This window comes from Undibacterium sp. Di24W (genome assembly GCF_049340325.1).
Taxonomy (GTDB): Bacteria; Pseudomonadota; Gammaproteobacteria; order Burkholderiales; family Burkholderiaceae_D; genus Undibacterium.
Genome location: NZ_JBMPOP010000002.1, coordinates 230,687 through 287,622 on the forward strand (window position 1 = coordinate 230,687; position 56,936 = coordinate 287,622).

Annotated in this window: 59 protein-coding genes (2 of these 59 running past the window's edge); 40 read left to right on the top strand and 19 right to left on the bottom strand. The window is 47.2% G+C overall.

The annotated features are described in order from the left end of the window. From ACO0KZ_RS04500 to ACO0KZ_RS04515, 4 genes are all read right to left on the bottom strand, one after another. A protein-coding gene (locus ACO0KZ_RS04500; protein WP_422993173.1) for a TonB-dependent receptor crosses the window boundary here: on the bottom strand, positions 1-1,032 show its beginning. The gene continues 2,073 nt to the left of window position 1, outside the view; 1,032 of the gene's 3,105 nt are visible here — the first part of the coding sequence; it begins with the start codon at positions 1,030-1,032; its stop codon lies beyond the left edge, outside the window. A gap of 628 nt (positions 1,033-1,660) precedes the next feature. Continuing rightward, a complete protein-coding gene (locus ACO0KZ_RS04505; protein WP_422993175.1) occupies positions 1,661-2,449 on the bottom strand; it encodes a LytR/AlgR family response regulator transcription factor in 789 nt (262 codons plus the stop codon). Between the two features lie 13 nt (positions 2,450-2,462). Next, positions 2,463-3,584 (bottom strand): sensor histidine kinase, encoded by a 1,122-nt coding sequence (locus ACO0KZ_RS04510; RefSeq protein ID WP_422993177.1) that lies wholly within the window; start codon positions 3,582-3,584, stop codon positions 2,463-2,465. After that, the gene (locus ACO0KZ_RS04515) at positions 3,577-4,716 is read right to left on the bottom strand and encodes a histidine kinase (protein WP_422993179.1); all 1,140 of its coding nucleotides are present in this window, start codon (positions 4,714-4,716) and stop codon (positions 3,577-3,579) included. Before ACO0KZ_RS04515 ends, ACO0KZ_RS04510 begins: the two co-directional genes overlap by 8 nt. A 471-nt stretch (positions 4,717-5,187) precedes the next feature. Between ACO0KZ_RS04515 and ACO0KZ_RS04520 the strand changes: the two genes are divergently transcribed. The 10 genes from ACO0KZ_RS04520 to ACO0KZ_RS04565 all read left to right on the top strand — a co-directional run bounded on the left by ACO0KZ_RS04520 (position 5,188) and on the right by ACO0KZ_RS04565 (position 12,679). Further along, on the top strand, positions 5,188-5,790 hold the full coding sequence (locus ACO0KZ_RS04520) for a hypothetical protein (protein ID WP_422993181.1): 603 nt from the start codon (positions 5,188-5,190) through the stop codon (positions 5,788-5,790). A gap of 699 nt (positions 5,791-6,489) precedes the next feature. Beyond that, positions 6,490-6,990: a hypothetical protein gene (locus ACO0KZ_RS04525; RefSeq protein ID WP_422993183.1), complete on the top strand. Its 501-nt coding sequence runs from the start codon at positions 6,490-6,492 to the stop codon at positions 6,988-6,990. Positions 6,991-7,508: 518 nt separating this feature from the next. Further along, positions 7,509-7,796, top strand: coding sequence for a hypothetical protein (locus tag ACO0KZ_RS04530; protein WP_422993185.1), 288 nt, complete (start codon positions 7,509-7,511; stop codon positions 7,794-7,796). Positions 7,797-7,932: 136 nt separating this feature from the next. Further along, positions 7,933-8,349, top strand: a complete 417-nt coding sequence (locus ACO0KZ_RS04535; protein ID WP_422993187.1) for a hypothetical protein — start codon at positions 7,933-7,935, stop codon at positions 8,347-8,349. A gap of 90 nt (positions 8,350-8,439) precedes the next feature. Beyond that, positions 8,440-8,769, top strand: coding sequence for a hypothetical protein (locus ACO0KZ_RS04540; RefSeq protein ID WP_422993189.1), 330 nt, complete (start codon positions 8,440-8,442; stop codon positions 8,767-8,769). Positions 8,770-8,880: 111 nt separating this feature from the next. Next, entirely contained in the window at positions 8,881-9,246 is a 366-nt protein-coding gene (locus ACO0KZ_RS04545) for a hypothetical protein (protein WP_422993191.1), read from the top strand. Positions 9,247-9,389: 143 nt separating this feature from the next. Further along, positions 9,390-9,752, top strand: coding sequence for an SMI1/KNR4 family protein (locus ACO0KZ_RS04550; protein ID WP_422993193.1), 363 nt, complete (start codon positions 9,390-9,392; stop codon positions 9,750-9,752). A gap of 67 nt (positions 9,753-9,819) precedes the next feature. After that, positions 9,820-10,353 carry a GNAT family N-acetyltransferase gene (locus ACO0KZ_RS04555; RefSeq protein WP_422993195.1) on the top strand — a complete coding sequence of 178 codons (534 nt, stop codon included), beginning with the start codon at positions 9,820-9,822 and terminating at the stop codon, positions 10,351-10,353. Positions 10,354-10,412: 59 nt separating this feature from the next. Then, the gene (locus ACO0KZ_RS04560; protein ID WP_422993197.1) at positions 10,413-10,976 is read left to right on the top strand and encodes a hypothetical protein; all 564 of its coding nucleotides are present in this window, start codon (positions 10,413-10,415) and stop codon (positions 10,974-10,976) included. A gap of 215 nt (positions 10,977-11,191) precedes the next feature. Next, positions 11,192-12,679 (top strand): tetratricopeptide repeat protein, encoded by a 1,488-nt coding sequence (locus ACO0KZ_RS04565; protein ID WP_422993199.1) that lies wholly within the window; start codon positions 11,192-11,194, stop codon positions 12,677-12,679. Positions 12,680-12,707: 28 nt separating this feature from the next. Here the strand turns inward: ACO0KZ_RS04565 and ACO0KZ_RS04570 are convergent, their stop codons facing one another. Together ACO0KZ_RS04570 and ACO0KZ_RS04575 are read right to left on the bottom strand one after the other, a co-directional pair. Then, complete coding sequence (locus ACO0KZ_RS04570; protein WP_422993201.1) at positions 12,708-12,983, bottom strand: TfoX/Sxy family DNA transformation protein; 276 nt, start codon at positions 12,981-12,983, stop codon at positions 12,708-12,710. Positions 12,984-13,008: 25 nt separating this feature from the next. Continuing rightward, positions 13,009-14,934, bottom strand: a complete 1,926-nt coding sequence (locus tag ACO0KZ_RS04575; protein WP_422993203.1) for a Xaa-Pro dipeptidyl-peptidase — start codon at positions 14,932-14,934, stop codon at positions 13,009-13,011. 290 nt (positions 14,935-15,224) lie between these two features. Here ACO0KZ_RS04575 and ACO0KZ_RS04580 point away from each other — a divergent pair, with 290 nt between their 5' ends. From ACO0KZ_RS04580 to ACO0KZ_RS04590, 3 genes are all read left to right on the top strand, one after another. Continuing rightward, the gene (locus ACO0KZ_RS04580) at positions 15,225-17,477 is read left to right on the top strand and encodes an NHL repeat-containing protein (RefSeq protein WP_422993205.1); all 2,253 of its coding nucleotides are present in this window, start codon (positions 15,225-15,227) and stop codon (positions 17,475-17,477) included. A 226-nt stretch (positions 17,478-17,703) separates the two neighbouring features. Next, a complete protein-coding gene (locus tag ACO0KZ_RS04585; RefSeq protein ID WP_422993207.1) occupies positions 17,704-18,159 on the top strand; it encodes a GNAT family N-acetyltransferase in 456 nt (151 codons plus the stop codon). A 117-nt stretch (positions 18,160-18,276) separates the two neighbouring features. After that, positions 18,277-19,014, top strand: coding sequence for a class I SAM-dependent methyltransferase (locus tag ACO0KZ_RS04590; protein WP_422993209.1), 738 nt, complete (start codon positions 18,277-18,279; stop codon positions 19,012-19,014). 206 nt (positions 19,015-19,220) lie between these two features. Here the strand turns inward: ACO0KZ_RS04590 and ACO0KZ_RS04595 are convergent, their stop codons facing one another. Continuing rightward, entirely contained in the window at positions 19,221-20,120 is a 900-nt protein-coding gene (locus ACO0KZ_RS04595; protein ID WP_422993211.1) for a LysR family transcriptional regulator, read from the bottom strand. Positions 20,121-20,294: 174 nt separating this feature from the next. On the opposite strand from ACO0KZ_RS04595, the gene ACO0KZ_RS04600 reads away from it, so the two are divergent. The 5 genes from ACO0KZ_RS04600 to ACO0KZ_RS04620 all read left to right on the top strand — a co-directional run bounded on the left by ACO0KZ_RS04600 (position 20,295) and on the right by ACO0KZ_RS04620 (position 24,440). Continuing rightward, a complete protein-coding gene (locus ACO0KZ_RS04600; protein ID WP_422993213.1) occupies positions 20,295-20,831 on the top strand; it encodes a carboxymuconolactone decarboxylase family protein in 537 nt (178 codons plus the stop codon). 70 nt (positions 20,832-20,901) lie between these two features. Next, on the top strand, positions 20,902-21,405 hold the full coding sequence (locus ACO0KZ_RS04605; protein ID WP_422993215.1) for a YHS domain-containing (seleno)protein: 504 nt from the start codon (positions 20,902-20,904) through the stop codon (positions 21,403-21,405). Between the two features lie 351 nt (positions 21,406-21,756). Further along, on the top strand, positions 21,757-23,370 hold the full coding sequence (locus ACO0KZ_RS04610; protein WP_422993217.1) for a pyridoxamine 5'-phosphate oxidase family protein: 1,614 nt from the start codon (positions 21,757-21,759) through the stop codon (positions 23,368-23,370). A 17-nt stretch (positions 23,371-23,387) separates the two neighbouring features. Beyond that, positions 23,388-23,954: a DUF1348 family protein gene (locus ACO0KZ_RS04615; RefSeq protein ID WP_422993219.1), complete on the top strand. Its 567-nt coding sequence runs from the start codon at positions 23,388-23,390 to the stop codon at positions 23,952-23,954. Positions 23,955-24,014: 60 nt separating this feature from the next. Beyond that, positions 24,015-24,440, top strand: a complete 426-nt coding sequence (locus ACO0KZ_RS04620) for a hypothetical protein (RefSeq protein ID WP_422993221.1) — start codon at positions 24,015-24,017, stop codon at positions 24,438-24,440. Between the two features lie 30 nt (positions 24,441-24,470). On the opposite strand, the gene ACO0KZ_RS04625 is transcribed toward ACO0KZ_RS04620, so the two are convergent. Then, positions 24,471-24,935, bottom strand: a complete 465-nt coding sequence (locus tag ACO0KZ_RS04625) for a YHS domain-containing (seleno)protein (protein WP_422993223.1) — start codon at positions 24,933-24,935, stop codon at positions 24,471-24,473. 94 nt (positions 24,936-25,029) lie between these two features. Further along, positions 25,030-25,740, bottom strand: coding sequence for a DUF6969 family protein (locus tag ACO0KZ_RS04630; RefSeq protein WP_422993225.1), 711 nt, complete (start codon positions 25,738-25,740; stop codon positions 25,030-25,032). Positions 25,741-25,865: 125 nt separating this feature from the next. Between ACO0KZ_RS04630 and ACO0KZ_RS04635 the strand changes: the two genes are divergently transcribed. Further along, complete coding sequence (locus ACO0KZ_RS04635; RefSeq protein WP_422993227.1) at positions 25,866-26,243, top strand: hypothetical protein; 378 nt, start codon at positions 25,866-25,868, stop codon at positions 26,241-26,243. Between the two features lie 389 nt (positions 26,244-26,632). Continuing rightward, entirely contained in the window at positions 26,633-27,040 is a 408-nt protein-coding gene (locus ACO0KZ_RS04640) for a hypothetical protein (protein ID WP_422993229.1), read from the top strand. 24 nt (positions 27,041-27,064) lie between these two features. On the opposite strand, the gene ACO0KZ_RS04645 is transcribed toward ACO0KZ_RS04640, so the two are convergent. From ACO0KZ_RS04645 to ACO0KZ_RS04655, 3 genes are all read right to left on the bottom strand, one after another. After that, the gene (locus tag ACO0KZ_RS04645; protein ID WP_422993231.1) at positions 27,065-27,448 is read right to left on the bottom strand and encodes a TipAS antibiotic-recognition domain-containing protein; all 384 of its coding nucleotides are present in this window, start codon (positions 27,446-27,448) and stop codon (positions 27,065-27,067) included. Between the two features lie 39 nt (positions 27,449-27,487). Next, on the bottom strand, positions 27,488-28,432 hold the full coding sequence (locus ACO0KZ_RS04650; RefSeq protein WP_422993233.1) for a dienelactone hydrolase family protein: 945 nt from the start codon (positions 28,430-28,432) through the stop codon (positions 27,488-27,490). Positions 28,433-28,544: 112 nt separating this feature from the next. Continuing rightward, positions 28,545-29,867, bottom strand: coding sequence for a hypothetical protein (locus ACO0KZ_RS04655; RefSeq protein ID WP_422993235.1), 1,323 nt, complete (start codon positions 29,865-29,867; stop codon positions 28,545-28,547). 243 nt (positions 29,868-30,110) lie between these two features. Here ACO0KZ_RS04655 and ACO0KZ_RS04660 point away from each other — a divergent pair, with 243 nt between their 5' ends. Continuing rightward, the gene (locus ACO0KZ_RS04660; protein ID WP_422993237.1) at positions 30,111-30,410 is read left to right on the top strand and encodes a hypothetical protein; all 300 of its coding nucleotides are present in this window, start codon (positions 30,111-30,113) and stop codon (positions 30,408-30,410) included. Between the two features lie 236 nt (positions 30,411-30,646). Further along, on the top strand, positions 30,647-31,219 hold the full coding sequence (locus ACO0KZ_RS04665) for a transglutaminase-like domain-containing protein (RefSeq protein WP_422993239.1): 573 nt from the start codon (positions 30,647-30,649) through the stop codon (positions 31,217-31,219). Positions 31,220-31,261: 42 nt separating this feature from the next. Here the strand turns inward: ACO0KZ_RS04665 and ACO0KZ_RS04670 are convergent, their stop codons facing one another. The 3 genes from ACO0KZ_RS04670 to ACO0KZ_RS04680 all read right to left on the bottom strand — a co-directional run bounded on the left by ACO0KZ_RS04670 (position 31,262) and on the right by ACO0KZ_RS04680 (position 32,681). Then, a complete protein-coding gene (locus ACO0KZ_RS04670) occupies positions 31,262-31,612 on the bottom strand; it encodes a DUF3147 family protein (protein ID WP_422993241.1) in 351 nt (116 codons plus the stop codon). 95 nt (positions 31,613-31,707) lie between these two features. Next, complete coding sequence (locus ACO0KZ_RS04675; RefSeq protein ID WP_422993243.1) at positions 31,708-32,250, bottom strand: GNAT family N-acetyltransferase; 543 nt, start codon at positions 32,248-32,250, stop codon at positions 31,708-31,710. 50 nt (positions 32,251-32,300) lie between these two features. Then, positions 32,301-32,681, bottom strand: a complete 381-nt coding sequence (locus ACO0KZ_RS04680) for a hypothetical protein (protein ID WP_422993245.1) — start codon at positions 32,679-32,681, stop codon at positions 32,301-32,303. A gap of 243 nt (positions 32,682-32,924) precedes the next feature. Between ACO0KZ_RS04680 and ACO0KZ_RS04685 the strand changes: the two genes are divergently transcribed. The 3 genes from ACO0KZ_RS04685 to ACO0KZ_RS04695 all read left to right on the top strand — a co-directional run bounded on the left by ACO0KZ_RS04685 (position 32,925) and on the right by ACO0KZ_RS04695 (position 36,612). After that, positions 32,925-34,778, top strand: a complete 1,854-nt coding sequence (locus ACO0KZ_RS04685; protein ID WP_422993247.1) for a CIA30 family protein — start codon at positions 32,925-32,927, stop codon at positions 34,776-34,778. 99 nt (positions 34,779-34,877) lie between these two features. Continuing rightward, positions 34,878-35,996, top strand: coding sequence for a sensor histidine kinase (locus tag ACO0KZ_RS04690; RefSeq protein ID WP_422993249.1), 1,119 nt, complete (start codon positions 34,878-34,880; stop codon positions 35,994-35,996). A gap of 10 nt (positions 35,997-36,006) precedes the next feature. Further along, the gene (locus ACO0KZ_RS04695; RefSeq protein ID WP_422993251.1) at positions 36,007-36,612 is read left to right on the top strand and encodes a response regulator transcription factor; all 606 of its coding nucleotides are present in this window, start codon (positions 36,007-36,009) and stop codon (positions 36,610-36,612) included. 103 nt (positions 36,613-36,715) lie between these two features. Here ACO0KZ_RS04695 and ACO0KZ_RS04700 read toward each other — a convergent pair whose 3' ends face one another. Continuing rightward, positions 36,716-38,272: an amino acid permease gene (locus ACO0KZ_RS04700; protein ID WP_422993253.1), complete on the bottom strand. Its 1,557-nt coding sequence runs from the start codon at positions 38,270-38,272 to the stop codon at positions 36,716-36,718. 653 nt (positions 38,273-38,925) lie between these two features. On the opposite strand from ACO0KZ_RS04700, the gene ACO0KZ_RS04705 reads away from it, so the two are divergent. The 7 genes from ACO0KZ_RS04705 to ACO0KZ_RS04735 are packed head-to-tail and all read left to right on the top strand — an operon-like array spanning position 38,926 to position 44,398. After that, entirely contained in the window at positions 38,926-39,906 is a 981-nt protein-coding gene (locus ACO0KZ_RS04705; RefSeq protein ID WP_422993255.1) for a TraB/GumN family protein, read from the top strand. A gap of 3 nt (positions 39,907-39,909) precedes the next feature. Continuing rightward, positions 39,910-40,308 carry a hypothetical protein gene (locus ACO0KZ_RS04710; protein WP_422993257.1) on the top strand — a complete coding sequence of 133 codons (399 nt, stop codon included), beginning with the start codon at positions 39,910-39,912 and terminating at the stop codon, positions 40,306-40,308. A gap of 25 nt (positions 40,309-40,333) precedes the next feature. After that, positions 40,334-41,458 (top strand): DUF4214 domain-containing protein, encoded by a 1,125-nt coding sequence (locus ACO0KZ_RS04715; RefSeq protein ID WP_422993259.1) that lies wholly within the window; start codon positions 40,334-40,336, stop codon positions 41,456-41,458. 20 nt (positions 41,459-41,478) lie between these two features. After that, the gene (locus ACO0KZ_RS04720; protein WP_422993261.1) at positions 41,479-41,949 is read left to right on the top strand and encodes a TlpA family protein disulfide reductase; all 471 of its coding nucleotides are present in this window, start codon (positions 41,479-41,481) and stop codon (positions 41,947-41,949) included. Positions 41,950-41,951: 2 nt separating this feature from the next. Continuing rightward, positions 41,952-42,209, top strand: a complete 258-nt coding sequence (locus tag ACO0KZ_RS04725) for a DUF4266 domain-containing protein (protein WP_422993263.1) — start codon at positions 41,952-41,954, stop codon at positions 42,207-42,209. Positions 42,210-42,266: 57 nt separating this feature from the next. Continuing rightward, positions 42,267-43,454, top strand: a complete 1,188-nt coding sequence (locus tag ACO0KZ_RS04730; protein WP_422993264.1) for a DUF3570 domain-containing protein — start codon at positions 42,267-42,269, stop codon at positions 43,452-43,454. A gap of 50 nt (positions 43,455-43,504) precedes the next feature. Continuing rightward, the gene (locus tag ACO0KZ_RS04735; protein ID WP_422993266.1) at positions 43,505-44,398 is read left to right on the top strand and encodes an FAD:protein FMN transferase; all 894 of its coding nucleotides are present in this window, start codon (positions 43,505-43,507) and stop codon (positions 44,396-44,398) included. Positions 44,399-44,482: 84 nt separating this feature from the next. On the opposite strand, the gene ACO0KZ_RS04740 is transcribed toward ACO0KZ_RS04735, so the two are convergent. After that, a complete protein-coding gene (locus ACO0KZ_RS04740) occupies positions 44,483-45,727 on the bottom strand; it encodes a GIN domain-containing protein (protein WP_422993268.1) in 1,245 nt (414 codons plus the stop codon). Between the two features lie 141 nt (positions 45,728-45,868). Here ACO0KZ_RS04740 and ACO0KZ_RS04745 point away from each other — a divergent pair, with 141 nt between their 5' ends. The 8 genes from ACO0KZ_RS04745 (at position 45,869) to ACO0KZ_RS04780 (ending at position 54,506) form a co-directional block, all read left to right on the top strand. Next, complete coding sequence (locus tag ACO0KZ_RS04745) at positions 45,869-46,768, top strand: D-hexose-6-phosphate mutarotase (protein WP_422993270.1); 900 nt, start codon at positions 45,869-45,871, stop codon at positions 46,766-46,768. A 374-nt stretch (positions 46,769-47,142) separates the two neighbouring features. After that, positions 47,143-49,287 (top strand): TonB-dependent receptor, encoded by a 2,145-nt coding sequence (locus ACO0KZ_RS04750; RefSeq protein ID WP_422993272.1) that lies wholly within the window; start codon positions 47,143-47,145, stop codon positions 49,285-49,287. A 284-nt stretch (positions 49,288-49,571) separates the two neighbouring features. After that, a complete protein-coding gene (locus tag ACO0KZ_RS04755) occupies positions 49,572-51,176 on the top strand; it encodes a M20/M25/M40 family metallo-hydrolase (RefSeq protein ID WP_422993274.1) in 1,605 nt (534 codons plus the stop codon). Positions 51,177-51,445: 269 nt separating this feature from the next. After that, positions 51,446-52,213, top strand: a complete 768-nt coding sequence (locus tag ACO0KZ_RS04760) for a class II glutamine amidotransferase (RefSeq protein ID WP_422993276.1) — start codon at positions 51,446-51,448, stop codon at positions 52,211-52,213. A gap of 426 nt (positions 52,214-52,639) precedes the next feature. Further along, positions 52,640-53,029: a hypothetical protein gene (locus ACO0KZ_RS04765; RefSeq protein ID WP_422993278.1), complete on the top strand. Its 390-nt coding sequence runs from the start codon at positions 52,640-52,642 to the stop codon at positions 53,027-53,029. Positions 53,030-53,119: 90 nt separating this feature from the next. Further along, positions 53,120-53,464: a hypothetical protein gene (locus ACO0KZ_RS04770; RefSeq protein WP_422993280.1), complete on the top strand. Its 345-nt coding sequence runs from the start codon at positions 53,120-53,122 to the stop codon at positions 53,462-53,464. A 92-nt stretch (positions 53,465-53,556) separates the two neighbouring features. Then, positions 53,557-53,883: a hypothetical protein gene (locus ACO0KZ_RS04775; RefSeq protein ID WP_422993282.1), complete on the top strand. Its 327-nt coding sequence runs from the start codon at positions 53,557-53,559 to the stop codon at positions 53,881-53,883. A 134-nt stretch (positions 53,884-54,017) separates the two neighbouring features. Next, on the top strand, positions 54,018-54,506 hold the full coding sequence (locus ACO0KZ_RS04780; protein WP_422993284.1) for a nuclear transport factor 2 family protein: 489 nt from the start codon (positions 54,018-54,020) through the stop codon (positions 54,504-54,506). A gap of 165 nt (positions 54,507-54,671) precedes the next feature. On the opposite strand, the gene ACO0KZ_RS04785 is transcribed toward ACO0KZ_RS04780, so the two are convergent. Further along, positions 54,672-55,529 carry a substrate-binding periplasmic protein gene (locus ACO0KZ_RS04785; protein WP_422993285.1) on the bottom strand — a complete coding sequence of 286 codons (858 nt, stop codon included), beginning with the start codon at positions 55,527-55,529 and terminating at the stop codon, positions 54,672-54,674. 290 nt (positions 55,530-55,819) lie between these two features. Next, on the bottom strand, positions 55,820-56,936 hold the 3' portion of the coding sequence (locus tag ACO0KZ_RS04790; RefSeq protein WP_422993287.1) for a glycerate kinase type-2 family protein. The gene runs 206 nt beyond the window's last position; 1,117 of the gene's 1,323 nt are visible here — the last part of the coding sequence; its start codon lies off the right edge, out of view; it ends in the stop codon at positions 55,820-55,822.

Sequence of the window (56,936 nt, forward strand, 5' to 3'; positions counted from 1 at the left end):
TTCAGTATGGGAGCTCAGCCATCCATCACGCGCCAAGGTATTACTGGTGAGGTCATTCACAGCACTACCATCGGTCAAGTTCTTTTCTACTGCAGCGAACATAAATAGTTTGTCTTGTACCAAAGGGCCGCCCAGGTAGGCACCGTACTGAGTGACTTTGTTGTAGCTGGCATCGTTTTTGAAATGTAAAGTTCCATCCAGATGATCATCGCTACCGGTCTGCGGGAAATAGATATTGCGTGGTTTTGAACGCAAACTATTGGGCGTAATGCTGTAAGAAACACCCGTCTCCCAATTATTAGTACCGCTCTTTGTCGTCACATTCATCACACCACCGATTGAACGGCCAAACTCAGCGCCAAAGCCACCAGTAATGATGGATGTTTGGGAGATTGCACCCCAAGGCAATTGCGTCGACCCGATTTGCGACAAGGGATTAGTCACTGGGAGACCATTGATGTAGTAGGCATTTTCTGAGACACCGCCACCACCAAAACTAGCTACGTTGCCATAAGCCGCATCACCTTTAGTCGTATTGGGTGCCAATAAGACGATGGCCGTCAGATTCGTTTGCATCGGCAATTTTGCTAATTCTTTGCCAGTAAAGATAGCACCATTATTGGTATTGGAAACGTCGATTCTGGAACGGGTGGCAGATACGGTTACTGTCTGTGTAGCATTAGCCACAAATGAAGCTTCAACGCCCTGACCGATAATGATATCGAGTTCTTGGGTATTAGTGACCTTACCTTCTTTTAATAAATCCACCTTGTAGTGTCCAGCCGGTAAAGCGGTCGCGGTATAACGACCTGCTGCATCTAGTGGGAGAATACGTTTTAAACCAGTATCGGTGTTTTGTATCGCAATCGTCGCACCGGCCACGCTATCGACCTTTCCGTAAATCGTACCGGTTGCATTGGATTGCGCATAAGCCGCTTGCATGCCGCCAACCGACGTCAACGTGACGCCAAATGCCATGACTAAGGCATGTGCCAATAGCGTCTTTTTAAAGCTGTGAGTCTTGTTCTGCATATTTTTCCTTGTTGTCTTGATGTTGCACTATGGGTGCACGAAAGATTGCTCTGTTTGACTTGAAGTATTTTTGAGTAGCGCTTGAAGCAAAGACTGATGTTTCAAGATACTTGCCTTTACCATGCGTCTTTCTGTAGAAGAGTCTCCTCCAACCATGCTGTCCGAACGCGATTGAAAAGAAACTCGCATCAAGCCGCCGCTACGTCTTTTTTTGTACATAACCATGTCCTGTTAAAAATCAGTGGCGCTGGCTTTTCGATATCTGAAAAACACGCAATTTTCATTGCCAAGTTTTTCAAATATCAAACTCCAATCTCATCCAGCGATAAGAACTTTGACATAGGGGTTTTCATCTCGCCAGTTTGGCGGGATGAACATCAATAACTTTGGGACAATGTTTTTCGTGTTGGGATCAAATGAAAAAATGCGGGGATGAAGTGTGAGAACTTGTGGTGTTTTTGCACGGAGGATTAGTGCTAGGAGGATTTCGTTTTTCCCTCCTCTTCAAGGGGGAGGGCGAGGGTGGGGATGGGTTTCAATTATGCGTCGAAATTGCAAAGACTTCAACAAGAACCAAGTCTCATCCCCTATACAGTTAGTAGGGGGAAGGAAAAAAGTAAAGCCTGGTTTAGCTCGCCAATATCTGTTTCACTTTTTTGATATGAGTATCACTGACTCTAACTGTATCGCCATTACTCAATAGAACAGCATAGGCACCGTCCTGAGATATTTCTAAAGTGCGAATCGCATCAATGCGAACCAAGGCTGTTCTATGCAAGCGCAAGAATTGCGTCTTAGGAAGCCGTTCTTCCATAGCTGAAATCGTCGTTCTGTGCAAAATCACGCGATCAATCAAATGCAACTCCACGTAATTAGCTGCTGCACTTAACCAAATAATTTCATGAATATCGATACGTTCTATCTTGCCGACCGAACGCACCGCAACATGGCTTAAGTTGGGTGTCGCCGCACCTGACTTTTCCGCATCCTTTTCGAGAAAATAATCTTGCATCACTGCGCTTTGCGCCAATTGTTGTTTGGTCTGCAGCGCAAGTTTGGCACGTGCCAGCATCGCGCCAAAGCGCTCGTCATCAAAGGGTTTGAGTAGGTAGTCGAGTGCAAAAATTTCGAAGGCACTGACCGCATGTTTATTGTAGGCCGTGATAAAGACGATCAGTGGCGGCTGCGGGTATTGGATCAGTTCGCGTGCGAAATCTAGCCCTGACTGAGTCGGCATTTCTATATCTAATAAGACTAGGTCGATGGTTTCGTTTTGCAATAGCAAACGCGCTTGCGCAGTGGAATGACAGCTTGCGACCAACATCCAGTCGGTATGATCGGCTAAAGCGTATTGCATATTGGTCAGAGCCGGCAACTCGTCATCGACCATCATGACTTTGTATTTTTGGGTGTCCATTTTTTCTTTTAACTCAGGAGTTACCTAGGGTCTTTTGAGGAATACTGATCTCAGCAATAAATTCACTTGCTGTCTGCGTCGTCACCAAACTGGCCCGCCCTTGGTACAGTATCTGCAAGCGTTCGCGTGTCGAGGCTATACCTAGTCCATGTCCACCGCTAGCCCTGCTGGGTGCAAACACCGCATTGTGAATACGAAAAATGGTTTTACCATCCACCATGCTCAATTGTATTTCAATGCGGCACTGCTCGTGGTGGGTTTCTACCCCGTGGTGTATCGCATTTTCTACTGATGGCTGCATCAATAGGGGTGGACAAGGCACTGCTTGCCAATCCCTGTCTTCGATATGCCAGACTATCTGCATACGGTCACCAAAACGCAGCAATTGCATATTGAGATAATCGCGCACAAATTGCAATTCATCGGCCACACTCAACCATTCATGCTTACTCGAATCGAGCACATAGCGTAATAGCGCGTTAAGTTGTCTTAAAGCTGTCGCCGCTAACTGCCGGTCCGCACCACGGACTAGCGCGCTGATACTATTGAGCGCATTGAATAAGAAGTGTGGCTTTAGCTGTCCCTGCAAGAGTTGCAGGCGTAATTCCAAACTTTCATTTTGTGTGGAGATCAATTCCAATTCACGTGCCACCGTACGTTGCCAAGCGGCGAAACCTATTTGTAAAAAATAGGAAAAGAGAATCAAAAACATATCGATCCACAGATAAAAGGCCGAGAATTTCTTAATCTCTGGCAGAAAAAGTGATAGCGGTTTATCTGCGAACAGCAGTGTGATCATCACCTTATTTGCATTCAGTAATGGCAATCCAAAAACAACCATCAATAGGGCGCTCATTATCATGTAGCGGGGTTTCAATATCTGTTCTGGCTTATACCAAATAGCTACCGCAAGTAGGCAATTCCCCAAAGACAGTGGTGTAATGATGAGCCAATATTGAAGCAATATCGACGCTTTGGATTGCGTCAGCGTATTGGGTTGGGCATCCAAAAAAAAGGCCAGTGCGTGAAACACGGCGATACAGCTCCACAAACTAAACAGGAGCGCGCACATGACGATCAATTGCCGAAGCTTGCCTGCCTTGCCAACAAATAATTCTGTTCCTTGTCTAGGCATCACTCAACTCCGGCAAACGAAAGTCTAATATTATTCCGTGGGCGAATACTTCTGAGTCTGAGTGACGCACAAAGCTAATCGCAGCGTCTTTGCCTTGCAATAACGCAATACGTAGTTGCGCCGCCTGCAATTCTTCGGTCATTGTTGGCACGTGCCCAGCGTCGGCACTGAAATCTAGCGCCAAATGTAAAACATTCCGCACTATACCTACCTGAACACGGATATGCCCCTCCGCGTTCTGCAGGTTCCCTTGCATATTGCGTACCGCGTAATCAAACAAGGGATACAGTAGCAATGGCGGAATCTGGTGCGCCGACCAATCTCGTGCCTCTTGCGTCCATTCGACTTTCAGGCGATCAGCGAAACGTAGATTTTGTAAACTCAAATAATCTTTTGTAAAACGAAATTCACTATCGATACTAATCGCTGTCTCTTGCGAAGATTCTAAAACATAGCGTAACAAATCACTCAAACGTGCCAAGGCGCGCGTGGCCATCGGCCCTTCAGCATTGATCAGCAAATTCTCTATCCCCTCCAGCGAACTGAACAAAAAGTAGGGTTCAAGATGCGAGCGCAATTGCAGCAATTTCAGTGCAAGTATGTCTTGCCGCGATTGGCTGGCAATCATCAATTGCTGACGACTACGTTGCCAATAGCTGGAGGTTAAATGCGCCGACAGAATACATAACAGAAACATCACATCCACCCACATTTGCATAGGTGAAAACCGTTGCACAATCTCATCCCAACTGGGTTCATGCTTATTCAAACGATAGGCAAAGAAAGCATGTTCATAGATTATGTACACAGGTAAAAAAACCAGCATCAAAAACAGAAGAATCTTCAAGGCCAAGCGCCATTGGATACTTTCACGCAAACTCGCAAAATACAGCGTCAAACCGGTACTCAGCAGAGCCCAGGGCAACAAGACCACAAAAAACTTAAACAGCTGCCGTTGAATATTGGTAGCCACGCCCACATTGCGCAGGTCATAAAGATTCGCAAATGTCGCCAAAAAGAGTAAGACCGTCCACAACAACCAGACAACAGCAATCGATCGCCACAAACTCTTTTTAGAGCCGCCGATATCGTGTACTGTCGTCAATCTGGTTGGGTCGAAGCTAGCCTGCATGGGCGTAAGGGTATCAACAATAGAGGAATGTTACAGCTTGACACGACTTAGGGATAAAAGCATCTGGCTTGGGATCAATTGAGAAAAATTTGGGATGGGTAGGTGTGGGGAAATCCATTACTGCGTTCAGTAGAGATAAAAAAATATTGCGGCAGAAAGCATATGTAGCGCTTGCTGAGGCAATTGATCGCTGACATCCACGGAGCCGACAATTAAGCACAATCAATCGACCGAGACTGAACTGAACTGAACTGAACTGAGCATTGTTTGCTTGACGCACTGAGATGGCTTGATAAAATGACTAGCTTTAGTGCGTGACACTTTTTGTAAGTATTTTGGTGCGGTGAAAATCTGACCTACTTTGCTGAGAACTAGTATTCATGCTGCTTTGGAGCGATTTTGTGAAAAGTTTTATGCATCTCGTTGAAAAATTAGGCGACATGATGTCGCTTATATCTAGTTAGGACTAATATGGTTTACCGAATCTTGTTTGGAGTTATTCTTGAGTGTTTCGTAAACCTTGCTATTGGTGCTGAGGCCGCAAATGTCGACTATGAAAAAGCTCGCATGAAATTTGCCGCAGACCCTGCATACAAGCCTTATGCTATTTTGGGTATAGAAAGCGCGATGACAAAACAGGCCATGCAACTTTGGAGGGATGGTGATTCGTTCGCAGCTTTGAAAAAATTAGATGAATTATTAGCGATTTATCCTTTTAGCATAATGGCGCACAAGATGATTGGAGATTCCTACGAATCGTTAGTTTCACCCAATAATAAGCCAGCGCAAAATGCAGAATTAAAGCGACTATCAAAAAAATATCTAGAAATTGCCGAGAAAATAATTACATCCATTACTAGAGGCACCCAATGTTCTTCGTTTAAAGATAACTGCAGAGTTATAAATATTGCGGAAGAGGAAATGGTTTTGTGGCGCCTTGGATTCTCCAAGAAAAAGCAAAGCTTAGATAAACATAATGGCGATAGCTATGATGTCCTGCAAGCGGAAAACGGAGCAGGAAAAAAGCAAAAATTTGTGTTCAATACTTCAGTTCTAAATGCGGATCATAAATAACTTAATGCCTCTTAACCTCACAATCGACTTGGACGCAATGTGTAGGTCATTTTTGCGTTGGACTTCATGAAATTCCTGTCAAGACTATTCGCAAGGAAGGTGTCCACGTCCGTTGCGGGGTACTCGCTTTACAGAATGGGTTCAAGCACCTCTGAACCCGATGCCCTGTGGTTGTCGTACGAATGGAATGACTCATTCGAAAATCGTGAGTGGCGCCCCTGTGTGAGGCGCTTCCTGCAGCAAGTCGAAATGTGCGGTTTGGAGATCAAGGAGATTCCCTCACCTTTATTCACACCTGGCGAAGACTTTGTTGAAATTAAATTTCTTGTAGGCGGTGTTCCCACAAGCTTCGCGTCGGATCTTTTGCTGTCCTTGATCGTCATAACATCTGAAGATCCTAGCGTACTACGAAACGTATGGAACAACATTGGCAATAAGGTTGGGTGGGTCACTTAACGGCGACGCCTAAGCTCCCGTTATGAACTTCCTCCCAACGTGCAAAAAATTAATCAATACTTCTGAAGTGTGGAATAAGCCTGCGCCCGCCCTACATGACTTAACATCGTTTGCTTGACGCGCTGAGATGGCTTGATAAAATGACTAGCTTTAGTGCGTGACGCTTTTGTAAAAATTTTGGTATGGTGAAAACCGACCCTACTTTGCTGAAAATGAGTATTCATGCTGCTTTGGAGCGATTTTATGAAAAATTTTATGCGTCACGTTGAAAAGAAACCAATGACCTATCGCGCACTGTTATTTTTTGTAGCCTCATTTATGTACTCGCATGCGGGCGCCTGTTCTTGCGTGAGACCTTATACCGTTCAAGATAATGTTACTGGTGCAAACGAAATTTTCGTGGGCCGAGTAGTTGCTATGAAAAAGCTTGCCTCTCATCCTAGCCTACCAGGTTGGTCTGGCGTTCAGGCCGAGGTTGAGGTTACACAAAACTTGAAGGGCAATAGTCAAAAGCGAACGACCGTAATAACAGGCAAAGGCAAGGGAACTTGTGGAGTTCCAATGCTTGCTGGTATGTCATACGTATTTTTTGTAAACGAAAAGCGTAAAATTAGTATCAGCAATGGTACAAGAGAATACGTTAAGGGACACATAGATAGCGACCAATACGTCAGCGAAATCAAGTCCTATGTCGCCCCTCTCTCTAACTTGTCGTTGCACACAGACGCGCAGGCGCCCCATTGAACTCAAACGTTAGACCAGCAATGCGTACATCTATACTTCTCCTGTCAGCCTGCAGCGTCCTAGCGCTAGTAGTCGTCGCAGGCTCATGGCTGAACACTGCAGAGGTAATTTAGGTTCGAGCCGTTGAGGTCGTTCCGCTGTTCGACCCAGAATCTCTTGCTGGCAAGATCGGTGATGCACCGAAACAGGTAGGAGAGATGATGGTAGGTGAAGAGCTAACAGTCGTGGCGTGCGTTGACAGAAAGTCCGATATCGACGTCCACGCTGCATATCAGGGCAAGGTGGTCGCTGTCGGAGAATGGAAGGCAAAGGCCCAACTGCTTCGGGCTCACGCGTACCCATGGGAGCATGGTGCTACAACCTCCTGCCAAGGCTTATTTGAGAGTATCTCCTCGCATGTCTAGCATTTCGGCCAATACGGACAAGCAACATCAGGTTGCCGCCTCGCGGCGTATGTTGCTTACCGTTGGCCTCAGACGTTGAAATGCTCAATGAAATGCCTTTGCGGAACTGAAGTAATGTTGGCTGACGAAATCATGGCAAGCTATGGTCCCGATCAGGAATCACTAGCACGAGTTGTGGCTATCGGTTTAGATTTGGCACTGAATGACATTGATAAATCATTCTATGAATGGGCAAAAAATGAGAATATTATTAGCAATCAATCTGTCGTAGTTGAGTGGATAGAAGAAAACCCACTATCTCACAACAATCCAGATTTTGCGCCCGTTGGCAACTATATGACTCTTTCATCATTATCAAGTGAAACGTTCAAACGAAGAGGGCACGATGACCGTCAGGGCTAAAATGTTTCAGTAGGGCGGTCGAACGGAGTCGCTGGTAAGGTCTTCTTGTTCTTTAATTCTGGTGACGGCGTCCCGTTCATCTAAATGTTAGGAGTTAAAAATAAAATCATCTCCATCCTTGGCCTTGCTTTCAGGAATGACTGTTTCACATGTCTGGCTCGGTATTGGTTCTGCACTTTTTCTTGAACTTGGTACGCTGTCCGAAGGGAACAAACGAAAAGACGGCTCTTTGGGCAACTCCATTGGAGAGGTTACCGTTATGGTTGATTTCGACTGGAGAGTGGAACGTCAAAGATCTATTCTCGGCGGTAGTCACGACACGCCAAAGCGTCGCATATCAATTTCTAATTTACTGTTAAACACTACTATCGTTTCGGCTCAGACAGTTGGTAGAATTCCGGAGCTTCAAATGCAGCTTTCAAATAAATTATGGATTTCAACTTTCAGTCACGATAAGGGGCAACCAACCTGGGCGGTTGGCTTTAATTCGCTGGGTTTAGGTTGGCTTTGCGTTGAAAGAGGAAAGCTTTGTGTTGACCGACGAAACTCCTAACAAGGCATTGGATAATGACGTCGTGTTAACATTATTTCTTCGTGCTGACCGCAACTCGCGGCGAACATCACTTTTGCGTTAAGGAGAAAAATGTTCTTTGCTCATCGAACTAAACAGCGATTTCGAACTGCGCTAGTCGCTCTTGCTGGCTTTGCCTGCCTAGTTGGTATTGTAGTGGCGGTGTTTCCCGGCGAAGACAAGAGTTTCGTGTTCTCTTATTTTTGGTGGATGCTGGCTATTCCTTTAGGACTGGCAGCCTATGCTGCATTTGAGCTATTCGGCACATGGAGTCTCAGTTTGCCTTTCTGGCAGCGTATGCCAAGTTGGGCGCGTGTACTGCTCCTTGTCGTACTGATATGTGCCTTTGTTGTAGCGACTCTTTTCGCAAGTCTATACTTTGGGGACGATCTTGCATTCTAAGCTTGTACCCACCCCACATAACTGCTTTGGAGAAATTTGATGAAAAGAGTTATGCGCCCGGTTGAATTATTATGCGACATGATGTCGCCTATATCTAGTTAAGGCTTGCTTATGACATGGTACTCGGCACACGCAATTCTTTATGTTAAATTGAAGTCAGGGCAACAAGATACGTTTCCTGTATGGGAAACTATTTACTTAATTGCTGGGGACACGCCGACCGAAGCATTGGAGGAAGCACGAAAGTGCGGTCTAGCTGCATCTGGTGATTCTGATGGGTCTTTTACATGGGGCGATCAACCAGCGGAGTGGGTTTTCGCTGGAATCCGGAAGCTGATAACTGTTTCACATAGAGGTATTATTGAGCAACCGATGAGTGGCGACGAGGTTTCGTATTCGGAGTTCGAACTTCCAACTCTGGATGCAGTCATGAACCTTGCGAATGGCAAGGACGTCATTTTGGAATACTTAGAATGAGTACAGTCCTTAACTTAACGCTCGATACGTATACTTTGCATATCGGTGCTTAGCTGTTCAGAATTTTTTCAACCTTCTGCTCTTCGGTTATGGTGCATTGCGCACAGCACCGATCAGCTTTGCGTTAAAAGGCTAGCGAGTACATGGAAGCAACTAAGAAGATTGCAGAGCTTGAAGTTTGGTTGGGACTTCGTCTGCCTGAAATGTATGCGCAATTTTTACGTGGCCATTCCGAGAAAATATTTGGTGATCGCGTTCTGCTTTATTCTGTGGAAGACCTCATTGAGCGCAATTCAGTCTATGAAACCAAGGTCTACTGCCCTGGACATATTGCCATTGGCGATGACAGCGGAGGACGCGCATTTGTGATTCCTCTCGAAGAATGGATGGGCTCTGTTTTTGTCGTTGACCATGGCGATATGACCAAGGACGGATTTAATTTAGTAACGACAAATTTTGATGACTGGATAAAAAATGACTGTGCCGTCCCCGTTTACGCCCTTTAACTTGTCGGCCAACTCGGAATCAACGATGAGGCTCTTGAACCCGTCAGTTTTGCTTTAGGAGCCATATATGCAACCAATCCGCTACGTGATTCCTACAGATGCAAAGAACTTGGCCAAATTGGCTGAGGAAACATTCCGAGAGACATTCGGCCATATGAATTCTGTGGGCGATATGAGTCTTCATTGCGCTTCAAGTTATAGCGAAGAAATTCAGACGGCAGAGATTTCAGACTCCACCAAGCTCACGCTTGTGTGCGAAAGCGATGGAAAATTAATCGCCTTTGCCCAGCTTCGGTGGTCCGAAGCACCAGACTGTGTGCCTGCGAAACACCCCGGAGAGATTCAAAGGATTTATGTCTCCAGCTTGTGGCACGGGAAGGGTATCGCACAAGAATTAATGACACGCTGTATCAAAGAAATTGAAAACCGAGGATGCGATGTTATCTGGCTGGGTGTATGGGAGCACAATCCAAGAGCTATCGCCTTCTACAGAAAAATCGGCTTCTCAGAGGTTGGAAGCCATGTTTTTCCTTTAGGCACAGATCCGCAACGAGACATCATCATGATTCGTCCCGTCTCTACTGCTATTCCTTGTACATAACCCGTAGGTCAAGCGAACCCGACTACGTTGGGTCGCATAACTCTTTTCATTAGGCTTCCATGTCCAAGATCAATAGTGATGCGATCAGCGCAGTAATCGCCTCTGAACTCCAAGACGGTGAAAATGTCGTCTGGTCAGGTACGCAAAATCCAGGACGGTTCGTCAACGCATTTTTGCTCAAAGCTCTGATTCCTGCTCTTTGGACTGTTTGCCTGATCCTGTTCGCCGTTATGACGAATGCAGAGCTGCATTGGGCAGACACCTCTAGGTGGGAGAGTTTTCATTGGGCGGCTGCATTTGTAGCCTCGATTGGCCCCATAGGTATGCTCGCGTCAGTCCTGGCATTTAAAACACAACACCCCACGATATACTTCGTGACCAACCGTCGCGCTGTAGCCATGTCGGGCAAAGGCTTTGGTCGCGTGGAGTCCTATTGGCCAGATCAGCTCAACAATACAATTCGTACCAAGCGCCCAGACGGAACGGGAGATATTCAGTTCGAAAGGGTGCGGCAAATTGATGGTAGCGGGGAATTCGTCGTTCGAATTCATGGCTTCTACGGAATTCAAAATGCCGATCAAGTCGAGCGTCATATTGTTGAGCTTCGCCAAAGCGTCCAATAGCCGCAGCCTTTAAGCGTCTAGGTTCTAAGGCTAGCCTTGTAGGGCGAGTATGTTTTTTGTGACTTCGATACACAGAATTCGAGAAATATCGTTCAATTTCTAGTTCAGCTCGGATTGTACCTACCCTACACAATAAGTTCGGCACATGAGGTATTCGCAATTCTGTCTCATCCCCAGCCCTTGCATTTGCGCTTACATTCCTTTCTAATCTGTGTATGAACACCCCAAACTCCACTGCCCAAGGGCTATTCAAGCAAGCCTACGCCTTACATCAGCAAGGTAAAATCCAACAGGCAAAACCGCTGTATGAGCAAATCATTGCGATGGCGCCTGAGTTGACTGACGCCTATTTGTTATTGGGCGTGATTGCGCAGCAAATGCGCGATTCGCAACTGGCGATTCGTTATTTTGAAACGGTGATCCAACAACAACCTAACTTTGCTGTGACGTATTGCCATTTAGGCGTGGCGCAAAAAAGTTTGCAGTTATTCGATCAGGCATTGAAAAGTTATGATCAGGCGATTGCACTAGATCCACGTTTGCCCGATGCTTTTTATAATCGTGGTATTTTGAAAGCCGAGTTGCGCGCCTATGACTCAGCTATCCTCGATTACGATGCGGCGATTGCCTTGCGACCTCACTATCCCGAAGCCTATTGCAATCGCGGTATCGCCCTACGCCAATTACAAGGTTTTGCGGAAGCGCTGACCAGTTACACCCAAGCCCTCGTCTTGAGACCAGATTTCGCGGATGCTCTATACAACCGTGGGTTGTGCTGGCTGCAACTGGGCGATTTTGCGCAGGGTTGGCCAGCCTACGAATGGCGATGGCAATGTCAAGGTATTAGTTCGTCTAAAAATCGCAGGACGTTTGCTGCACCTTTATGGTTGGGCGAACAGGGTTTAGCAGGCAAAACCATCTATGTGTACAGCGAACAAGGCTTGGGCGACACGCTGCAATTTTGTCGTTACATCCGCGTACTCAAAGCGATGGGGGCTACCGTGATACTCGAAGTGCAGGCGCCATTACTTAGCTTATTGCAGCAGCTCGACGGCCTTGATCAATGCATCGTACGTTCTGAATCCTATCCGCAGATGGATTATCAGATTCCATTGATGAGCTTGCCCTTGGCTTGCAAGACGAATGAACTTGCCGCCATCCCTGCCTCATCAGCCTATCTCAAAGCGGATCAAGCCAAGTCTGAATATTGGCGACGGCGCTTAGACCAATTGGCTGGTCGCAAAATAGGGCTGGTATGGAGCGGTAGTGCCAGTCATAAGAACGACCAGCAACGTAGCTTGGATTTAGCAAGTCTGCTTTCCAACTTGCCGCATCAGGCAGATCAAATCCAATACATCAGTTTGCAAAAAGAATACCGCGCTCAGGATGCCGAGCTCATGCGGGCGCATCCTGAGATTTTGGATTTTTCCACTGAGTTACATGATTTTTCTGATACAGCAGCGCTTTGTCAGGCACTCGACTTGGTGATTAGTGTTGATACCAGCGTCGCACATCTGGCAGGTGGTTTAGGCAAAGCCGTTTTACTATTGCTACCGTGGATAGCCGATTGGCGTTGGCTACAAGATCGCGATGACAGTCCTTGGTACCCCACATTCGAATTACTACGACAATCGCGTACGAATGACTGGAGTGATGTATTGGCGCAGCTACCTGCCAAGATTCAGCAGCATTCGGCTTTATGATGGCGTACGTGCAATTCGCCAGACGGCGCTAGGGGATTCCCATTTCTTCTAAACGCAAGAGTATCTCCAAACGACGCTCGCGTTTGATGTCCTGCCAGTGACGATTTTCTTGTGCACCCATGATGGCGTACAGCATGTTTAAACTGGTCGAGGGGAAAACTTGTTTGAGTTGCAGGTAGAGCCCGTAGGGTTCTGCCGCCAATATATCGGCGGCGGTATGGATGCCGATTTGGCGCAACATAGCACTGGATTTAGGGCCGAGACCTGCCAACTTTTCCAATTCAGTTTGCTGCGCTTTCACCATACCACCGCCCTTGTGTCTAGCGGGACTAATCGCCCAAGCCCTTTTTCAAGTTGTCCACGCCACCTACCACAGGTAACAGCAAAGACGTCTGCGCCAAATCCACGCTCAGCTCGGTACCCGCTTTTGGCCATAGAGTGAAGTCCTGATCACTGGACATGATCATCAGCGCCAAACGTTTACCCGCTGGAATGACTCGGTCCATAGGTTGAAGATCAAAAGTCAAGTCAACGAATTTGCCTGGTACCAGCGCTGTGCCTGGCAACTTGGAATCATAGTTACCGGTCTTGGTCAGAGAGCGATGATTTTGAGGATCAGCCCAGGCGCGGCTGACGACACCTAATTGTCCTGCTGAGCCTACGGCTTTTTCATCAAATGGCAAAGTAACTAACCAAACGGATAAATTAGCCGCAGCTTTGTTGGCAGCGACACGGATTTTGATACTAGGCGTGCCGGATAAATGCACCGCATCGGTCAACTCGGACGTGGCGTAAATCAAGCGATGTGGTGATTGCTCGGCACTGGCTAATACGCCGCCTTTGAATTGCACGTCGTCGATAATTTTTTCTATCGCACCTTTGGTTTTAGCGACAGCTTTAAAACTCAAGCTACCTGCTTTATTGCCGCCAGCGCCTAAGAATAGATTCACGTTGCTGGCTTCAGGATTTGGGAAGTCGAGATAGGGCGTGGGTGCGGCACCGCGTTCTGCGTTTTCGCGCATGATCATCGCGCGGGCGTCTTTTTCTACGCCGTTGTCGATGCCGTACAAATAATGCGAGAACCAGCGATTACGCATTTCCATCGGTGGTGGTCCACCGTGGCCACCGTGGTGTAAGAATAATTGCGTAGCCACGCCATTTTTCTTGAGCGCTTCGTAGATGCGAATAGAGTGTTCTGGCATCACGTTCCAGTCATGTTGACCGTGGGCGAGCAGGGTGGCAGCTTTCACGCCTTTGATCTTAGCGAGCAAATCACGATCTGCCCAAAAGTCATTGTAGTCACCATTTTTACGATCAAATTTTGCTGGATACAGGCCATCACGTATAGTGGCGTTGCAATAGGCGCGTTTTTCAGGTGCACCACTGTAGATGAAATCATAAAGCTGATCCACATCTTCACCAAGATAGCCGCCCGGATGACGTACCAGACCGTTACTACGATAGTAGTGGTAATAAGAGGTATTCGGTGCAATCGGGATAATCGCTTCTAAGCCTGCAACGCCTGTGGTCGCCGCAGCCAGTGGAATGGTGCCGTTGTACGAGGTGCCTGTCATACCGACTTTGCCTGTCGCCCAGTTTGCTTTCACTTCTTCCGTACCATCAATGCTGGTATAGCCTTTGGCACGACCATTCAACCAATCGATCACAGCCTTGGGTGCTAATTCCTCTGGTGCGCCGCCGACTGTGGGGCAGCCTTGGGATAAGCCTGTACCAGGCGCTTCTGAGTGGACCACTGCGAAGCCGCGTGGCACCCAAGTGTCGATCTCGGTTCTGGCGATCTCAGGACGCACTGGGATGAATTTTGCTTGCTCATTGATCGGACGTGCCGGCGGTGCTTCGCCTAATTCATGCTTCACGTCCCACATTTTTTGATTCTTCATAGTGCCCGCGAAATAAGGCGAAGACTCATACACGACGGCGACTTTTAAACCTTCGGTATCGGTTTGCAAAGGGCGCGTGACATCGACGTGAACGCGATCTTTTTTGCCGTCACCATCGCTGTCAAATTCGGTTTCTACCCACAACTCTTGCTTGATCCATTTAGTCTTGTCCTGAAAGCCCGGTACGATTTGCGCCTGACCGTTATAGAAAACCGGCGTTGTTTTCGCCGCTGACGAAACAGGTGCTTGCGCGGTGGCGAGGCTGGCAAATCCGCTTATCAAAGCGGCACTGACTGCTGTCGCTAAAACCGTCGTTGGCCGCATACGAGGCTTAAAGTTATTTGTTATTTTCATAGTGTCTCTCAGGTTGTCGAAGTTTGATCAGCGAACTAAGTTGCGCATCGAACATTGAATAGATAGTAAGGACGCAAGCACAGATAGACTCTGATTATGCCAAGAAGTTTCGACTAAATATATCAATGATCACGAAAATTTTTCATTATCTTGCAACCCAAAAAGGCGATCAACCCATTTATGGCGAAACCATGCCGAATCAGGCATAACGATTAATCGACAAATAGCACTTGCAGTTTCTGCTGATATTGCTATGCTGCCCGTCCTTTCTCCTGCTTTTTTGATCTCACATGCAACGTCGCTCCCTTCTGATTCTCTCTTCTGTCCTCGTGCTCTCCGGCTTATCGTTTTCTGCTTACTGGTGGATGCAACCAGAAGCAACACGTCCATCCATTCCGCTTTTGAAGAAGAAACCTGTGGCGACCAGCTTTGATTGGGAAGCTGAAGTTTCTCAATTAAGTCAAAGTGCCTATTTTGAAGCTACCAGCACTGCGGCGAAACAGCCTGAGCCTAGTTTCAGTGACCCGTTTGGTATCGCCATGGATCAGCAAGGCAATCTGTATCTCGCCGATGCCGGCGACCATAATCGGATTCTAAAAATCAGCAAAGATGGCTATGCCAGTGTCTTTGCGGGTGGTGAAGAGGGTTACCAAGATAGCGTAGCTAATAATGATTCAAAAGACGGCAAGTTCTCCGCTGCCAAATTTAATACCCCTTCTGGTTTAGCCATAGACAAACAAGGCAATCTTTACGTCGCCGATACCGGCAACCACGTGATTCGCAAAATCGAAGCCAATGGCAAAGTCTCCACGATCGCGGGTAACGGGCAAGCAGGGTACCGCGATGGCGTAGCTGCTCAAGCCCAATTTAATGCGCCTATCGGCGTGGCAGTCGGCAAAGACGGCAAGGTCTACGTGGCAGACACTTATAACGATAAGATCCGCGTGATTCTGCCGGATGGTCAGGTGCAAACCATCGCGGGCGGCAATCAGCCTGGTTACCTCGATGGTGCTGGCAACACTGCCTTATTCGATACACCGAGTAGTCTCGTGGTGAATAGCCTTGGCGACATCATCGTTGCTGACACACGCAATAACGCCGTCCGTAAAATTGGCATCGATGGTCAAGTCAGCACCCTGATCGCGAGTGATCCTAAAGATTTCACTGCCTTACTACGACGCCCTGTTGGTCTGACAATCACGCATGATGATTACCTCTATGTCGGTGAACTTTCGCACGGTAGGATTTTGCAAATCGCACCCGATGGCAAAAGCCGCGGCCTGACTGGTGTCGATATCGATATCATTCCAGGTGACGATACCAGTCCACGTATGAACAATCCGGTTGGACTCACGGTGAATGCGAAAGGTGATCTGATCGTTAGTGATAACGCCAAAAATGTCCTGCACGAAATTAGACACAAAGGCGTTCTCGATAAGGAAATAAGAAAACCATGGCCCGTCATCGTGACTGAACCGATTGCGCCACTTCTGCAACCTTCGCTGTGGCCATTGTTGCCGCAAGACAAACCGCATGAAGTGGTCGGCACTATCGGTGAAGTACGCGGCAACTACGATGGCGAAAGTCGCGACCATTTTCACCGCGGTGTCGATATGCAAGCGGCAATGGGTGAGGCTGTTGTGGTGATTAAAGAAGAGAAAGTCAGCTCACCTGTACCTGCTTGGGCAGCCACGACGATCAATGAAGGCATGCGCGTAAATAAGCTGTCGTATATCCACATGAAGGTAGGACGTAATTTAAAAGAAGCAACTTTAGATCTACAAAAATTCCAATTCATCAAAGACGCGCAAGGCAAATTACTGCAAGTACGCGTGCGTCGTGGCACACGCTTCCATGTTGGTGAAACCATAGGCACGGTCAACAGCATGTATCACGTGCATCTGAACTATGCGCCACAAGGTGATGTGGTGAATCCGCTCAAATTGAATTTCATCGGATTCCAAGACAGCGTCGCGCCACAAATTACGCGCATCGATATCGCTGACAAAGATGGCAAGATACTCAGTAAAGCGCCAACCGCCGCATCAAGCAAACTGGCGAAAAACAGCAAAGGCAAAAAACCTGCACCAGAGCCCTTTGCACCCCAATCGGCGGTCATCAAGTTATCCAAATCCTTAGAACAAGTCAGCATCATCGTCGATGCCTTTGATCAAGCGGACGGTAATATGGCACGTCGTCGCCTCGGTCTCTACGAACTTGGCTATCAAATTCTACAAAACGATGGCTCGCCTTTGGCCGGTTTTGAAAAGCCAAAAATGACGATACGCTTTAACCACCTGCCCGCCGATGAAGAAGCAGTCAAAGTCGCTTACGCAGAAAATAGTGGTATCACGGTTCACGGCAACGCGACCACCAAATTCCTCTACAACCTCACCAACGAAATTCACGATGGTCACGCGATCATCAATTTTTGGAACATCAAAGATTTAGCAGCAGGTGACTATCTGATACGCATCACTGCCAAAGATTTTGCGGGTAATTTGGCGATAGGTAAGACGGAATTAAGAGTCAGAATTGAATAGCTGGAACTAGCGTGGGATCACCGCCGCGCTAAATAAACTGCGCATTGATAAACTACGACCAAGCCCAAACAACAGCAAAAAAACAGCCGCGCCACCCCCATCAAAGTGGACGAATCAGCATATTGGTGCCATGAGCGCCCTACGCGCCTTAGTCTAATTGTGCTAAGGTACTTATCTTCCTAAATATAGATGCGCTGACGCGAATCGCTACTGCTTTGCAAAAACCATGACCCACATTATCGAAAATTCAAAAGAGCATTTACAGGATTTCATTCGTCTCAACGAAGAATGGATTAGTCACTATTTCAAGATCGAAGAAACGGATAAAAAATTAGCGGCAAATCCTTATCAAGTCGTCGACAACGGTGGCTTCCTGTTTTTTCTGATGTCGGATAATGAGGTGTTAGGCGTATGTGCTTTATTCAATGAGGGTGACGGTGTTTACGAGTTAGCCAGAATGGCGGTTTCCCCAGCTCATCAGGGCAAAGCGTACAGCAAGCAACTGATGGAACACTGTCTGACAAAGCTCAAAACCATACAAGCGAAAAAGGTTTATTTGGTCTCCAACACCAAACTAGAGGCTGCTATCCATCTGTATAAAAATTATGGTTTTCAAACGGTATCGGAAGGCCCTCATCCAGTTTATTCAAGAGCTAACATTGTCATGGAACGTGACATTTGAAGATAACTGTTGAGCCCCAACAATTCGATCTTGCGGCAGAAAATAAGTAATAGTTAGTAGTGACTTATCAGCACAAGTTAAAATTTCTATTCACATAAAATTATAGATGGAGACAACATGAAAAAAACATTTCTACAATGTTTCATTGCTCTAAGCATAGCCGGTGTCGGCAGTATCGCAACAGCGCAAATCGACTTGAATCAGGCGCATCGTTCGACTGCCGACAAAGTACGTGATGTCACCAGTAAACCGCTAGAAATCATGGCCTTAATGCAGATTAAAGAAGGCATGACGGTGTTGGATCTTTTGGGTGGAAATGGCTATTTCAGCGAGCTATTGTCACAGCAAGTAGGTGCCACAGGTAAAGTCCTGTTGCACAATAATAAGGCTTACCTGCCTTTCGTCGGTAAAGATTTAGAAGCCCGTTTGGCCGATGGTTCTCTAAAAAATGTGGTGCGCTATGACCGCGAAGTAGATCAACTAGGCTTGGCGGAAAACAGCCTGGATGCAGTGTTTTTCGTCATGGGGTATCACGACATGTATCACGTCGGACCAGGTTGGAAAATTGATGACAAAGATTTGATGGGGCAAATCAAGAAAGCCCTCAAACCCAAGGGCATGATGTTAGTGATCGACCATTCTGCACCGCTGGGTAGCAAGCTGGCGCAGACCCAAGATAATCATAGAATTGATGAAGAATTTGTGAAGAGCTCGCTCACCGGTTTCGGCTTTGAAATCGTCAAGCAAAGTGATTTGTTACGCAATCCTGCTGACCCTAGAACTAATCTGGTTTTTGAACCTAGTGTGCGCGGTAAAACGGATCGCTTTGTGTATGTGGTCAAGAATGTGAAGTAAGTTGATTGAAATGTGGGAGCTTGGGATGGAGATGCGGTTTAGTCGAAATCACTGAAACCCATCCCCGCCCTAGCCCTCCCCTTGAAGGGGAGGGAACAAAGTACTTGTACATGTTTTATTTTAGGTTAACGCCTATCGGACATGGTCCGGTATGACAAACAATGCGATGCAGCTATATCACCTTCGCGTCCGATGTAAAGCGGTTTTCAACGCAATGCCGAATGCGCTCGAAGAGCCTGCCCCATAAAATCAACAAAGCTACGTACCTTAGCTGAGCCGTCACGTCCTTCTCTGTGCACAATATGGATAGGCAGCGGTGCTGACTCGTACTCACTCAATATCGTCTTCAGTGTGCCTTGTTCCAATTCACTTGCCACTTGGTAGGATAGTAAACGTGTAATGCCAGCTCCCTTTAACACGGCAGCAATGGCACCGTCATTGCTGGTGACAGTTAAACGCGGTTTGATACGAATCGCGAGCGCGTGATCGCTATCGCCAAATTTCCATTCGACTGAAGGACTCACACCCGCAGCAGCAACGACATGATGCTGCTTTAAATCGTCGGGTATCTGTGGTATCCCATGCTGAGCCAAATAGTCTGGTGAGGCACACAAGACCCGCCGCACTTGTCCAACCCTTAGCGCACGCATACTGGAATCTGGCAGCGCGCCGATACGTACGCCGACATCCACGCCTTCTTCCATCATATTGACGACGCGATCTAAAAATAGGGCGGATACATCAACTGCTGGATAGCGCTGCAAGAATTCCACAATATGCGGCATCACAAATATCTTGCCAAACAAGACCGGAGCGGTCACCGTCAAATGCCCGCGCGGATCGGCATTAATTCCTGCTGCCGCTTCATCCGCTTCCTGCACCTTGGCGAGGATTTGACGTGCATCATCCAAATAGCGCTGTCCCGCATCGGTCGGCCTGACAAAGCGGGTCGTGCGATTGAGTAATTTCACCCCCAAATTTTCCTCCAGAGCCGCCACCGCACGGGTGACTGCGGGTGGTGACATACCCAGACGCCGAGCGCCTGCCGCAAAACTTTCCTCCTCAGCCACGGCGACATAGACCGCAATTTGGTGAAACCTATCCATATGCTTGCATCCCCACGATTATTCCAAATATTGAAATAATCAATTGTAATCTATGAGTATTCTTCTTTTCAATGACTATAGGCACAATGCATGCATTCGCTGAACACCGACAAGAAATACCGGATCAAAGCGATGCAAACCAAATCGACATTCACTTATTGAAAAGGAAATACCATGAGCCGTATTAATCTCGTTACCAATGAAACAGCCACTCAAGAACAACAAGCTTTATTCGATGCGATTCAGTCGCAATTGGGCGTAGTACCTAATTTTTTGAAAATCTTTGCTAACTCACCAGTCGCTTTGAAATCCTTCCTCGGCTTGTACGGTGTTGCGAACGAAGGTGGTTTGGAACCATTAACACGTGAACGTATTGCGCTCGCTCTGGCTCAACAAAACTCTTGCGAATATTGCCTGTCGGCGCACACTGCTTTGGGCAAAAAAGCGGGCTTGAGCAATGATGAAATCACAGCAAACCGCGCTGGCAGCAGCCAAGATGCAAAAGCCGCCATCGCGGTGAAATTAGCGCGTTCCTTAGCAGAACACAAAGGTGAAATCACCACGGCAGAATTGATTGAAGCCCGCAATGCTGGCTTTAGCGATGGCGATATCGTCGAAATCATCACCCATGTAGGCATGAACTTACTGACCAATATTTTGGGCAAAGCGAGCCGCGTCGAAATCGATTTCCCGAAAATCACTTTAGCGTAATTGTCCTGTGCGCAATGAAGACTTCTCATTGCGCACACCAGACCAATACATTGATTAAAAAGGATACAGCATGTTTCACTCAACTTTACGTCGCACGATCTTGGCTTCCACTTTATTGGCAGCGTTTGCAGTTTCCGCTGGCACGCCACTGACAGCGCAAGCACAAGATCAAAACTCTAGCGCTGCGGTCAATCTTGATACACAAGGCGTGGCTTTGCACGGCTACGATCCAGTCGCTTACTTTACCGTGAAGGCACCAACCTTAGGTAAAGCAGCTTACACCCATACTTTTGAAGGCGCGACCTATCGCTTTGCCTCGAAAGAAAATTTGGAAAAATTTAAAGCTCATCCAGCGCAATACGCGCCCCAGTTTGGCGGTTTCTGCGCCATGGGCGTGGTCTTGGAAAAGAAACTCGATGGTGATCCAGAAGCATGGCGCGTGGTCGATGGCAAACTATATTTGAACGTCAACAAAGACATTCAAAAGAAATGGTTAGAAGACGTTCCAGGTCATATCTTCAAAGCAGTAAAAACCTGGCCTGAGATCAAAAACAAAGCGCCGAAAGATTTGTAAACCGCTCAAAGATGGTCGCCCCTTATTCAAGTTTCAAATGGACTCATTTAGCGGCCTGAATCCAAGCTATCTATTTCAACTGGCTCATTACCAAGGTCGTCAAGCTATACACTGGTCACAGCTGCCTAGTAAAGTTTATTTGTAAGATTTAGGGTCTGTTAACATTCAAATTGGGAGTGCGAATGTGGAAAAACGGTCACAGGGCTAGGCGCCAAGGCGCGATGGACATCGTTGCAGCTCTTGCCGAGGCATCAGCCTCGGCAGCGAACTACGCCTTGCCATCCCACCTTTTGGCTTGAACGCATCTCCCGATTTGAATGTTAACAGATCCTAATCCTTTTGGAGAACACCATGCCACGTGCATTCGCCACCATCAATTTCACGCCTAGTGTCAAAGCTGCGCAAACCCGGTACCACAGCCGTGAGGCGAATATGGGCTTTGAATTAGCAGACGACGCACGTAGTGATCTGACACTACGTGAAGCGGAATTCATCGAAGCACGTGACAGCTTTTACCAAGCAACTGTGAACGAGGATGGCTGGCCGTATGTGCAGCATCGTGGTGGGCCCATCGGTTTTCTCAAAGTCTTGGATAAAAACACCATAGGCTTTGCTGATTTTAGCGGCAATCGCCAATATCTGAGTGTGGGGAATTTACAAGCGAATGAGCGCATCGCCATGATCTTAATGGACTACCGCGAACAAAGACGCATCAAGATCTGGGGTCGCGTCAAAATTGTTCATGAACATGAAGCGCCCGAGCTCATCGCCCGATTAGAAATGCCGACCTATCGCGCTCGCATTGAACGCGCTTTCATCATAACGGTCGAGGCGTGGGACTGGAACTGTCCACAACACATCACGCCGCGCTATACCGACGCCGACATCGAAGAATTACTTGCCCCGATGCAGGCAGAAATCGCCAAGCTCAAGCAAATGCAAAAATCTAGCGACATCGCGAAAACAGCGAACGCGCCGAACACGACGACCGTGCCCGCTGCTGGACTAGGCAACGGTCCCTTGAGCCTAGTCGTGAGCGGCATACGACAATTAACACCGAAAATTCGCGCGATTGAATTGCGTGATCCACAAGGTGCTGATCTACCCAAGGTCGAAGCTGGAGCTCACCTCAAGCTTCCGGTCATCTTAAGCAATGGGCAGTCCGCAATACGTCATTACTCAATCGCCTCCAATCCAGCACGGCGCGATATTTACGAAATCGCCGTGTTACGCGAAGATCAGGGCGAAGGCGGCTCAGCCTTTGTGCACCAACATTACCAATTAGGAAGTCTGCTGCATTGCGAGCTACCAAGGAATGATTTTCGTTTATTAAGCAGCGCCCAGCCTGTCCTCTTGATCGCGGGCGGTATCGGCATCACCGCCATCAAGCCGATGGCACAAAGCTTGTCGGCAAGCGGTACCGCTTTCGAGATGCACTATGCGGCGGCATCACAAGGCGACATGGCCTTAGGGGATCGCCTACGCCGCGACTTGGGTGTGCAATTGCATTGCTATTTTTCGGATCAAGGGCAACGTCTGGCCATCGATGAATTGCTAAAAAATGCCAACAAAGACAGCAACATCTATGTATGCGGCCCGAGTCGATTAATTGATGCCGTGTTAGAGGCAACGAAGCGCTACGGCTTTGACGAGGAGCAGGTCCATTACGAACATTTTTCCGCCACAAAAACGACTGAGAATCGTCCCTTTAATGTCGTACTTAAACGCTCGAATAAAGTCATACCGATTCAAGCAAACCAAACCGTATTGCAGGCATTAAACGACGCGGGTGTTGATACGCTCTCCGATTGCGGCGTAGGTAATTGTGGCACCTGTGCGGTCAAAGTGCTGGCCGGCGAAGTAGAGCATCGCGACCATGCGCTCAATGCCAAGCAAAAACAAAATAATTTGATGTGCGTATGTGTGTCTCGCGCCCATACCGACACGATTACCTTAGATCTATAAACCCAATAAGGACACCGATGAGCACCGAAACCAAACCACCTTTACCGCCTTTCAATTTAGCCAGTGCAACACAAAAAGTACGCTTGGCAGAAGACAGTTGGAACTCACGCGACCCGCAGCGAGTCTCTTTGGTGTATACCGAGGATAGCCAATGGCGCAACCGTCATGAATTCCCCGTCGGTCGTGCTCAGATCGTCGAATTTTTGCAAAGAAAATGGCAACGCGAACATGAGTATCGACTGATCAAAGAAATCTGGGCGCACGATAGCCATCGCATTGCGGTTCGCTTCGCCTATGAATGGAAAGATGAAACAGGGCTATGGTTTCGGTCTTACGGCAATGAAAACTGGGCGCACGATAGCCATCGCATTGCGGTTCGCTTCGCCTATGAATGGAAAGATGAAACAGGGCTATGGTTTCGGTCTTACGGCAATGAAAACTGGGAGTTCGAGAATAACGGTCTGATGTGCAAACGTTATGCCAGCATCAATGATCTAGCGATTAGCGAAAGCGAGCGTTTGTTTCATTGGCCGCAGGGTAGAAGGCCTGATGACCATCCTGGCTTGAGTGAATTGGGTCTTTGAGACACCAAGCCTAACAAGCCCGACTCGAATTGGCGTACGCGTTTCTGGTATGCTGCGACTATGAAACCTCGTTACGCCAGCTCAGTAAACACAGCTCCCGCCCATCTAGCGGAATTGATACGACATGCAAGGGATCGTGGGCTTCTGATTTTCCGTATCAATGATGAAGACACGGTAAGAATTCCCTTTGATAGCAATGCGGCGTTACATCAACTCCTGCAAAAACTGATTGATGAAAAAGTGCCGCTGTCAGTCGGCGGGCACATCGATGGCCCTTGTGAAGAGGTCTGCAGTTTGATCGATGCAGGCATACTACACGGCACACCAATTCAACTATCGTGGCGCGCACCACAGCAATGGACGCTAAGGGAACTCACAGCTAAGGCGATGGAATGGAAAGAAACGCTTGATCCAACAGAGATCGCCAACTGTTCCTTCGACCCAACAAGCCTTCAGCACAAGCAAATGAAAATGCCATCAATCTAAAACAGATTAGAGCATATTGGGCAATTTATCCTATTTCTCAACATAAGTACCGGCTTTGAGCTCTGGCCAATTTTTGTTGGCATCGGCGATATAGCCTGGAATATTTTCCTTCCAACGCTTTAAGACATCTTTGCTCAAATTGAGATATAGCTTGCCGTCACGAACAGCAAAAGCTTGCGGATCGATCTCCGGGGTAAAGCCTTGTGCGACGCCGAATGCGCAATAGCCACCGTATTGAGGTGCATATTTCTCAGGATCGGCAACAAAAGCGTCCAAATTTGTTTGACTACTAAAATGCCATTCTGCGCCCTGCCAAGTCGTCGAGAGTTTTTTGCTGCCTTTTACTGCTTTATGTTTGGTGAAATAGGCGACAGGATCGTAGCCACGAATTGCGCCGTCTTTGCTAGAAAAAATAGGCTCAATAGCGAATGCCTGTGCAGACAACAGGACGGTGATTGCAAGCGTTAGGCTTTTTGCGAATGAAGAAAATTGCATGAGGAAGCTCCAGAGAAGATGAGATGAATGATGTCACTCTCTTTAGTCGCCCATCGCGATGAAACCTGACAGCTCGTACACAAAAAAAAGTGGATTAGATGAAGTTTTCTAAGGCTTCAATATCATCCATGAGAGCAATCGGTGCATAACATAACAGCTCAATGTTTCTATCCGCGAAGACAGTACGTCTATCTCTCTCTTGACTCAGTTTTTGCATGACACGATCGCGCTCCTTGATGACATCGAGAATTTGGCTTCGATACAACTGCACCAGCGCGGTCAAAAACCGATTGATGTCACGGCTACCTTGACGTCCTTTGAGAGCGAAATGATCCAATGCAATCTCACACGCTTCATAAGATAACCAAGGACCTTTGGTCACCCAACGGTTGACGGCAAAAAAAGCGGTTGGTAGACCTTGAGCGTTCATAGACACTGCGATCACATGCGCGGGCGCTTCATCATAGCGGGCATTAGCAGGACGTAATCCCAGCTCTTGGGCATGAACGAACAAATGAAAATGCCCATGCTCGGCGAAGCTACGCTGCAGTCCAGTATGGGCATGATAAAAATACTGCGATGCGTGTTTCAAATCACGAACATCATTTTCGGGATAGTGTTCCCATTCGACAAAGGTGTTATCACCGACGATCTCTTGCACGACTTGTCGACCACGTTGGGACAGATTCTGCAAACTCGTCACCAGTTGCGTCGCGGCGTTCCAGTACTGCTTCTTTTGACTAGTGGAAGCAGACTGCATGCGATGATCAAGCAGCTTGGTTTTAAGTAAGACGGGTAATCGCATAAGTTTAATTAGAAACTATCAGGCAAAATACGAGCATACGAATACTAGGATAGACACTAGGAGCGCAGCAGAAATAGTGTGGCAAACTAAGAATACCGATGAACCCAGTGAGCATATAGCGCTAATTGCTATACGGCAGTGCTGAGATCATCGGTAACTGTACTAATTATTTTTTCGCAGCACAGCAAGTTTTCTTCGCGGCGCAACATGCTTTTGCTTTGCCTTTGTGCATCACTTTCTTGGCACCACAGCAGCCTTTCTTCGCCGCGCAGCATCCCTTCTTGGCTGCACAGCAGCCTTTCTTGGCGGCGCAACAACCCTTCTTCGCGGCACAGCAGCCTTTTTTTGCGGCACAAGCTTTAGCCGATGCGACTGGCTTCGCGGCACATTGTGCCATCGCTGGCATTGCTGCCATTGCCGATGCCGCCACTACTGAGGCACTCACTACGTTTTTCAAAGTATTGCTTAAAGATTTAGCTTTCATTTACGTCTCCAGAAGATAAAAAATGGGTGCCAGTAGCATGGCGAAAAGTGAGGTGTGAAAACAACCTCGTACAAGCTACTTGGACTTAGTCTGGCGAAAATGCCTTTCCTTACATCGGAAACGAAAATAAGCTAAAGATTTCTTTAAGTGATGATTTGTATCCCGAAGTGTTGGGTAAACTTTCAGCTTATTCCCCCAATCAGTAAGCTGTGACAGTTGTGATGAGGTGTCCGTGCTTAGCATCGGCACTATATTATGCTAAGGTATTCAATCAGATTTTAGCTATCAATCAAGCTTGGCACATCAACGAGTCTTACTTCCTACAGTGGAAACATGTCAGAATAGCTCGAAGGTGGGAACCAAACAACAATATTCGCACTTGCAACATCATCGCCAAATTGCGTCAACATGAACATTAAAACCGCCAGACGTCTAGCAGCTGCAAGTATCATACTGACGCCCATAGTTCTTATGGCAGTAACCGCTTATCGTTGGCGCACGGGTTCTTGTGCCGGCAATGTACACGGCAGCGTGTGGATACTGATGCTGTTTGCAGCATCGCTGGTCATGACTAAAAATCCGTATTCAGCGATCGCTGCTTGTCTGGCATATCTGCCGGTTGGCTATATCTTTAGCACCGAACCTTGTACTGCCCCGCGCTCCCAAGGCGCGGGTGGTTTGATTTATTTGCTGATTCCACTATTTGTAGGATTTATCCTCACCGGCACTTTTATCGGCGGATGGATTTTGCGCCTCGTGTTTAAGATCTCGCTTAGCGCGCCGTCCCCACCATCCTCGGGTGAGGCCAATGATTAAAAGGCACTTAACTCGACACGAAAATCATACTTGGCTTAGCGCGTAAATTTGCATTGCTTGAGCAAGAAAGCTAACCATCTCCGGATGGTAAGCATCATGAAAGGTTTTCATGTCCTCATTTTCCGCATAGAGCAAACTCATGCCTATGTAAGCCTCTTTGGTTGGCGGATAAAAACGTGAGGCGATGGCATAGTGACGCTCCATGATGGCTTGAATTTCTGACGATGCAGGTAGCAACGTATCGATGTGTTGCGCGAGCTCTTTGTATAAGCTGTCCCAATCTAGGTGGACTTGATGCTTGTCGACATGAGACCAATTGTTGGTTTGGCTCAATGACAGAGCCTGCTCTTTATTGAGCGCCTCGCGACATTCTTGTAAATATTCTGGAGTCAGTGTATTGATTTGCATAATGAGAAAGTGATATATCGCGTTGGGAACGAAGGTATTTTACTTGGTTTGAAAGACTATTTTTTCGTCTTTAAACCAAGCGGCCAGTTGAGCGATAAATAGTTGAGCACCATTATTGTCCGGTGTACTTAGGCCATGACTTGCACCAGGGAATTCGACAAATTGGAATTTTTTCTGAGGGTATTGGCGGAAATAATCACGTAGTGCGTGCCCTGATTCTATCGGTACACTTTCGTCTTTCTCACCCATCGCCGCGACCATGGGAATGTCTAAGCTGGCATACACTTTGAGTGGATCAGTAAAAAGTCTGGCTGACCAATAAGCATAGGTATGACCAAAGAAGTCCTTCTTTAAGTTTTTACTGTCGCGCTTAATTTCTTCGTACATGTGTAAAAAATAGTCGCGTGAAAAAGGATTGGCATAGGGGGCGACACCTCGCGCGGCAAAGATCAAAAATTCCTCACTTTGTGGCAGTCCGCCACTACCAGCCGTCGCTAACCAGCCGATTTTTTTGCTGTCTCTTGCCAAGTAGGGCGCGAACGCACCACCTTCGGAAAAACCCAGTACCGCAATAGAGCGGGCTGGCATTTTTCTTAGGGTCGGTTCGACTTCAAGAAATTTCACATGATCAACACGACGTTTCTCAAAAAGATCAGCGGCATTGAATTGCGTTGAGCACTTGTCGCCAGAACTGCTTTTTTGCACACCCACTTTCTCTAGATAATAAACATTGACGTCATCACCGTAACGCTCAAAAAAACGTGACAGACGCGTAGCAAAATCATCGCAACCGGAGCCATTAATTAAGAATATGGGTGTGCCTGTTTGAGTCGCGGCAGGATTGCTCAGGTGATAGTAACGCCGCTGCTGGCCGTCGATTTTTATGCGATGTTCTTGCAAGGTGGTTGCGGCGAAACTAGCGCTGCTGATAATTGATGCAGAAGCAGCAATGAGAAATAGGGTGTGTCGGAGAATGATGTTCATCGCTAATGAAAAAAATAAGATGCTTAAGTTTAATTGATTTTTAGATTTTGTTGATCATTATCGAGACGACCTAGGTGCATACGCTAAAGCGCTGGCTAAGTGGTCGATTCAGTTAGCGATTCGACAGTCTACCTTGTTGGCAATCGATGCCTTCCTGGCCTAACCAAAGCTTATCTAGTTCACACTCCTGCAACCAATAGGTTTGCGAGAGTTTCTTTTTGCGATCTGCGAACAACTTCGCGTCTGTGATTCGTTTTTGCTCGGCCGGGTTAGTCAATGACAAACTCAACTTGCTCACTTCTGGTGAATTGGGTGCGTGCTCGGACAACCAATTGAGGATGCGTTTGGCGTTGCCCATTTGTTCTAGTTTGACGTATAGGTCACCTAGCAAATATTTCGTACTAATAATCGCCGACGGCTCGACACGATTTAAAGACCTTTCGAAGTCAATCAAAACGTTGGCAGCGTCAAGCGGATTATATTCACCCATCACGAAATCGCGGCTTTGATGTGGTTCATTCTTAGTCAGGTAATCTCCTAACGCGTCTCTTACGATGAACTGACCGCTGAGGCGGTTATCCACCCGCTTGATCACTATCGGGACGAGCTCGGATTGTGGGTACTTCGATAAAAATTGTTTAGTGGGCCCTAATGCTTTACTGAGATAGCAAGAGAAATCCCCTTCGCACTCACCACAGGGATTGAGCATCATCGACAAATAAGCCGCAGCCTGCGCATATTTGGATTGTGGAAATTGTTTCTCCACAGCAGAAAAATGGCGACCATTGTAGTTTGCGCCATAACAAAGCTCACCGATATTAAATTCTTGCTTATGCGTTTGAATAAATTCTTCAAATCGTTGCTCTCTTTTTTCTTCGTTCCTGTCATTTGTCTTGCTATTAAATGCTGCGTAATTGGCGGCCTCGGCCATGGTCTTTAAGCGATTGGTTAGCATGCCGGTCAACAACAAGCTTAGGGCCTTGTCATCCCCAACTGTGGATTGACTGACTTTATTCAAGCGTTTGATCGCAGCATAAGGATCACGATGGGCTAATTGTATGAGGGTGCGCCATACTTCACTCTCGAGCAGTTGGCGGTTCTCCTCACGTGCATTGAAGGCGATCTGATACCAATCTAACCAATCCATCAAAGCTTCATCGATAAATGGGTCATATGAGTCGGATGTCTTCTTTGCCGCGCGCAGACGTTGAAAATCATCGTTCCGCAATTGATTCAAGTCAATCAAAAGCGACTGATGCTCGGTATAAGTTGACGCATTCCGGTACTTTTTCAAAATAAGCTGAGGGCGCTTACATGCAGGATCGGTGATATCAATATTGCCCCACTGACAGGGCAGGCGCTCTTGTGACATGGCGTTAAACGATACTGCGCTTAACAGGACTATCAGCATAAAGTGACGGATGTACATTTGCATTTTTGGTTCACCAATTTTCTAAAAGTCTTTTTTGTCGCGCGGCGATACTAGCGCAGTTCCTGAACGATTGATACTATTTGGGACAATTTTCCGTCCGCTTGGGACAAGATCAGATCCTTGCTTCACACCAAACCATAAGGCTACCAATTGTCTTTTTACTTTAGCACCAGATGTGCTAAATAGATGCTGAAAAGAAAATGCCATTGTCCACAATGCTAAGTCTCTCATTACTGTTAAATTTTTATGCCACAAGCTGAACTAACTATCGTCTTACTCAATACTGCACTCATCTTAGTCGCTTACCTCTCGGTATATCCTACACTGGCAGGAAATGATTTCAACAAGATTGCCTTATACGACATCGGCACATCAAGTATCGCATTGGCGATTGTCGGCTATCACTATTGGAGTAGTGATTACCGATTTAACTTGCTTATTATCGAAGTAAATTGGTTTTGGTTTACCTTGGCAACTTACACAGCAATCGAAATTCCGGTCATGTTGTGGTACTTTAAAAAGCATAAAGTGGTCATAAAGAAATAGATATGTCTTGAGCGCAGACTCCCTATTTCCATAATCAAGAACAGGTTTGGAGTGAACTCTATATTTGGCCTCTATTCATCACCAAAATTGTTTGATCCGCAACTCGGCGAATTCCAGCGGTCACGAGGTCATTGGCGTGGATTGATCTCTTTCCAAGGAGATGAGAACATGCCGAATATGCACCAACGAGTCACCAATTGCTATATCACTTTACTCACGAATTCAAGAACATCGTCATGCAAAGATTTTTAGAATCAAGCAAATACATAGACTGGAAATCCGAATCGATTCTTCAAAAGGCTGCACAGTTGAGACGTGAAAATCATTCGGAACTAGCCCTGGTCAAGGCATGTTTTGAATTCGTACGCGACGAGATACGGCATAGTCTCGACTACCAGCTCAATCCAGTGACTTGCAAAGCATCCGATGTCTTAAAAGAAGGTACGGGTTTCTGTTTTGCCAAAAGCCATTTGCTTGCCGCATTGTTGCGGGCAAATGACATTCCCACGGCCTTGATTTATCAAAGAATTGCTTTTGGCGAGGCTAAGACATCTTTTTATTTACATGGTCTGAACGCCGTGTACTTACATGACTTTGGTTGGCATCACATCGATCCACGTGGTTTGAAAAAGGATTTAAAATCTGATTTTTCGCCACCGCAAGAGACTTTACCGTTCACACCGAGATACGAGGGTGAAGTGATTTATGAGGAAAGGTGGTCTGAACCTAGTGCTAACATTACGAGCTTGTTAGAAGGCGCTACTTCCTATTTATCGGTGATTGAACGTCTTCCACTTATCAGCTTGTAAGTGATTTTTTTGGCGTCGTTACCTGTTGAAACGTCAGCAACATTACAACAAATGAATCCCAAAGCGGCGGAGAAAATAAGCGAATACCAGGACACAGACTAAGGTAATCACGCAGACGAGCAACAAGCTTAGCCAAAATCCCAGGCGTGGCAAAAGATAAGGGAAGATCAAAAACATTGGTAACGTTGGAATTACATACCAAAATGTATACCAAGCGTGATTTGCAATTTTTTCGCTCGATTGCTTCTCCAGATACAACCAAATCATGCTTAACACGGTGACCATAGGTAGTGCTGCGATCAGACCACCCAGCTTATCACTACGTTTCGCGATTTCAGAAATCAGGTCAACAACTGCGGCGGTCAGCAAATATTTAGTGGCGATCCAGAGCACTATGTTTCCATTTTTTGGAGCACATGAAAGTCATCGAGTTTGGTAATAGCTATGCAAAAGCGATGAAACAAAAAAGGTCACGATGGGCCTTGGCTTCACAAGCGCTTAAGCAATACATAGTCGCGCTCGACTTTGCTACCGAAGTGATAATCCATCCATCCGACATGGGCGAAACCTACTTTTTGGTAAAAGGCGAGTGCGCGTGCATTATGTTCCCACATGCCTAGCCAAAGATGCGTGGCAGCGAATTCGCGGGCGGCTTGTTCGGCGGCTTGCATCAAAAATTGTGCGACACCTTTGCCATGCCATTCTTTGTTAACGTAGTAACGAAACAAGGCGACCGCATCTTGAACCTGCACTTCTGCCGAATCTGGCAATGGACGTCGCACGACCTGGGCAAAAGCAATTAACTCTTGCTGTTGCCAAATAAGGATTACAGCGTAGTCAGGATTATTAATTTCATCCGCTTGTTGAGCAATACTGAAATTCTTTTCGCAATGCAAGCGCACATCTTCAGGGTCATTCAAGTCACTGTAAGTGTCGATAAAAGTCTGGCGCGCTAACTGTGCCAAAGCAGATGCATCATCGGCCTGTGCGCGACGCACTGTAAGCGTTTCAGTCAAAGAAAAGTCATTCATAAACAAGCAAAAAATAGACGGGATGCGTTATCTTACTTGATTCGCACGCCCTAGTCTTTCTTTGAACAATCCATGCTTGGATCAAGCGGTCCAAAAACTTTATACGTACCAGCGAAACCGCCAACTTGAACAATATAAATTTGCTTGCCGTCTGCGCTCACGTATAGAGAATGACGATAGCCATCACGTATCGCCCCCATATCGCCCAAAGTATACATCCGCCCGGGTGCTTCCAATTTAGGAATAGGGTCAGCCAGCGGTAGCTCACGGGTTAAGCCAACTGGACTGATGCATGGCTTAAATTTCTGTACTAAAGGGTGATTATCAAAAGGTGGAGGAAGTGGCGTCGTTTGTGCAATGGCGGTCATAGCAAGTGGTCCCAGTGTACTCAGTGCTAAAATTTTCGCGGTACTCATGATTGTTTTATACATGTCTTTTCTACGGTTAGAAATCTAAACTGGGCCAATTGCTCAAAAAAGAAGCCGACGCAAACTCAGGCAGGCTAGCTTAACAGCCAGTTAGCAGCTACACAAGCCAAGCGAGTGTACTCCGAAGTAAGCGGCATGAAACACTTTGACATGACATTTGTCATCCCAAAGTCATGTCAAATTGCTCTAACAAAACCGCGACTGCCCGCGCACAATAGCGTCATCAACCATTCACTTAAGGAGAACATGATGACCCGATTCCAAAACCTCAATCATTTTGCCCAAACTAAAACCGTCAAGTTAGCAAGTCGTATCGGCTGCACCGCACTTGCCTGCTTGTTTAGCCTGCATGTCGACGCAGCGACCCTGATCAAAAACGTGCGCGTCTTTGACGGTGAAAAAATGCTGAGCCCACGTCAGGTTTTAATTGATCAAGGCAAAATTCTTGATACTAACTTTAAGGGCAGCATTACCCCTGCCATGACTATTGTCGACGGCAGCGGACGCAGTTTATTACCTGGCCTGATCGATGCCCACGTGCATGCTTACCAAGATCAAGATTTGCCTTTGTTATTTGGAGTAACGACGCAAATCGATATGTTCACCGCTGTACCTTTGATGCGTGAGATGAACAAACGTATGGCAGAAGGTAAGAATAAGCAAAATCCAGATCTGATTTCAGCCGGCGTATTGGCAACGGCTCCGGGCGGTCACGGTACCGAGTACGGCATGGAAGTTGAAACTTTGACCAAACCAGAGCAGGCGCAGGCTTGGGTCGACAAACGCATCGCGGAAGGCTCGCATTTTATTAAGATCGTGATGGAGCATGGTGGTGCAGGCTACAAGTTCAATTCTCTCGATTTGGACACCGTTAAGGCGCTGATTAAAGCTAGCCATGCACGTAAAAAACTGGCGGTGGTGCATATCGGCACCTTCGAAGATGCAAAGGCAGCCTTGGCTGCAGGTGCAGATGGTCTCGTGCATTTGTATGTGGGCAGTAGCATCAGTGAAGCGCAGAGCAAAGAAATCATTGGCCTAGCCAAGAAAAACGGTAGTTTTGTGATTCCGACTTTCAGTGTTTTGGAGAGTATGGCAGGAATGAAATCGCAAGATGTGTTGAGTGACGCGAGCATGACAAACTTGCTCGGCAAAACCCAGTTGATTCCTTTGAATTCAGTGTACGGCAAACAAGAAAACAAGGCCTGGATGACAGCACCGAACACCTTGACCGCCGCCTTGCATGCCGCCAAAGTGCCAGTATTAGCGGGTACCGATGCGGGTAACACGGGTACGCAATACGGGATCAGTTTGCATCATGAATTAGTATCCTTGGTCAATGCGGGCTTGAGCCCTAGCGCAGCACTACAAGCGGCGACCTCTGCACCAGCAAAAGCTTTCCGATTGAAAGATCGTGGCCGCATTGCCAATGGCCTTAAAGCCGATGTAATGTTGGTCGATGGTGACCCTAGTGTCGATATCACAGCGACTCGTCGCATAGTCGAAATCTGGAAAGATGGTGAAATAGTTTCTCCATTGCGCACTGAAAAACTCGCGCAAGTCGCCAAAGAAAAAACCAACAAAACAGTAGCCGTACAAATCCCAAGCGATGGTCGCATCAGCTTATTTAGCGCAGAAAAACTGGGTAGCCCTTTTGGGTTTGGTTGGGTGCCTTCCAACGATGCGCCTATGGGCGGTAAATCGACCGTGCAGTTGAAGGTTAACGCGGTTCCTGAATTCGCACAAAATGCCTTGCACATTGATGCTGTTGTGAATCCAGGCTTTGCTTTTCCTTGGGCTGGTGTGGCTTTTTTTCCTGCCACGCAGCCTATGCAAGCAGTGGATTTGAGCGCAGCGAACACTTTGAAATTTAAAGTCAAAGGTGATGGTAAAACCTACACAGTCGGCTTTACAATGCAAGGCAGTTTTATTCCGGTCAGTGTTCCCTTCACCGCGCCAGCTGAATGGACAGAAGTGAGTTTGCCTTTGAGCCGTTTTAAAGGCATGGATGCAAGTATTGTCACCATGCTGGGCTTTAATGCAGGGCCTGCTGCAGGAAACTATGCTTTCGATATCGTCGACGTGCGACTGGTCAAGGAGTAAAACGAAATTCGTTAGACTTAAAAAAGTTAATTGTAAATCGAAGCAAGATGGGAACGACATCTTGTTTCGGTCTTTCAAAAATGGGGAAAGAAGATGTCTGTGCAAAGTAAAATTCAAGATCTTTGGTCTAGACCTTGGATTCCACCGCAATACGGTAAGGCGCCGTTTTTTTGGATGCTGTCTTTCGGCATTTTTGCTTGGCCTTACTTTTATGTGCGACCTAGCATTGTCGAACTGTTGCTGATCGTTCTCAGCATCTTGATATTTTTGCCTCTCTACATTTATAGTTTTTGGGGCAAGGGTTGGCGGGTTGCAGTGTGTATCGCACTGGTGGCCGGGATTGGTATCGCATGGGCACCTTACAATTTTGGTGGTTCGAGTTTTGTAATCTTTGCGGCAACCATGTCTTCGCGCTTTCAGGAAAAACGCCATGCCTATTTGAGTTTGTTTTGTGTTCTGGCAGGTACGGCAGTCATTAGTTACTTCCTAAAGCTACAAACCTACTTTTGGATACCAGCGGTCATCTTTAGTATTCCTAGTGCTCTGGGTGCGATTATCGGCGAACGTTTGCAGCGTGCGAATAGCAAACTATTTCGCAAACAGGAAGAGATCGAGCATTTGGCGTCCGTGGCAGAACGCGAACGCATCGCCCGCGATTTACATGATTTGTTGGGTCATACTTTATCTGTGATTGCCCTGAAAGCCGAACTCGCCCGTAAGCTATATGATCGCGATGCGGAGGCTTGCAAGAAAGAGATTGCAGATATCGAGCAGACCGCCAGACAAGCTTTGAGTGAAGTGCGCGAAGCGGTCTTAGGTTATCGTGATACTGGTTTAGCGCACGAGTTACGCGGCGCGCAAAATGCTTTGGAATCGGCGGGTGTGCAGTTCGAGAGTCAGATCGATGAAACGGTTTTACCAGCTGCCGTTGAGAACATTATTGCTTTAGCCTTACGTGAAGCGGTCACCAATATTATTCGTCACTCGGATGCGAAGCATTGTCATTTTTCTGTCCTTGGCAAAAGCGATTCGATACAGGTGAAAATCGCCGATGATGGCTCTATCGGCAGAGAGAAGGGCGATGAAGTTAAGAAAGGAAATGGCTTAATCGGTATGAGCGAAAGGGTACGTGCCCTAGATGGCGATCTACAGGTCGAAATCAAGGACGGGCTGACGATACGATTTACTTTACCACTCCATCAAGCTAGCGCAGTATAAGGAAATGAACATGATAAAAATTATTCTAGCGGAAGATCAAGTGATGGTCTCCGGTGCACTGGTCGCTTTGTTAAAATTGGAAGGCGATATCGACGTGTTGGGTCAAGCCAAAAATGGCAAAGAAGCCTTGGAGCTCTGCAAACAACTGCAGCCCGATGTTGTGGTAACCGATATTGAAATGCCGATCATGACTGGCTTAGAACTCGCTGCCGAAATCGCTCATCTAAAACTGCCAAGTAAAGTCATCGTCTTAACGACCTTTGCCCGTGCCGGCTTTCTCAAGCGTGCGATGGCGAGCGGTGTTCGAGGCTATATGCTGAAAGACGCGCCTGCCGAAGATCTGGCGAAAGCGATACGGACTGTTCAGGGCGGTGGGAAAGCGATTGCGCCCGAGTTGGCGATGGAAAGCTGGGGTGGCCCACAAGACCCGCTAAGCGAACGCGAACGTCAGGTTTTGCGCCTGGCTGGTACGGGCTCGACTAGTAACGAGATCAGCAAAATCATGCATTTATCCGAAGGTACGGTGCGTAATTATCTTTCTGAAGCTATCAGCAAACTCAATGCCAAAAACCGTGTTGAAGCATTTCGGATGGCACGTGATGAAGGTTGGTTGTAACACATAATGAGGGGCAAAAAAGAAACGGCGCAATTTTTACATTGCGCCGTTTCTTTTATCAAATTCAAAGAATCAGTTCTTCGAACTCATCATTTCCTATTGCTTACTTCTTAGCAGCTTCTTGTGCGGCAATGGCTTTACCCAAATGGGAATGCTTGCGGCTGTACAAGACGTAGATCACCATACCCACGCTACCCCAGATTGGCAATACCAATTGGGCGATGGTCGGCAAACTGAAGAACAAGAACAAACAACCACCAGCCGCCATTGGTGCTACCAACCAAACTACTGGTGTCTTAAATGGACGGGCACGGTTAGGATCCGTTTTGCGCAAGACCAGAACAGCAATCGCTACCATGAAGAATGCAAACAGCGTACCTGAATTAGAGATATCCGCTAACTGACCGACTGGGAAGAACGCTGCAGCGATCGCAACAAAAATACCAGTAACGATAGTCATCAACCATGGTGTTTTCCATTTAGGATGAATGTCAGCCAATTTTTCTGGCAACAGACCATCACGTGCCATAACGAAGAAAATACGTGTTTGACCGAAGATCATCATCAAAATAACACTTGGTAAAGCGATACTTGCTGCGAGGCCGACTAATTTTGATATTTGATCGTAGTGTAATTTGCTCAATACTTCAGCTAAAGCTTCGTGGGAACAAACGATAGGCGCACTGCCAGCTGCTGCCAATTCTTTACAACGCAGAACAAATTCAGCTGAGTCTGGTGACAATACAGCACCAGTGATGGATGTAATAGGCTGTGCACCAACAGAGCCGACCACACCAGCAGCAACTAACATGTAGAAGATCGTGCAAATACCTAAGGAACCAATCAAACCTATAGGAACGTTGCGTTGCGGATTCTTGGTTTCTTCGGCCGCAGTAGAGACCGCATCAAAACCGACATAGGCAAAGAAGATTGATGCGGCAGCACCTACAACGCCAACGCCACTACCTTGAGTACCGATCCAACCATTTGGCAACATAGGTGTGAAATTGTCGCCACTGATCATCGGCAATGTGATCACGATGAAAGCAGACAATGCCGTGACTTTTACTGCGACTAATATAGAGTTGACTTTCGCACTTTCGCTAGTACCCTTCACTAGCAACATCGTAATAACCAGAGCCACGATGATAGCAGGCACATTCACAACACCATGACTAAAATCAACCGAAGGCATACCACCAACAATCGACCAGGCAGGTCCATGGCTTAGTGCTTCAGGTAAAACAAATCCCGTCGCTTTTTGAATCAAGCCCATCACGTACCCCGACCAGCCTACACAAACTGCGGCAGCGGCGACGGCATATTCAAGTACCAAGGCCCACCCGACGGTCCATGCCATCACTTCCCCCATAACGGCATAAGTATAGGTGTAAGCAGAACCAGACACTGGTGCCATAGCAACCAATTCAGAATAGCAAAGTGCAGCAACCGCGCAGACGAAGCCCGCGATAATAAAGGAGTACATCATGCCAGGGCCGGCTTTTTGTGCGGCAGCAGCAGTCAAAACAAAAATACCGGTACCAATAATGGCACCAATACCAAGCATAGTGAGTTGAAATGCGCCTAAGGTGCGATGCAGAGATTTTTTTTCTGCTGTCGCCAAAATAGCGTCTAGTGATTTAACGCGCCAATTAATCATACCGCCTCCTCAATAATAGACAGAAGGCGATGCATACCTAAATTGATATTTCCCTTTTTCTTGGCTCTGACGGCCATAATTTCCACCGAGGTCAAGATTTGACCTGGTAACTCCACACGCTCAAAAGACATATTATTTCCTTAAGGCAAATATAATAATTGAATTTCTTGTTCCCACTCTTACCAAACAAAAGCAATCGAGAAGGATCTATTTTTGTAAACCTGCGTAACATAGCGATTTATGCCTAAACAGTAAAGAGGAAAAACGCGAAAACCGACGTATTGCACAGCTTTCAAACAAAATTTCTACACTGCATAGCAACAATCCAACAACTTATGGTAGCACTCCTTCTTGCTATTCACCGCATAACGATTTGTCCAATAAACAGCACATCAACGGTGAGTCGCGCGGGCTTTCGATTGATCTCCTCTCAATTAGTTCCATTAAATTATGCGTATGTTTTCCCAAGGAAACTTTTACTCAGCATAAGATCGTTCTGCCGCAGAGAGGCTCAAACTTTGCGCTGGTCGGGCTGTGCTTTTTTGGTGCAAAAAAATTAGTGTATATTTTGGCGTTCATTAGCGAATCTGAGGCGGATAGCAAGTAAACCAATTCCCGTCAATTCACCCGATATCTATTCTTTCCAATTCATTATGAAAACCAAAACAAAGCACTTTTCCAGCAAGATTTTGAGCTTTTGTGCATTGAGTTTAGTGTGTGCCTGCTTATCGACTGGCGCATTAGCACAAACCAAAGGACCAGCGAAACCGCCTATGACCAGTAAAGTCAAAGGACTGCTGTATGAAGTGCGTTTGATGAACCAAGACGATGCAACGATAGAAAAGACCAACAACAAAGCGAAACCGCCAATTGCCTACCTATTTGCTTCGGTTCATATTGCCAAAAAAGATTTCCATCCTATGTCAGTACCAGTACAAAAAGCTTACGCGCAGGCTGATACCATCATGGTAGAGGCCGATAGCAACAGCGACTCAGCCGTGCAAGCGATCGCCAGTAAGCTCAGCTATAGCGCCCCTGACAAATTAGAGAAGCATGTGAGTCAGGCTGTTTGGGGCACCTTAAAAGCCATGGCTGGTAAGTCTGTTGATCAATTTCAATCCTATACACCAGTGATGGTCGCGATGGGATTGAGCGTTGAAGTCAGTATGCAACTAGGTTTTGACCCGACACAAAGCATCGACCTGCATTTTATAAATGCGGCAAAAAAAGACAATAAAGCTTTAATAGAACTAGACGGACTGGAATTTCAAGCCGATGTCCTAGGCAGCTTAAATGATGACGAAGGGAATGCCTTGTTGGCAAACACCTTAGATTCCTTCCGAAAAGGTGAACTTAAAAGCCAGCTTCAATCGATGAATCAGGCCTGGCTCAAAGCAGACGCCAACGGCATTGAAAAAATTCTTTTGGAAGCTGGAAATAGAGACGAGGGCTCTAAAAAAATTATGAATTCGCTAATGGACGATAGGAATGAAGGTATTGCGAACAAAATTCGTGAGTTGATGCAACAGGGTAAAAAAGCGTTCATTGTTTTGAATGCTGGTCATATGGCAGGCGAGCGCAGTATCATTGCGCAATTGAAACAACAAGGCTTGCAAGTCAAGCAAATTCGATAATTCATGAACACACCCGAAGCGCGAGACATTCCCCACGAACATCCATGGATAATTTTAGAAACACCCGCCGAAGTTGAGGGCTGGATGGAATTAAATAATCAGGAGCTGCAAAAATTAATAGGAGACAAACCAACTACTGGCCAAGGTATCTGTCTCAATTTGTTGCATGGCGGTGAAATTTACTTTCATACCAATTCGGATGGGGATATTCTGTTAGATGTCACTGACGAAGCTTCTTGGGCAGCACCGCTGATCACTGCCTGCACTCAAGTCAATCCGCCTCAAGGACAAATCTGGCTATTGCCACAACATGTTTTGATAGGTTTGCTGTTAGGACTCAACCCTTTAATTTCCAGCAGTCGTTTGGTCGTAAAACACGCATATCGAATACAAAAGTTTTAAAAACCTACATTAAAGACCGGGGTACATGATGCGATTATTCTCAACAAAACAGCTATCCCCATTGATGCTATGTCTGGTCGGCACAGCCTTAAGTGCTTGTGGCGGCAATGCTGATTTGGCTAACGAAAAAGTAATGGCTCCACCCCAGGTGCTCTCTGCAGCGCCTGCCAATGTCACCACCTTCGCCGCAGTTCGGAATAACTATAAGATTACCCGTACCGCCACAGGGTTCAGCGTCAAGGACAATGTAGGTAGTGGCGGCACTGTCAATATTAGTGCCACCAGCAGCGCTAAGTTTAACGATCTAAGCGTCAACTTTTCGGTTGGAGATAAATCCAAAACGATAACTGCCGCCAATCTAAAGACTTTGATCGAGCTCTATGTCGCCTTTTTTAATCGGGTTCCAGATGCAGATGGCATGAGTTTTTGGATAGATAAAATCAAAGCTGGCATGACGGTCGATCAGTTATCCAGCAATTTTTATGATGCGGCTGTTGGCTTTACCAGTATCACGGGTTACTCGGCAAGTATGACTAACGAAGAATTCGTCAGGATTATTTATAAAAATGTTTTAGGGCGCAGCGGGGCGACTGCACCGCCAGACGCCGATGTTGCCTATTGGGCTGGTGAGCTGGCATCAAAGCGTTCTAGCAGAGGCAATTTGGTCGCCACCATGCTCAATGCAGCGCATGAATTCGCTGGTAATGCCGAATGGGGTTGGGTGCCGCAACTGTTAGACAATAAAGTCGCGGTCGGCAATTTCTTCGCAATTCAACAAGGACTTAACTATAACTCGCCTGAAGAGTCGATCAGCAAAGGTATGGAGATTGCGAAAGCGGTAACCCCGACCGATATTAGCGCTGCCAAAGCCAAGATTGGGATTACGGATATTTTGTTCGACTTAACCGCCGGAATCAGTAATTCTGAATTTGAAAAAGTACAAACGATCGTCAACGCACGCTGTATTTCTTGCCATTCTGCGCAAAAAACTGAAGGCGGCATTGCCTTACATACCGCCGATCTGATCAGGCGCAATGCTGGGCCTTTGTACATTTCGACCGTGGTAACGCGCTCTATGCCGCAAGATGGTGTATTAAGCGCTGTTGACATTGCCTCCATTCAAACCTGGTATTTGAATGGTGCCAAATAATGCAGCTACGAATAAAATTTATGCTTGCACTGTTGCTGACTTTGCCTGTGTCCGTTTATGCCCAAGTTCCGACGTCACTGGCTTTTGAATTAAGCACGAGCACTGGCAATAAAGAAAGCCTGAAACAGCATCTGGGAAAGCTGGTTTATGTCGATTTCTGGGCATCATGGTGTGCACCTTGCTTGCAGTCTTTTCCCTTTATGAATAGCCTGCAGCAAAAATATCAGGCTGCGGGCTTACAAATTATCGCTATCAATCTCGATAAGAAAATCGACGATGCGCAAATTTTTCTCAGCAAAAATCCAGCGCAGTTTCTGGTTTTATTTGATCCCGCAGGACAAACACCACAACAATATGGTGTCAAAGGCATGCCTAGCAGCTACTTAATAGATCGCAAAGGTAAACTGATTTCTATACACAAAGGCTTTAAAGTCGCTGACCAGGAAATATTGGAAGCAAAAATTAAGGCTGCGTTGGCAGATAAGGATTGACGATGAAAATACACACTGTGCACATAAGAAAATGGCAACGCTTAAGCTATGTTACTTGCCTGATCATACTGGCAGCGAGTAACAGCGCCTGCAGCAGTCTTGGCAATGTCGCAGCATGGGAAAAAGGCTATCTGGCAAAAGCAGAAATGCGCTTTGATCACGATAGACTCAGCGCGAAAAACGCCGATCATATTTACACCAGTAAAGAAGCCGCAACGGGCAGCGGCAGTGTGGGCGGTGGTGGCTGTGGCTGTAATTAATCTTCTTTGCCACAACAAGACATATTTAGCCCTTCACATTGATTGACGACTAGACCAATGACCACATCTTCCAACGTTTCCGATTCCCTGCAAATTGAACCGTCATTGCCAACAAAAAAAACTGTGCTCGGCCCTTCCATCTTGCTGGCAGCAGTCAGTTTAAGTGGGGTGTTGCCATTAATTTCGCCACAAGCGCAAGCCGAAGATGCTCCAGAAAAGGCTGAGTTTAGTAGCAAATATCTGCGCTATCGAGATAGTCAGCCCGGCTTAAATCGTCTAACCGTTAATTCGCCTTCAATAGCGCTTAGCGTACCAATTGCTGGCGTGTGGAGTATTGACGCCGGTTTAGTGGCGGATCAGGTATCTGGCGCTTCACCTCGCTATCACACTGTCATCTCCAGCGCCTCCAAGATGAGCGACTCTCGCCGTGCTGCCGATGTTAAATTGCATCGCTATTTTGAACGCGTCAAACTCTCGGCTGGCGTCGCTTACTCGACTGAACATGATTATGATTCCACTGCGATTTCCCTCAATGCCAGCATCGCGAGCGATGACAATAATACGACCTGGAATTTTGGCTTAGGCTCAGCCAAAGATAAAATCACCGCGACCGGTCGACGCCTTAACGAAGAGAGACGCGGCAGTGATTTCTTAATTGGCGTCAGTCAGGTTTTGTCACCGCAAGATATCGCACAAATCAGCTTAACGCATACCAATGCGCATGGTTATTTTTCCGATGCGTATAAATCACTCGACATTCGGCCACGTGAACGTCAACAAACTGCATTGAACCTAAAATATCATCATTACTTTCCCGAAGCAGATGGTAGCTTGCGATTAAACTATCGCCACTATCAGGACAGTTTTGGTATACGCTCACATACGATCAATATAGATTATGCGCAAACCCTGAGTGCTGGCTGGACCATCACACCTACGTTACGGCTGTATTCACAGAGCGCCGCTGATTTTTACTTTGATCCGGTTTATACAATCTTATATATTCCCGTTGGCTACAAAATTGGCGGTACCCAATTTATCAGTGAAGATCAGCGCATGTCAGCGTTTGGTGGACGTAGTTTTGGCGTTAAGCTAAGCAAACAGTTAGATCAGCATTGGCAAATAGACGCGAGCCTAGAGCAGTACCGCCAGCGCAGTGACTGGACTTTCTTTAAGAATCGACGTCCACAGCTAGCGCCCTTAGATGCCAGCATCTTGCAAGTCGGTCTACGCTATCGTTTTTAACTGCATTGATGTTCAATTAGAAGCTTATCGTTTACGCCGTCGCCTTTCGCATGCCAATTTTTACTATCCCATTTCTAGCCATGGGCAGTCTATGCGAATGTCGCTTGCCTGCTAATACACAGCAGGAGGCAGAGCAAATCGCGGAGATTGCAATTCAGGAAGTCAGACGCATCGAACTTAAATATTCACGCTACCGCGACGACAGCATACTCAGTCAGATTAATGGTCAAGCTGGTCGTGGCGCTGTCAAAATCGATAAAGAAACGAACGAGTTACTGGACTATGCCGAGGTTTTGTTTCGTGCCAGCGATGGGAAATTTGATATCAGCTCAGGCATCTTACGCAGGGCTTGGAATTTTAAACACGCGATGTTACCGGAACCCGCATTGCTCGATCATCTACGCGGCAAAATCGGGTGGGACAAAATCCAACGTACTAGCGACACGGTCTATTTACCAGAAACGGAAATGGAAATTGATTTTGGCGGCTATGGTAAAGAATACGCCGCAGATTGCGCAGCCGCATTATTACTCAATGAAGGTATCAGTCACGGCTTGATCGATCTGGGCGGTGATTTACGTATTTTGGGTCCGCAACTCGATGGCCGCCCATGGCAAATTGGTATACAAAATCCGCGCAAGTCCGATCAGATCATCGCTACCATACCAGTCAGTAGTGGTGCGCTTGCGACCAGCGGCGACTATGAACGCTTCTTTGATCTCGATGGAATACGTTATTGCCACATCCTCGACCCCGACTCTGCTTACCCGGTCAATTATTGGCAATCGGTCAGCGTGTTGGCACCGCTCAGTATTGCGGCAGGCAGTTATTCCACAATTACGATGCTCAAACAAATGCAAGGCAAAGCATGGTTAAGCGAGAGTGGTTTAGCCTATTTACTAATCGATAACGACGGGCAAGTATCTCGTCAGGATGTGGTTTGACAACTTAGATTAATAAGGCTGCAGGTCAACAAAAAACGCCAGGGCTAGATTTCTCTAGCCCTGGCGTTTTTTTTAAGAATTTTTTTAGTTCACTACACCATTGCGATCTATTGTGACCACGCGTGATCCATTTCTGATCGAGCTTTGTTCTGCCGATGCTGCACCAGCCGCTTTTACGTTAACGATGGCTTCGCCGGGACCATTCACCTTAACCGAGGCTAACTCCAACAACAGGTCTTTCGCATGCAAGTCGCCAGAACCGTTCAAATTAGCGCTTAACTTCTTACCGCTACCGCGCAAAGTAATGCTGCCTGGACCATCAGAAGTGATATCGACATTACCAGCCATCGACAAATCTGCCTCAATATCACCGGAACCCGAGGTATCAATACTTACGTTACCGCTCAATAATTTGAATTGCAAATCACCTGGGCCTGAGTTGCGGATTTCTGCATCACCAATTTTTAAACGCGATGCATCAACGCTGCCGGAACCGCTAACACGCAATTTCAAGAATTTAGTTTCGCCTGCCAATGTCGCTTCACCGGGACCGGACATCGTGATCGTGGTTTTGTCTGCCTGAACCTGATCGACAGACAAGTCACCAGAACCAGACATATCGGCTTCGATATTTTTAGTCATGCCACGCAAGCTAATGCCGCCTGGACCGGAGATACTCAATGTCGTTTGCTCAGTTTGTAATTTCGCGACGTTCAGGTCGCCACTGCCGCTCAGTTTTGCATTCAGGCTTTGTGTAATTTCACCTAACTCTGCATCGCCAGGCCCACTCATATCAACGTCGACTTTCTTGGCGCTTAATTGGCGCAAATTCACATCGCCGCTGCCACTGGCATGGAAATGCAGTTCGTTCGCCGTACCGGAGGCCTCAATATCGCCCGGTCCTTCATTAGTGATGTCTAATTTTTCGTTATGCAATTGACGCAAATGCATATCACCACTACCGCTGTTCAAGACCTTCACCAGACTTGCCGTGCTGACTTTGACGGTAGTTGGTGAATTTTTCCATGAAAAATGGAAGCTACCACGGCGCTTATTGCGTATCACAAGTGTATTACCTTCGACTACGGCTTCCACTTCTTTTACAAAATTGTCGTCACCTTCGACCACCACGCTGTTTTTGCCATCCACCACTAACTCGACATCAAATGGTGAATTATTCGTGATGGAATCAAAACTGCCTGCGGTGCGAGTTTCTGTAATGATCTTGCCGCTGCCTTTGATACTGTCGTCGTTGATACTGATTTCGCAGCCACTGAGTGCGACTAATACCGCTGATGCTGCCGATGCGATCGCTAATTGTTTAAACATATCCGCCCCCGAAAAATGAAGAATTGATTGAAATTTCCATACCTGCAGTCTACGCCAAGGAATTTTCCTGTGCCTATGAAGAGCGACAGAATGCAAAAATCACCGCCTCAATGGTCAAATTTTGGGTGGAGAAACGATAAAATGCTAGGCTTTATCATCTTTCTTTCATCACTTTTCCCATCATTCATCGCTGTTTCAGCAGAAAGTCGTGCTTACATGGATAAGGTTTTACTTCAGGCCAGAGATGGCGCCCGCGCCGAGTTACTCACCCATGGCGCACATCTGTGTTCATGGATACCCGCCAGCGGCGCTGAACAGCTGTTTCTCAGTAAAACCTCAGAGTTCGGACCCGGTAAAGCGATACGTGGTGGCGTACCCATCGTATTTCCGCAATTTTCTAATCACGGCACTTTACCCAAGCATGGTTTTGCACGCAATGCTGAATGGCGTTTAGTAAGTTCAGGCGTTCTGGAACAAGGCGCGGCGCAAGCGGTCTTTGAATTGCAAGAAAATATCGCACGCTTGCTGATTTGGCCGCATGTGTTTCGTGCCGAATTAGTGGTGACCGTCGCGGAAGAGACGCTGCAACTCGATTTTTCAGTAGTAAATAATGGCGATACCGAATTTAGCTTCACCACGGCTTTGCATACCTATTTTCGAGTCGATGATATCGCCCAAACGGTAATACATGGACTAGGCGGCTTGGATTACCGCGACACGGTGGATGGTCAAAGGGATTGCCATCAAGTAGAGGAATTATTGCAAATCACGGCTGAGACCGACAGAATCTATGGCAACGTCGCTTCAGATATCCTTATCATACAGCCGCATCAACAGCTACAAATACGTCAGTCTGGTTTCGCTGATGCCGTGGTATGGAATCCGGGCGCAGCGAAAGGCGCGCAGCTCGCCGATCTGGAACCGAATGGCTACCAGCGCATGCTGTGCGTAGAAGCGGCAACGATATTGAAGCCTGTAGTGTTAGCGCCCGGGCAGATCTGGACGGGTATGCAAATTATGTCGGTTCAGTCCAGGTCTTAAAATAAACGCAAGACCGTTGGAATGCTGTTTGCCACGGTCCCTGGTGTCGACATAAGCCAATATAAGTGAAGCCATGTTTTGTCAAAATCACTTATCGTAAGCCATTAATTCATAGCAAATTTTTAATTTTATTTAACTTTTTTATTTCCAAAACAATCAAGTTCCCACCCAAGCTCTTGATTAATAACAAGTTGCACCTAAAAATTCAATAGGAATGATAACGATTCGCATTTATAATTGCGCTTAATCGATTCGCTTTTTGCGCTCAAGCATTCAAGTCAGCCAACATTTCAGCGCGAAATGTTGGCTGATCTGCAGCCCAGCCCATGGGCCATAAAACGAATCCCGTTTTTTTATCATTCCACGAGAAATTTATGCAACGCTTCACAAACTTACCATCCCGCTTCGTTTTGGCAACATTGCCAGCCTTGTTGGCACTTGTTAGCTTACCTGCTGCGGCACAAAACGCCTCTACAAATACCAACACAACCGCCCCCCAAGAAACGAAGCTGCCAGAAGTGCAAATCGTCGGCGCGACCGAACAAAAGTACGCGACCAAAATCAGCGCTACCTCCACCAAAACAGACACTTTACTCCGCGATACGCCGCAGTCAATTACCGTAGTTACTAAAGAATTGATCAAAGATCAGGCAATGCAGAGCATGGCTGACGCGATTCGTTATGTGCCCGGCGTCGTTACTGCGCAAGGTGAAGGTAATCGCGACACAGCAGTATTTCGTGGCAATAGCTCGACCGGTGATTTCTTCGTTGATGGCATTCGCGACGACGTGCAGTACTATCGCGATTTTTACAATATCGAGAGCGTCGAAGCTTTAAAAGGTTCGAATGCCATGATCTTTGGTCGTGGCGGTTCGGGCGGCATCATCAACCGCGTGACCAAGCAAGCACAATGGACACCGGTGCGCGAAGCGTCAATTACTTTGGGTTCCTGGAGTAACCGCCGTGCCACCGCTGACCTGGGTCAAGCGATTGATCAAAACATGGCGTTCCGCGTGACGGGCATGGTGGAAAACTCTGACAGCTACCGCAATGGCGTCAATATCAAACGCAGCGGTATCAACCCAACGTTCGCGATTCGCGCGGGTCAAAACACCAGCATCGTGCTTGGCTACGAGCATTTCAAAGATGATCGTACCGCCGACCGTGGCATCCCATCCTACCAAGGCAAGCCACTGGATGTAGACAGCAGCGTATTTTTTGGTAACGCCGCACTAAGTCCAACTTCATCACGCGTCGATGCTTTCACGGCTTTGATCGATCACGATTTAGGCAACGGCTATACCTTACGCAACCGCACCCGTTATGCCGACTACGATAAGTTCTACCAAAATGTTTATCCCGGCGCCGTCAACACCGCCCGCACCAGCGTAGCTTTGAGCGCCTACAACAACGCGACGCAACGTCAAAATTTCTTCAATCAAACTGACCTGACATTTGACATCTTAAGTGGTAGCGTGAAACACAAGATTCTGGCGGGTTTGGAATTGGGTCAGCAAACCACGGATAACTTACGTAAAACGGGCTACTTCCCAACGGTCGGTGCCAATGCGACTAGTATCACAGTGCCGCTCAGCAATCCATTCACCAATAATGTCGTCTTCCGTCCATCCGCGACAGACGCCAACAATCATGGTGTCGCAAAAACCGTAGGCATTTATGTGCAAGACCAAATCGAATTATCAGCGCAATGGCAAGCAATAATCGGTCTGCGTCGCGATAGCTTCGGTATCGACTTTACCAATAACCGTACTGGAGAAAAAATCGACAATACGGATACGCCAATTTCACCACGCGCTGGTTTGATCTACAAGCCAGTCACAGAAATGTCCTTGTATGCCAGTTATAGTCTTGCATTCGCCCCACGTGCGGGCGATCAATTGTCCTCACTGACTGCCAGCAACAAGGCCTTTGATCCGGAAAAGTTCAAGAATTTCGAACTCGGTGCCAAATGGGATGTCCTGCGTGACTTGAGCTTGAGCGCTGCTGTCTATCAATTGGATCGTAGTAATGTCGCCATCGCCGATCCTACCGATTCCACCAAAACTATTCTGGTCGATGGTCAACGCACGAAAGGCGTAGAACTGGCGGTCAGCGGCAAAATCAATGACGCTTGGAGCATCATGGGCGGTTATGCCTACCAAGACGCGAAGATCACTCGCGCGCAATCTGCCACAGTGAAAGCGGGTGCAACGTTGGCACAAGTGCCGACGCATAGCGCCTCCTTATGGAATCGTTATGACCTAAACAGCCAGTGGGGTGTCGCTGCAGGTCTGGTCTATCGCGGTACGATTTATCCATCCACGGACAATACGGTGGAATTGCCAGGCTTCACCCGCGTCGATGCAGCGCTCTACTATGCTTGGGATAAGAATATTCAATTACAGTTAAACGTAGAGAATCTCGCTGATAAAAAATACTATGCATCCGCCAACAGCAATAACAACATCACACCTGGTTCGCCACGTGCGGTGCGCTTAGGCATCAATTTCAAATATTGATTCTTCGTATTTTTTATGAATCTGAAGCCCCTGTCTAGCGAGACAGGGGCTTTTTTTATTAGCTTGCCTCACAGCCTTAATCCACGCCACCTTTCCGCGCTGCAGCATCATTGTATATAGTTTGATACAAAAACTCGGGAACCAATTCAAGCCATCCTTTATCCAACCCGGTTCAATGAATCGCATTCGTTTCGGTTCATCTGAATAATCTCAGCAGCACCCATAATTAAATAAGTACTACTCACTACGCGCTAGCCGCGTACTTTACTAGAGGGAATAATAAGATGCGTTTGATAAGTCTCTTGGTCTGCTCGCTAATAGCAAGCGCCACACTGCCGGCCATCGCTGCCGACGAAAAAGTCGATTTGGCTTTGGTTAATAAAATCCGCGACGAAGGAACTAACCGTTCCAAAATCATGGAAACCCTGGGTGTTCTGACCGACGAAATCGGACCGCGCTTAACTGGCGCACCTGGTTTACGAAAAGCCGGCGACTGGACTAAGTCACAATTAACCAGCTGGGGTTTGCAAAATGCACAAACCGTCAGCATCGCACCGTTTGGTCGCAGCTGGGAATTAGAAAAATCCGCCATGCGCATGGTGGCGCCGTCCATTTTAGAATTGGTCGCAATTCCCAAAGCATGGACACCAGGCACTGATGGCGTCAAACGCGGCAAAGTGGTCTACGCTAAATTAGAAACAGAAGAAGATTTGGCAAAGTGGAAAGGCAAGCTGAAAGGCGTAATCTTGTTACGCGACCCAGCTGCTGTCACCAAGTTGCACACAACAGCCGATGCAAAACGTTATACCGACGACGAATTACATGAATTAGAAAACATGGAATTAGGCGCAGCCACAGGTCGTCCACCTGTTGATATGGCCGACATCGCAAAACGTCTTGCTTTCGCCAAAAAAATCAATCCTTACCTGATCGAAGAAGGCGTCATCGCGACGGTCAACGCATCACGCGGTGAAGACGGTACTATCTTTGTACAAGGCGGCGGTTCCTACAAAAAAGACGAGCCAACTGGCCCAGCTGCATTGGTTATGACAGCAGAGCACTACAATCGTGTGTTCCGTCTGATCGAGAAGAAAAAAGAAGTGGAAGTGGAAGTCGAAGTCGCAGTGAAATTCGGTGACGAAGATCCTGCTAACTCGATCAATGTTTTTGCTGAAATCCCAGGCTCAGACAAAAAAGATGAAATTGTCATGCTCGGTGGCCACTTAGATTCATGGCACGCAGGCACAGGCGCGACGGACAATGCAGCAGGTGTTGCAGTCGCTATGGAAGCCGTGCGTATGTTGAAAGCCATCGGCTTCAAACCACGCCGTACCATCCGCATCGCACTGTGGGGCGGTGAAGAGCAAGGCTTGTTAGGTTCCCGTGATTTCATCAGCAAAAACGTCGCAGCACGCCCAGAATCGACTGATCCTAAAGAAAAAGATCTACCGAGCTTCATGCGTCGTCCAAGTGGCCCATTAGCTTTGAAACCTTTGCACGGCAAGATCTCTGCTTACTTCAATCTGGATAACGGTGGCGGCAAAATCCGTGGTATCTACGCAGAAAATAATGCAGCAGCAAAATCCATCTTTGACGCTTGGTTAGCACCATTCCACGACCTCGGCGCAAAAACATCCACGATGAAGAAAACAGGTAGCACCGATCACGTGAGTTTTGACGCGGTCGGCATACCTGGCTTCCAATTCATCCAAGAGCCTATGGACTACTTCACCCGCACCCATCACACGAATATCGATGTGTTCGACAAAATCCAAAAAGGTGACATGATGCAAGCCGCCATGATCATGGCTAGCTTCGTCGCACACACAGCGAACCGTGAAGAATTATTCCCACGTAAGCCTATGGCACCGGAACCAGCAGCACGTTGATTGTCGGGTTGGGGTATTTGAAACACCCTCACCCTAACCCTCTCCCGCCTGCGGGAGAGGGAACATTCAAAGCTTAAATCGAGCCAGCATTCAATATGCTGGCTTTTTTCATTCTAGGCTTCGACTTACACGAAAAACGCATAAGCAAATCGCGACTGAGTATTTAAAGTTTAGAATTTTCAATGTTAAGGTAAGCACTTATCTGACCTGATCTTGGATCTAATGTCTGATAAACCATCTTAATCTTGCTCTAAGAAATATCTGTCGCCATGTGCCAACTACTAGGAATGAATTGCAATACCCCAACTGACATCGTATTTAGCTTCACGGGCTTTGCCACGCGTGGCGGGCGCACCGACGAGCATAAAGATGGCTGGGGTATCGCGTTTTTCGAGGGCAAAGGCGTACGACATTTTGTTGATCATCAGGCAGCGATGGATTCGCCGTTGGCAGATTTAATTAAGCGCTATCCAGTCAAATCCACCAACGTCATTGCCCACATACGCAAAGCCACCCAAGGCGTAATCGCGCAAGAGAACTGCCACCCCTTCATACGCGAAGCCTGGGGCTACAACTGGGTCTTCGCTCACAATGGCGACTTGAAAAATTTTGCACCCGAACTCGATGGCAGCTATCTACCCATAGGCAGCACCGACAGCGAACTGGCGTTTTGCTACCTCATGCAAAGCCTGCGTCAACAATTCGGACGCACGCTACCAGACAACGCCGCACTCCAACAATTCTTAACCAAAATTTGCGCAGAAATCGCCAGCCACGGCACCTTCAACATGCTGCTCTCCAACGGCAGCGCCCTGTTCGCGCATTGCTCAACCAAACTGCATTACATAGAACGACAACACCCCTTCAATACCGCCGCCTTATCGGATGAAGATATGTCAGTCGATTTCTCTGCGGTCACAACACCGCAAGACCGAGTCGCGGTGATCGTCACCGAACCGCTGACCACCAACGAACAATGGACGGCTTTACAAGCGGGTGAGTTGAAAGTGTTTGTGGATGGTAGAGCGTTGGTTTGAGGTTTGAGGTTTGAGGTTTGAGATTTTGTACTGTGAACTGGCTTTTTAGCCCCTTCCCCTTCAAGGGGAAGGTTGGGATGGGGATGGGTTACAGTCAAAAAAAGGAATTTCGCATTTGACAGACTACCAGTAATAATTTTCTAGACAGGATCAGCTTGAAATCTGCGTCCTCCATAAATGGAAAAAGAAAATATCTCCACTCGCAATTCCCCACTCTTTTTAATCACCTTTTTTGAAGATTAACTTGGAAAATTCGACATTCTCTAAGCTGCACTTTTTGTCGATTCATTTATACCTAGTTCAATACAGCCTAAGCAATCCCATCTATGATTCATGCGGGTTTCAAGAGACTTGAAACAAATTGTCTTTTCTTACGAGCCAAGTTAATATGCATTTTTGTCAAATTAAATAGGCGTTAGGCTGTTCATGAGAATCACGTACGATCAGACATATCAAACACCGCTAGTCAATATTGGTGCGGAACTCGTGCGAATGATCAAGGATCGCGACTACAGTCTGATTGCAGAACGCTTTAGTTACGCACTAGCGTTTGATAGACCGCTAATTGAAGCAGTTGCTACTGACGTTGATTCTTGCCTTGTTGGTGAAGGGCGATCAGCGGTCGTCAGTCTAGTTAATGAAGCACAGATACTTGTGGGGTATTTTAAGCAGCCAAATAGTTCGAATCTCTTCGGGTCGGTGGAATGTTTTCTGCCGCTCGATCAAGATGCAGGGAAGTTGTTGGCAACACTTATCGTTACTACCGCAGGCCAAGAATTTTACGTAGGTCTCGAAGATGTCTCGTATGTGGCCTAACAGGATGGTCGATCGGACTGGCCGCGATGCGGCGCAGTATTTTATCAATTTGTGGGCGGCCATCCGTTCACCGTTGCGTTAGGTCGCACAATGCTCGAGTTTCTGTCCCTGATGGTCACCGCTCTTTTGCTGCCGGCCCTTGTGTTCTTCGCAATTCCGGCTGCCATTGCGAGCTTTCGTCGTAGAGCCTGGGGGGATCTCCGGACACTCGTTTTGCATGCTGCCATGTGGGGAGGCATTTATCTCCTGTGGAACAAGTTCGCTCCGTACGGGGCGTTTGGCGATGTGGGAGTGGGCCGCTCCGCGATCGTTTATCCCATCACGATCATGTTCGAACTTTGGACCCTCCGGATCTTGGTAAAGATGATGGGGGCGAGCAGCAAGCCGGATGCCGCGAATCGAGCGGGAAAGGGTGGAGGAGTTGATGCGACCTAACAAAATGGTAGATCGGGCTGGCCGCGATGCGGCTCAGTGTTTTATAAATTTGTGGGCGCCATCCGTTCACCATTGCGTTAAGCGTCAAAATTATGCCCGGTATTGAAATAGAAGCTAATTGGTTTCGGTCCTTGAGTAAAGATGCCAAGATACTGTTTCTCGCTAGGCTTGCGCATGGCATTACAATTGCAGGGCGTAATAGTTATGTTGCGGGAAGCGATGATTTAGAAAACCCGAGCCAATTGCGACGAATTAACGAGATTCAGCATCGCGTATTGGGGTGCTTGCTTCACTTAATGGATGATGATGCATATGAAAATATTCATCTTAGCGTCGCAAACTGTGTGCTAAATCAATCGGAGCCAGAGTTACAGGAACTAATGTTTCACACTTGGCGTGAACATAAGGCGCGATTTTAATGTTGTAAAAGACGCTTAACTGATCATTCTAAAATGACGCGCAACTAAGTGTCTTTAGAAAACTTACTGATCGGCGCATACGCCTTTAAACTCAAGCTTATTCGTCGCAAACTTCTGCTATGGAGCGTCCTACCATGAAATCCGCTGTTACCATCTTCCTGTCTCTGACACTAGCAATTGCGCCAATTGCGGCGCAAGCTCAAGTCGCAGTCGCACCGAACCCAAATCATGACGAACTCCTGTTCAGTTCAAATCCAAAGGCAGCTGCGAACAAGCGACTCGTTTACGACTTCTGGCGTGAAGTCTTTGAAGGTGGCCATCTCAACCTCGCTGAGAAGTACTTGACTGAGGGATACATCCAACACAATCCCAATGTACCCACAGGCAGAGCAGGTTTCGTCGATTTCTTCAAGCAATTCTCACAGCCGAAATCTATTGAGGTAAAAGTCAAAGCGCCACTTGTGTCGATAGTTGCTGAGGGAGACATGGTAGTGTTGGCCTTTGTAAGTCAGGCGAAAGACCCGAAGGATACATCGAAGACCTACACGACTACTTGGTTTGACATGTTCCGCATAGAAAACGGAAAAATTGCGGAACATTGGGATCCAACGATCAAGCGTTAAGCTTGTCCGGTGCAACGCCACACCATCATTCAAAAATGACGCGAAAATTGGCGCTTCACGAAGATTTATTGGTCTGCACGCACTTACCTTCAATGCAGCATCAGCCATTTATTCTGGGCACGCCTTTTGTGCCTTCAAGTTGAGACTGGTCGAGGTAAAACTTAGCTAAAACTTGCGATCGGTGTAGGTGATTTCCTTCGCCAAACTATCACCGATATGCCGTCTAAAGATTTTGTGTAGGCTGCCATCTTCACGCATAGAACGCATGGCTTTTTCAAGATGCTCAAACTGCGCTTGGTTTACTCGCTCCTTCGAGACGATCAAATTATGCACGATACGGTCAGAGGGTGACCAGTCTAAAACCAAAGTGGTATCAACCAACTGTTTTTGTTGCAGCAGGGGTTGAAAGGCCGTAGGGAGTGCCAACACGGCATGGACTCTGTTGATGGAGAAAAGATGCATCACCGTGGCAAAATCTGCTGCTTCATGTAGTCGTCTTTGCGCCCTCAGTTTGTCCAGCCATGCATCGTAGACTGGACCATGTTGAAAACTTTTGACAACGGCCACTTGCAAAGCTGGGTTAGCCAAGAAACCCTCCATGGTTTGCGCTGCCATTGGCGTGTCTTTGTGCACTAAGACATAATTTCGAGTCGAGAAATACGGAATAAATTGAGCGAATTTTTTACGCTCTGGTGTTGCAATACCAGAGACCGACATATCGAGCGTGTTATTGCTGAGTTGCGACCAAATTCTGACGCGCGATTCTATGCTAGTTCTGAAGTGACAAGTACTGCGCCGTTCAAGCTCCTCGACCACATCTTTATCAATACCGGCATAGACAGCATCCTGAGTGCGATAAAACAATGCGCCAAATTCATAGTAAGCAAGACTAAGACTGCCACAAGGCGCATCTGTGTAGGGAGCAGCCTGGACGGGCGTTTGAACCAACGAGGATAACAGTATCGAAGCGATTAACGGCCGTAGGTATTTTAGCGCCCGCGTTACAGGTATTATGATTGTCATCTTTTAATTCTGGTCGAGCCTGAGCAGCCGCGCAATACTCGAAAAACAAATAACCACGAGTTTTAACAAAATTTTGCTTTCGAGATGATGCCTCCAGAACAACCATGAAGTTATGTAGGGTGGGCACTTTTTTGTGCCCACGCGGATTTGTTGATATATTCGCGAAAAAAACCTAATTACTTATTCAGTCTAACCTTAACCAACCTAAACGCGTGGGCACGATAAATCCGTGCCCACCCTACGAATTTGATAATCAACAGGCACGCAAATTCACCGGATTTGTCTCTGAATCACAAAACCAAAACAGCCCGAAAATCATTCACATTATTGTAAGTGGGTCCCGTCACCAATAGAGCATCCAGCGCGGCAAAGAAGGTATATGCATCATTATTTGCCAAGCAATCACTAGCTAGTATTGATAATTGAGCAGCTTGTTGTAGGCTGTCAGGTGTACCCCATGCACCGGCATTTTGTTCGCTGCCGTCGCGTCCATCGGTGTCGGCTGCCAGCGCGTAAATGTTGGGATGACCGTTTAAGTTTTGGCACAAGCTCAACAGATATTCCGTATTGCGCCCGCCTCGACCATTACCGCGCATAGTCACGGTGGTTTCTCCGCCTGAGAGCAATAAACGTGGTGTTTGCCCATCCCCAGCCGCAATTGCTAGCTCAGTTGCTAGCTCAGTTGCTAGCTCAGTTGCAAGCTGTGCATGAGCCTGCCCCAGATCGCGGGCTTCGCCTTCTAGCCTGTCTGACAAAACTTGTACCTGAACACCTTGCGATTGTGCCCAATCGGCTGCCGCTTGTAAGGCGGCTTGTGCATTGGCGATGATGTGAACTTGTGAATGGGTGGAGTCGATTTGATGTGATTTTGGTGTTTCGGATGCGGGCTGCTGCAAATGCGTGAGTACCGCTGGCGAGGCGGGAATCGCGTATCGCTGCAAAATCTCTAATGCATCAGCGCAGGTACTAGCGTCGGCTAAGGTCGGGCCACTGGCGATGATGCTGGGGTCGTCGCCTGCCACATCGGAAATGATGTAGGTCAATACGCGCGCGGGTGTGCAGGCTAGGGCTAGTCGTCCGCCTTTAATGGCGGACAAATGTTTGCGTACACAATTGATTTCATGAATACGAGCACCGCTGCGTAACAGCGCGCGATTGATATCTTGCTTCTCTACCAGACTGATACCGGGCGCAGGTAAGCTCATCAAAGATGAGCCGCCTCCCGATAGCAAGCAAATCACGGTATCGCTGGCACTGAGATTTTGTACGGATGCGAGCAAATCCTGTGCAGCCTGATAGCCGGCTTGATCGGGAATAGGATGAGCGGCTTCGCTTACCTGAATGTGCTGGCATAGGAGCGCATAGCCATAAGGGACGATGACCATGCCACTTAATCGCCTAAAATCG

Bases quoted from the DNA above. Each gene is read 5' to 3' on its own strand.
- ACO0KZ_RS04505 (WP_422993175.1), bottom strand. From the start codon at position 2,449: ATGGACACCCAAAAATACAAAGTCATGATGGTCGATGACGAGTTGCCG.
- ACO0KZ_RS04510 (WP_422993177.1), bottom strand. From the start codon at position 3,584: ATGCCTAGACAAGGAACAGAATTATTTGTTGGCAAGGCAGGCAAGCTT.
- ACO0KZ_RS04515 (WP_422993179.1), bottom strand. From the start codon at position 4,716: ATGCAGGCTAGCTTCGACCCAACCAGATTGACGACAGTACACGATATC.
- ACO0KZ_RS04520 (WP_422993181.1), top strand. From the start codon at position 5,188: ATGGTTTACCGAATCTTGTTTGGAGTTATTCTTGAGTGTTTCGTAAAC.
- ACO0KZ_RS04525 (WP_422993183.1), top strand. From the start codon at position 6,490: ATGAAAAATTTTATGCGTCACGTTGAAAAGAAACCAATGACCTATCGC.
- ACO0KZ_RS04530 (WP_422993185.1), top strand. From the start codon at position 7,509: ATGTTGGCTGACGAAATCATGGCAAGCTATGGTCCCGATCAGGAATCA.
- ACO0KZ_RS04535 (WP_422993187.1), top strand. From the start codon at position 7,933: ATGACTGTTTCACATGTCTGGCTCGGTATTGGTTCTGCACTTTTTCTT.
- ACO0KZ_RS04540 (WP_422993189.1), top strand. From the start codon at position 8,440: ATGTTCTTTGCTCATCGAACTAAACAGCGATTTCGAACTGCGCTAGTC.
- ACO0KZ_RS04545 (WP_422993191.1), top strand. From the start codon at position 8,881: ATGACATGGTACTCGGCACACGCAATTCTTTATGTTAAATTGAAGTCA.
- ACO0KZ_RS04550 (WP_422993193.1), top strand. From the start codon at position 9,390: ATGGAAGCAACTAAGAAGATTGCAGAGCTTGAAGTTTGGTTGGGACTT.
- ACO0KZ_RS04555 (WP_422993195.1), top strand. From the start codon at position 9,820: ATGCAACCAATCCGCTACGTGATTCCTACAGATGCAAAGAACTTGGCC.
- ACO0KZ_RS04560 (WP_422993197.1), top strand. From the start codon at position 10,413: ATGTCCAAGATCAATAGTGATGCGATCAGCGCAGTAATCGCCTCTGAA.
- ACO0KZ_RS04565 (WP_422993199.1), top strand. From the start codon at position 11,192: ATGAACACCCCAAACTCCACTGCCCAAGGGCTATTCAAGCAAGCCTAC.
- ACO0KZ_RS04570 (WP_422993201.1), bottom strand. From the start codon at position 12,983: ATGGTGAAAGCGCAGCAAACTGAATTGGAAAAGTTGGCAGGTCTCGGC.
- ACO0KZ_RS04575 (WP_422993203.1), bottom strand. From the start codon at position 14,934: ATGAAAATAACAAATAACTTTAAGCCTCGTATGCGGCCAACGACGGTT.
- ACO0KZ_RS04580 (WP_422993205.1), top strand. From the start codon at position 15,225: ATGCAACGTCGCTCCCTTCTGATTCTCTCTTCTGTCCTCGTGCTCTCC.
- ACO0KZ_RS04585 (WP_422993207.1), top strand. From the start codon at position 17,704: ATGACCCACATTATCGAAAATTCAAAAGAGCATTTACAGGATTTCATT.
- ACO0KZ_RS04590 (WP_422993209.1), top strand. From the start codon at position 18,277: ATGAAAAAAACATTTCTACAATGTTTCATTGCTCTAAGCATAGCCGGT.
- ACO0KZ_RS04595 (WP_422993211.1), bottom strand. From the start codon at position 20,120: ATGGATAGGTTTCACCAAATTGCGGTCTATGTCGCCGTGGCTGAGGAG.
- ACO0KZ_RS04600 (WP_422993213.1), top strand. From the start codon at position 20,295: ATGAGCCGTATTAATCTCGTTACCAATGAAACAGCCACTCAAGAACAA.
- ACO0KZ_RS04605 (WP_422993215.1), top strand. From the start codon at position 20,902: ATGTTTCACTCAACTTTACGTCGCACGATCTTGGCTTCCACTTTATTG.
- ACO0KZ_RS04610 (WP_422993217.1), top strand. From the start codon at position 21,757: ATGCCACGTGCATTCGCCACCATCAATTTCACGCCTAGTGTCAAAGCT.
- ACO0KZ_RS04615 (WP_422993219.1), top strand. From the start codon at position 23,388: ATGAGCACCGAAACCAAACCACCTTTACCGCCTTTCAATTTAGCCAGT.
- ACO0KZ_RS04620 (WP_422993221.1), top strand. From the start codon at position 24,015: ATGAAACCTCGTTACGCCAGCTCAGTAAACACAGCTCCCGCCCATCTA.
- ACO0KZ_RS04625 (WP_422993223.1), bottom strand. From the start codon at position 24,935: ATGCAATTTTCTTCATTCGCAAAAAGCCTAACGCTTGCAATCACCGTC.
- ACO0KZ_RS04630 (WP_422993225.1), bottom strand. From the start codon at position 25,740: ATGCGATTACCCGTCTTACTTAAAACCAAGCTGCTTGATCATCGCATG.
- ACO0KZ_RS04640 (WP_422993229.1), top strand. From the start codon at position 26,633: ATGAACATTAAAACCGCCAGACGTCTAGCAGCTGCAAGTATCATACTG.
- ACO0KZ_RS04645 (WP_422993231.1), bottom strand. From the start codon at position 27,448: ATGCAAATCAATACACTGACTCCAGAATATTTACAAGAATGTCGCGAG.
- ACO0KZ_RS04650 (WP_422993233.1), bottom strand. From the start codon at position 28,432: ATGAACATCATTCTCCGACACACCCTATTTCTCATTGCTGCTTCTGCA.
- ACO0KZ_RS04655 (WP_422993235.1), bottom strand. From the start codon at position 29,867: ATGCAAATGTACATCCGTCACTTTATGCTGATAGTCCTGTTAAGCGCA.
- ACO0KZ_RS04660 (WP_422993237.1), top strand. From the start codon at position 30,111: ATGCCACAAGCTGAACTAACTATCGTCTTACTCAATACTGCACTCATC.
- ACO0KZ_RS04665 (WP_422993239.1), top strand. From the start codon at position 30,647: ATGCAAAGATTTTTAGAATCAAGCAAATACATAGACTGGAAATCCGAA.
- ACO0KZ_RS04675 (WP_422993243.1), bottom strand. From the start codon at position 32,250: ATGAATGACTTTTCTTTGACTGAAACGCTTACAGTGCGTCGCGCACAG.
- ACO0KZ_RS04680 (WP_422993245.1), bottom strand. From the start codon at position 32,681: ATGTATAAAACAATCATGAGTACCGCGAAAATTTTAGCACTGAGTACA.
- ACO0KZ_RS04685 (WP_422993247.1), top strand. From the start codon at position 32,925: ATGATGACCCGATTCCAAAACCTCAATCATTTTGCCCAAACTAAAACC.
- ACO0KZ_RS04695 (WP_422993251.1), top strand. From the start codon at position 36,007: ATGATAAAAATTATTCTAGCGGAAGATCAAGTGATGGTCTCCGGTGCA.
- ACO0KZ_RS04700 (WP_422993253.1), bottom strand. From the start codon at position 38,272: ATGATTAATTGGCGCGTTAAATCACTAGACGCTATTTTGGCGACAGCA.
- ACO0KZ_RS04705 (WP_422993255.1), top strand. From the start codon at position 38,926: ATGAAAACCAAAACAAAGCACTTTTCCAGCAAGATTTTGAGCTTTTGT.
- ACO0KZ_RS04710 (WP_422993257.1), top strand. From the start codon at position 39,910: ATGAACACACCCGAAGCGCGAGACATTCCCCACGAACATCCATGGATA.
- ACO0KZ_RS04715 (WP_422993259.1), top strand. From the start codon at position 40,334: ATGATGCGATTATTCTCAACAAAACAGCTATCCCCATTGATGCTATGT.
- ACO0KZ_RS04720 (WP_422993261.1), top strand. From the start codon at position 41,479: ATGCTTGCACTGTTGCTGACTTTGCCTGTGTCCGTTTATGCCCAAGTT.
- ACO0KZ_RS04725 (WP_422993263.1), top strand. From the start codon at position 41,952: ATGAAAATACACACTGTGCACATAAGAAAATGGCAACGCTTAAGCTAT.
- ACO0KZ_RS04730 (WP_422993264.1), top strand. From the start codon at position 42,267: ATGACCACATCTTCCAACGTTTCCGATTCCCTGCAAATTGAACCGTCA.
- ACO0KZ_RS04735 (WP_422993266.1), top strand. From the start codon at position 43,505: ATGCCAATTTTTACTATCCCATTTCTAGCCATGGGCAGTCTATGCGAA.
- ACO0KZ_RS04740 (WP_422993268.1), bottom strand. From the start codon at position 45,727: ATGTTTAAACAATTAGCGATCGCATCGGCAGCATCAGCGGTATTAGTC.
- ACO0KZ_RS04745 (WP_422993270.1), top strand. From the start codon at position 45,869: ATGCTAGGCTTTATCATCTTTCTTTCATCACTTTTCCCATCATTCATC.
- ACO0KZ_RS04750 (WP_422993272.1), top strand. From the start codon at position 47,143: ATGCAACGCTTCACAAACTTACCATCCCGCTTCGTTTTGGCAACATTG.
- ACO0KZ_RS04755 (WP_422993274.1), top strand. From the start codon at position 49,572: ATGCGTTTGATAAGTCTCTTGGTCTGCTCGCTAATAGCAAGCGCCACA.
- ACO0KZ_RS04760 (WP_422993276.1), top strand. From the start codon at position 51,446: ATGTGCCAACTACTAGGAATGAATTGCAATACCCCAACTGACATCGTA.
- ACO0KZ_RS04765 (WP_422993278.1), top strand. From the start codon at position 52,640: ATGAGAATCACGTACGATCAGACATATCAAACACCGCTAGTCAATATT.
- ACO0KZ_RS04770 (WP_422993280.1), top strand. From the start codon at position 53,120: ATGCTCGAGTTTCTGTCCCTGATGGTCACCGCTCTTTTGCTGCCGGCC.
- ACO0KZ_RS04775 (WP_422993282.1), top strand. From the start codon at position 53,557: ATGCCCGGTATTGAAATAGAAGCTAATTGGTTTCGGTCCTTGAGTAAA.
- ACO0KZ_RS04780 (WP_422993284.1), top strand. From the start codon at position 54,018: ATGAAATCCGCTGTTACCATCTTCCTGTCTCTGACACTAGCAATTGCG.
- ACO0KZ_RS04785 (WP_422993285.1), bottom strand. From the start codon at position 55,529: ATGACAATCATAATACCTGTAACGCGGGCGCTAAAATACCTACGGCCG.